Raw genomic sequence first — 55,076 nt, forward strand, 5'->3', positions numbered from 1 at the left:
CCGCTCGCTCGTCCGCGCTGCGGACTCGCTCACGGTTCGAGTGCTGAATTCCCGCCAGCCTTTCCCCGGGTCGTGACATCGGCACGACGCGCCGAGTCACTCCCGGCCACCAGAATTGGTTCTTCGAAGACAGGATCCAGATCCCTGGCCGTGAGTTCGTTCGCCGTCTTTGCGAACGGACGAACCGGGGGAAGAGTGAGGTTGTCTATCGTATTGTACCGCGAGCGAGACCGTCGGCCGAGCGAGCGGGCCGACGACTGACCCAAAGTGAGCGTAGCGAACGGCGGGGAGGAGGAGTGCTTTTGATCGACGTTTTGCCGAGTGCGGTCGCGTTAACGACCGCACGCAGCGCAAAAGGTCGGTGTTAGTCGTCGTCGGTGCTGGCTTCGTCGACGACGTCGATGGGGATCCCGCCGCCCATGGGGCCGCCCCTGTCGGTGTCGCCGAAGCCGGCGCTCAGGACCCGGGTGAGGGCCTCTTCGACGTTCTCGTCGATCTCTTCGATGTCGTCCGATTCCACCTCGACGACGTAGCCGCTGGTGATGTTCGGGGAGGTGGGGATGAAGAGGATCTCTCGGCCGTCGTCGGCCACCTTTCCCGTACGAAAGCCGGTCATGCGGAGGCCGTCCCAGACCTCGAGTTTGACGGGTTCCTGGAGGGCTTCCTGTTCGCCGACGGCGGTCTGGGCGGCCATCTTGGAGGCGTTGTAGACGACGCGGAGGCCCGGGAGGCGATTGGCCACGTTGTCGACGACACGTTCGAAGAGGCCACCGATCGTCGTCCGCATCAGGTAGCCGATGGCGAAGATGAGGATGATCAGGACGGAGAGGGTGATCACGACACGAATGAGGCCGACGAGTTGCTGTGCCGCCTGGCCGTCCCCGAACATGGTGTCTTCGAGGATGAATCCTGGCGTCACGGCTGCGACGTACCCGTAGAGCCAGTAGAGGACGAAGAGGGTGACGAGGATGGGCCCGAGGACGACCAGGCCGCTCGCGAAGTCCCGTTTCCAGGAGGTCATGGTCGATTCGACTCACCCGTCCCCTATGAGCGTGTTCATTTGTTCCGGACGAGACGTGTACTGAACGGATGCTGGCTCGCTCGCTGCCGTCGCCACCGGGGTGAGGGCGGCTGGCGGACGTGGCCGATAGGTCACCGACCGACGACGGCTCGGAGGGCGAAGAGGAGGTTCTCCTTGCGCTCGCGGACACGCCGCCAGAAGTACGAGAGCCACTTGCCGCCGTAGGGGGCGTACTGCCAGACCTCGTAGCCGTCGGCGGCGAGTTCGAACTGGGCCGCTTCGCGGACGCCCATGAGCATCTGAATCTCGAAGTCGGTGCCGTGTTCGTCGTGGAGGCGCTTCGCGAGGTCGATCATCTCGGGATCGTGGCTTCCGACGGCGATGCCGCCGTCGAAGTGCTCGAACGCGTACTCGAGGAGGTCGCGGTAGGCCTCGTCGACGCGCGCTTTGTCTGTGTAGGCGACCGCGGCCGGTTCGTCGTAGGCGCCCTTGACGAAGCGGATCTTCCCCGGGACGTCCGCGAGTCGCTCGACGTCGTCGCGCGTCCGCTTCAGATTCGCCTGCACGCAGAGGCCGACGCCGCCGTCGTGTGTTCGGGCCAGTTCTTCGTAGATGTCGAGGGTGACGTCGGTCGTCGTGTGGTCTTCCATGTCGATCCAGACGAAGACGCCGCGGTCCGCGGCGTGGTCGACGAGGTCGGTGAGCAGCTCCCGGAAGGTGTCGGCGCCCATGTCGAGCCCGAGCTGGGACGGTTTGATCGAGATGCACGCGTCGACGTCCGTGTTCGCTATCTCTTCGATCAGGTCGCGATACGCCGCGGCGTCGTCCTCGGCGGGGCCGCGCTCGTCGTAGTGTTCGCCGAGTCGATTCAGTATCACGGAGACGTCCCGCTCGTCGAGCGCACGAGCGTGATCGAGCGCCGCGGCGGGCGATTCGCCGGCGACGAAGCGACTCGCGATCGGGGGAAGCATACGTGTCCCTTTCGTCGCCCGATATATGTGCGTTGATGATTCAGGCCGGTCATGCAGCGGCCTGGCCGGCCTCACGGACGGAAGTGAGTGCGGTTAAGAGGGGCGAGTTCGTTCGACCGACCGAGAATGGGAGTGCTCTCGACGATCGCGGTCGCGTTCTGGCTCATGTTGCCCGCGTACGTACCGAACAACGCTGCGGTGCTGGCCGGCGGCGGGCGGCCGATCGACGGCGGACGGACCCTGGGCGGATCGCGACTGCTCGGCGACGGCAAGACCTGGCGCGGGACGGCCGTCGGGACGGCTGCGGGCGCGGTGCTGGCGCTGGCTTTGAACGCCGTCGCCGGCGACGTCGGTTCGGCAGTGGGAATCGATTTGCCGACGTTCCCGTTCGCGGTCGTCGTCGCACTCCCGCTCGGGGCGATGTGCGGCGACATCGCGGCCTCGTTCCTCAAACGGCGGACCGGCCGTCGCCGCGGCGCCCCGTTCCCGGTCGTCGACCAGCTCGACTTCGTCGTCCTGGCGCTCGCGTTCGCGGTGGTGGTCGCGCCGGGCTGGTTCCGCGAGGCGTTCACGCTCCCCGTGCTGGCGGTCGTTCTTCTGTTGACCCCGGTTCTACACGTGGGAACGAACGTGCTGGCCTACTGGTTCGGATTCAAGGACGAGCCGTGGTGAGTCACGCGCAGTAACGGCGGCGACCGAACCGTCTGGGGACGAGTTACTCCGGCTCCGGTCCGCTCTCTCCGGTGCTGTCGGCGGCGTTCGGTCCGAGTTCGGTGACGAACGATACGGTCTGATCGAGCGTTCGCTCGAACCAGGGCGATTCCTGAAAGAAGAAATGGTCTCCGGGCGGTGTTCGGAGTTCGACGTCGACGCCGGCCAGTCGAAGGGTGTCGCGATAGGCCCGCGTCTCGCGCAACGTGAGCCACTGGTCTTCGGTACCGTGGTACAGGCGAGCCGGCGGGTGAGCCTGCGTCACGCGCTCACGCGGTGACGCGTTTCGGTACTGTTCTGGGATGGCCGACGGTGGGCCGCCCATGAACGCCGCCGTTTCGCCGTCTTGACGCGCGCCCAGTAGATCGTACGGGCCTGCGAACCCGATGAGGCCGTCGACTGCGCTACTCGTCTCACCGAACCCGTCGTCAGGGACAGGGGTATCCGTGGGTGCGGCGGCGGTCAGTGCTGCGAGATGTGCGCCGGCGGAGTGGCCACAGAGGACGAGCGTGTTCGGATATCGATTTGCGGGCGGGTCCGACTTGAGCCACCGAACGGCACTTTTGACGTCTTTCAGTGCGGCGGGATAGGTCGCCTCGCCGGAGAGCCGGTAGTCGACCGTCACCGCCTGCATTCCCCGCTCGGCCAGCGCACGACCGCGCTCGTCGAAGAACGTCCGTTCGCCGCGATTCCAGACCCCGCCGTGGAGCAGCACGATCGTCGTTTCGATCCGGTCGCCGTCAGGTGGCAGGTAGGCGGTGGCGAACAGGTCTCGTTGCGGCGTTCGTTTGAAACGAATTTCTCGCTCGTCGATGGCGGGACTCACGTTCCGATTCCAGTCAATAGATAGTAATGTGTGTTTCGACGACCGCGGCCGCTGATCGACTCGGTGGCAGTCTGCCGCCGTTCGGTGCGTTCCACACCGCTTATCTCGGTTGCCTCGCACACTTCGCGTATGACCACTCAGGACCTCATCGACGCGCTCCGAGCCGCGGACGCGGTCAAATTCGGAGAGTTCGAACTCGCCCACGGCGGAACGAGCGAGTACTACGTCGACAAGTACCTCTTCGAGACGGATCCAGCGTGTCTGTCTGCCATCGCGGATGCCTTCGCGGATCGACTCGACACGGGTGACAAACTCGGCGGCGTTGCGCTGGGCGGCGTGCCGTTGGCGGCCGCGACGAGCGTCGCGGCGGGCGTCCCGTACGTCATCGCACGCAAGCAGCGCAAGGACTACGGGACGGCGAACCTCGTCGAGGGTCGGCTGGATAGAGGCGAGTCGGTCGTCGTGGTCGAGGACATCGTCACGACGGGGACCAGCCTGGTCGAAGCCGTCGAGGCGCTCCGGGACGCGGGTGCGACGGTCGAGCGTGCGCTCGTCGTCGTGGACCGCGAGGAGGGCGGGCGCGCGACCGTCGAGGACGCGGGCGTCGAGATGGAGGCGCTGGTGACCGCGAGCGAGTTGCTGGCCGACGGCGACCGGAACTGACCTGGGTGGGCGACCGCCCATTCGGACTGAGACGGGTTTCGGGCTGCCGCCGGTCGAGACGGTCGCTCGATCGACCCGGCACCTGCCGGTTCTCGTCGGTGCGGACGGGGTCGACCATCAAAACGTTTTTATCCTGGTCGGGGTTACGCGTAGTCACGATGGTAGGTGTCCGCTTTACAGGGCGTTTCGCCCGCTTCTAACCCACACCTACCGTTCGCTGCGTCTCCACCGACCGACCAGCGGACGGTGTCTGCGGACGCCGAGTTGGGCGTCTCCCAGCAGTGCCAGGCGGGAACTCAGTCATGTCAGAATCAGATTCACAGCACGGAATAGCGGTTGTATTGCCGGACGGGTCCGAACTCGACGTCGACGCGGGTGCGACTGTCGAGGAGTGCGCCTACGAGATCGGCCCCGGTCTCGGGAGTGACACGGTCGCCGGGAAACTCGACGGTGATCTCGTCTCGAAGGAAGAACCCGTCTACGACGGAGCGAACCTGGAGATCGTGACGGATCAGTCGGACGAGTACGTCGAGGTGATGCGCCACTCTGCGGCGCACGCGCTCGCACAGGCCGTCGAACGACGCTTCGGTGAGGACGTCAAGCTCGCGATCGGTCCGCCGACCGACGACGGCTTTTACTACGACTTCGACGACCTCGACGTCGACGAGGACGATCTCCCCGGACTCGAGGCCGAGATCGAGGAGATCGTCGACGCCGACTACGAGATCGAACGCGAGGAGGTCTCGATCGCGGAGGCCGAAGACCGCCTGGCTGACGAACCCTACAAGCTCGAACTCCTCGAGGAGCTCGACGCCGAGGACGAGACGGTCACCTTCTATCGCCAGGGCGAGTGGGAGGACCTCTGTGCCGGCCCGCACGTCGACTCGACGGGCGAGATCGGCGCCGTCACACTACTCGAGATCGCCGGCGCCTACTGGCGCGGCGACGAGGAGAACCCGATGCAGACTCGCATCTACGGCACCGCCTTCGAGAGCGAGAGCGACCTCGAGGCGTACCTCGAGCGCCGCGAGGAGGCCGAAGAGCGCGACCACCGCAAGATCGGCCGCGAGATGGACCTCTTCTCGATTCAGGAGGTCACGGGCCCCGGCCTGCCGCTGTATCACCCGCCGGGCAAGCGCATCCTGCGCGAACTCTCCGGCTTCGTCGAGGAACTCAACGAGGACGCGGGCTACGAGTACGTCGAGACGCCCCACCTCTTCAAGACCGATCTCTGGAAGCAGTCGGGTCACTACGACAACTACCGAGACGACATGTTCGTCTTCGAACTCGGTGACGACGAGTTCGGCTTGAAGCCGATGAACTGCCCCGGCCACGCCTCGATCTTCGAGGACCACTCCTGGAGTTACCGTGATCTGCCCGTCCGGTACGCCGAGAACGGCAAGGTCTATCGCAAGGAACAGCGCGGCGAACTCTCCGGGCTCTCGCGCGTCTGGGCGTTCACGATCGACGACGGACACCTCTTCGTCCGCCCCGACCAGATCGAAACCGAGGTCGAGGGGATCATGGACGCCATCGACGAGGTGCTCTCGACGTTCGATCTCGAGTACGAGGTCGCGCTGGCTACCCGCCCGGAGACGTCCGTCGGCAGCGACGAGATCTGGGAGCGCGCCGAGTCCCAGCTCGAGGCTGTCCTCGAAAAGCGCGCGATGGACTACGACCTGGAGGCCGGCGACGGGGCCTTCTACGGCCCGAAGATCGACTTCGCCTTCGAGGACGCGATCGGGCGCAGCTGGGACGGCCCGACCGTCCAGCTCGACTTCAACATGCCCGAACGCTTCGACCTCTCCTACGTCGGCGAGGACAACGAGGAACACCGCCCCGTCATGATCCACCGCGCGCTCTACGGCAGCTACGAGCGCTTCTTCATGATGCTCATCGAGCACTACGAGGGCAACTTCCCGCTCTGGCTCGCCCCCGAGCAGGTCCGCGTCCTCCCAATCTCGGACGACAACCTGGGCTACGCCCACCGTGTCGCGAACGAGTTCGAGGACTTCCGCGTCGAGGTCGATCACTCGGACGCCACCCTCGGCCGGAAGATCCGCGCTGCCCACGACGACCGCGTCCCCTACCAGCTCATCGTGGGCGACGACGAAGAGGCCGACGGCACCGTCTCGGTCCGCGACCGATTCGAGGAGCAGGAAGAAGACGTCGAAATCGAGGACTTCCGCGAACACCTGGTAGCCGAACGCGCTGAGAAGCGAACGGAACCCGACTTCCTGCAGTCCTAGGCGGCCGTCGACCACCATCGCGACCACCATCGCGACCACCGCCGACCATCACCGCCGACCATCACCGTCGACCGCCACCGACCACAACCGCCGACCACCACCGTCGACCACAACCGCCGACCACCACCGTCGACCGCCACCGACCACCATCGCGACCACCATCGCGACCACCGCCGTCGACCGCTGTCGGCGTTCGGTCGGTCCCGCCGGCACTGAACTCGATTTCAGGAAACGTTGATGGTCGGACGGGTTCGCCCCACCTGTATGGACGTCGTCGAAAACACGCTTCCGACGGACCTCGAAACGGTACTCGAACGGCCGCTGTTTTGTTTTCTGGGGACGGCCTCCCCGGAGGGCTCCCCCAGGGTTTCGCCGCTTTGGTATCTCTGGGAGGACGAGTGCATCTGGATCATCGCCGACACCGTCGAGAAATCGTACACGACGCGCGTCGCCCGCCACCCGGAGACTGCCGTCGCCGTCGTCGACTTCGATCCGGGATCGGGGCGCGTCCACCACGTCGGGATGCGAGGCACCGCGACGATCGAACCGCTGGACGATGTGCGCGCCGAGCGATTGCTTCGTCGATATCTCGGCCCCGATCGATCCGAGTGGGACGACCGGTTCGCGTCGCTCGACTCCGACAGGTGGGGGTTGCTCCGTTTCGAACCGGCGACCGTCGTCGCGCGAGACCAGTCGTTCTCGCCGTCGTTGTGAGCGAGAGTGTGGCTGATGCGTCTACAGGTCACCGAACGATCGTCACGGGGACCGGCGAGCGCCGGGTGATCGTCTCGGCGACGCTCCCCAGCAGGATGCGACGGGCGCCGGTCCGACCGTGGCTGCCGATGACGACGTGATCGATGTCGTTGTCCTCGACGTACTCCAGTATCGACCGCGAGACGCTGCCGACGACGTGGTCGGTGTCGATCTCGCGACCGCTCTCGGCGGCTGCCTCTCGCGCCTCGGCGAGGAGGTTCTCGGCGCGTTCGTTCTGGTGTTCCATGATGGCGTCGTAGTTGGCCATCGCGCCGCCTTCCATCCCGGTCGCGGCGTAGAAGTCGCTCGGATCGATCACGTGGACGACGGTGATCGCTGCGTCAGGGTGTTCGTCGAGGGCGAACGCCAACGCGTCGGTCGATCGTTCCGAATCGTCGTACGGGACGAGGACGTGTTCCGTCATGTGCGTACACTCTCTCGCACGCGAGATAAAGACACGGGACGATTACTGGTCGGTGGGGCCGTTCACACCCTCGACCAGGCGTTCGAGCTGGGCGGGCGGGACCGCACCGCGGGCCGCGTGCTCCCCGGAGACGAACGTCGGCACGCCGGTGACGCCGCCCCGCTGGGCCGCCGTGAACAGGTCGGTGATCCGATCGCGACGATCTGCATCTGTCGCGACGTCCCGGATCTCGTCTCCGTGCAGGGTCTCCGTTCCGTCGAGTTCGACCGCCTCGGCCACGTCGGCCAGAACGTCCGGGTCACCGATGTCGCGACCGTCGATCCAGAGCGCCTCGAGGACGGCGTCGTCGAAGGTGCGCCAGGCGTCGGGGTACGTCTCGTCGACGTAGTGAGAGGCGATCTGCGCAGGGAGCGAGTCGGTGTCCGGCACGTCGTCCAGATTCAGCATGTCCTCGACGCCGTACTCCTCCTGGAGGCGTTCGACGTTCTGTCGCGCCTGCTCGTAGTAGGCCTCGTCCTTGCCGTCGTCGACGGTGTGATCGATCTCGCCGTCGGGACCGCGCTTCCCGCTGCGCAGATCGAACGGGTGCCACTCGACGTCGAGCGGGTCGTCGCGGGTCCCTTCGTACGTTTCGAGCGATCGCCGTCCGAGGTAGCAAAACGGACAGACGTGATCGGAGTAGACGGTAAGCTGGTCGGCGTCGTCGGTCATGGATGGATGTGGACCGTCGAGCAGAAAAGGCGTGGGATCGCGGCAGTTCGGACGGGTCAACCGAATCGGCTGTCGGCCGGGTCCGTTCGGGAGGTGCCCGTTTCAGTCCGGGGAGTCAGTCGTCGTCCGCGGCGATCGGGTCGGCACGATTCTGTGTGTCGTCCGCCGCGCTCGGCTCCGCCTGCGTGCGTGGGAAGTTGCCGATCGTGGCGTCCTCGAAGGCCTCGACGTCGAATTCGTACTCACCGTCTAAGAATTCGAGGGCCTGCTGGGTGTCGCGTCGGGCGTTCTTCAGGCAGGTCGAGGCGCCCGGTGAGGGGGTGACGTTGAAGATGATGTCGTCGCCGGTGATCGTCGCCTCGCCCATGTCGAGGGACTTCGTGCGCGTGTCGACGATTTGCGGTCGGACGCCGCCGTAGCCCTTCGCGCGCTCGATGTCGTCGAGTTCGACCGTCGGGACGACCTTCTGTACGTGCGGCAGGAAGGCACGCGGGCCGACGGCCGGGACGTCGTACAGCAGGTTCTTGCACACGTACGGGAGGAGGATACGATCGGCGAGGATGTTCCCGTAGCTCAGGAACGAACTCGCGCTGAGACCGAAGACGTCGAAGAAGTCGGGGACGGTCGAGAGTCGCCCGCGTTCGAGTTCGGGGACCACCTTCGCCGTCGGCCCGAACCGGGTGAGGTCTCCGTCGTGGACCTCGGCGTCGCCGTGGACTGCGGCGAAGGGGAGCTTCTTCATCTGCAGCGTGTATACCTTGCCGTTGAGGAGCCCCTCGTCGGCGACGAAGAAACTGCCGGCGACCGGGAGCAGGGAGAGGTGTTCGCCGTAGCCCATCTCCTGGGCGATCTGGAGGCTGTGAGAGCCAGCGGCGACGACCGTGGCGTCGGCCTCGAAGTGCCCGTCATCGGTGTCGATGACGAAGCCGTCGTCCTCGTCCGATATCTCCGTGACTTCCGTGCCGGTGAAGACGTCGACGCCGTCCTCGTCGCGGACCTCGTCGACGAAGGACTTCGCCAGTTTCCCGTAGTCGACCGTGTAGCCGTCCGGCGTCTGGAGGGCGAGCATCTCCTCGCCGGGATCGCGGCCCTCGACGACCTTCGGCTCGATCTCGGCGATCTCGTCGCGGCCGATCGCCTCGAGCTTCGGGAAGAGGTCGCCGAACCCCTCCTCGTTGTAGCGCTGTTCGAGCGATTCGACCTCCTCGTCGCCGACTGCGAGCACCATCTTCGAGCGCTTCGAGTGCATCTCGCGGTCGGGGTCGTTCGATTTGAGATAGCCCGCAACCATCTCCGCACCCTCCTTGACCGATTCGGCCTTCTCCAGGGTGTAATTGGTCTCGATGTCCCCGAAGTGAAGCGTCTGGGAGTTGTTCGTGTGGTGGGAGTTGACCGCCGCGATCTCGTCTTCCTTCTCGACGAGCGCGACGCGTTCGACGTCAGTAAACTCCGAGACAGTGTACAACAGCGATGCCCCGCTAATCCCGCCGCCGACGATGACTAAGTCGTATTCCTTCATGGTTGATTCGAACCGACTCCGTGTACTGTCTTCGTGCGGTGGTCGGTACTCGATGCACAAAATAATGCCTACATTGCCCGAATTGGGCTGGTATGGCATACCACGGGTGGCCGGTTTATTCGGCACAGTTCGTAGCACCGATCGACTTCGTTCTGACGGGGACGAGGAACGATCGGGACCGGAAGCGACTGGAATCAGGAGACGCCAAACGAAGGGTGACTTCAGGAATGGGTGCGTCGGCCGTCTCAGCCTCTCTCACACATCCACTTTCTCACTCGCTCACACACTCACACATCCACTTTCTCACTCGCTCACACACTCACACATCCACTTTCTCACTCGCTCACACACTCACACATCCACTTTCTCACTCGCTCACACACTCACACATCCACTTTCTCACTCGCTCACACACTCACACATCCACTTTCTCACTCGCTCACACACTCACACATCCACTTTCTCACTCGCTCACACACTCACACATCCACTTTCTCACACACTCTCCCTCTCTCGAACCGACGGTGGGTGGCCGCGTCGGTGGACACTATGTGCACCCTGTCGTCAGCACCTGCTCTAGATAGGGGACTGGGGCAGTCAGGGACTCCGTTTACGTTCGTGACCGACGTGGAGTGTCCCGATGCGCCGGGCTCGCGGTGGCGAGTGGGTTCCCGAAGGGATCGACCGCGACCCGTCGGTGAGCGTCGTCATACCCGCCCGGAACGAGAGCGAGTACATCGGAGAGACGCTCGAGAGCCTCGCTGCGGCCGACACCGAACGCCTCGAGGAGGTGCTCGTCGTCGACGGCGATTCGACCGACGACACGGCGGCGATCGCTCGCGAACGCGGTGCAACCGTACTCTCTCAATCCGGTCGGGGTATCGCGGACGCACGTAACAGGGGGGCAACGATGGCGACCGGATCCTGGCTCGCGTTCCTCGATGCGGACACGGTCGTCCACCCGTCGTACGTCCCGACGATGCTCGCGTTCGTCGAGCGCTCCGGCCTCGCGGCCGCGAGTTGCTACTGCCGCATCACCGGACCGGTTCGTGCGCGCGTGATGCAAACGACGATAAACCGGCTCTTCCCCCGACTCGACCGACCCGTCTTGCCAGGGTTCAACACGTTCGTCCACCGCGAGGCGTTCGACGCGGCCGACGGATTCCCCGACGTTCCCAACGAGGACACGGCGTTCAGTCGACGCCTCGCGGCCGAGTTTCCGACCGGGTACTGTCCAGTCACGCTGGTCGAGAGTTCCGGTCGTCGGATCGCCTCTGACGGGTTAACCGGTACGCTCTATCACTACGTTCGGCTCGACGTTGGCCGCGTCTGTGCTGCTCGGTGACGTGTAGTACGCGGACGCTCCGTCCGTCAGGACGGGGAGGATGCCACGGACCTGCCACCGAGTGTCGGTCGCCACGTCCCGGATGGTGGCCATCCCGCGGGTGTCGCTCACCACGGTATTTAATACGACTCGGTGTGGCCATCCGGAGTGCTACATGTCGAACGTATTTCTCGCGCGGTGTGAGTCGCCGACTTTCGACGAAACGGTCGCATCGTCCGTCGATCTCGCCGACTATCCCGACCACCCGGACGGGCTGGCCGATGGCGGAGCGGTCCGCTTCTGGGGCGTGAGCGCCGGTTCTCGAAACGAATCGAACTTCGAAAAGCTGGCCGAGGCTGACCTCGTCCTGTTCTACCAGGATGGAGCGTACGTCGCAACCGGTCGCGTCGAACGCACGCTCGCGGACGAGGCGGAGTGGGCGAGCGACGCCTTCGATGCCGACGACGCGTTCACCATGCTCTACACCCTCTCGGACGTCGCGAAGATCCGGGTCCCACGGGAGAAGGTGAACCGCCTGTTCGAGTACTCGTCGTCCTACGAGCCACACGGACTCTTGCGCGTGAACCCGTCGAACGTGGACGCCTCGCTCGGTGCGATCGAACTCGCCCTCGAACGGGTCAGCGAGTGAGTCGGTTCGCGACTCGATCGCCTCGGACCGTTCGCTGTCGGCCGGTCGTCGGTGTTCACAGACCGCGCGTCAGAGTCCGCCGAACGCTCGTCAGTGTCCACCGACCAGGTGGAGGCCGACGATTCCGACGACGATGAGCCCGATGAAGCCGGCTCTGGCGAGCGTCGCGGGCTCGTCGAAGAGGACGACGCCGAGCGTCGCGGTCCCGACCGCGCCGATTCCCGTCCAGACCGCGTAAGCCGTCCCGATCGGGAGTTCGGTCACCGCTCGCGCGAGAAGTACCATACTGATGGCGAGCGCGACGAGGGTTAGGACCGTCGGAACCGGTTTCGTAAACCCCTCCGTGTACTGGAGACCGATGGCCCAGACGATCTCGAACAGGCCGGCGAGAACGAGTACGTACCACATCGTGTGCATCTCGTTCCGGCCCGTTCGGCCTTATGCACCTCGTTTCGTCTGCTTGGGGAGCCGCTAGAGGGTACGGCGACGGACCGAGACGCCGTCGAATCGCCATCGATCGCTCCATCCTCCGCTACTGACCGCCCGCTGTAGTCGTGTCAGAGCCCCCATCGCCCGAGAATCGGCCGCCGTCCCATCCCAGGAGGGCGGACCGCAGGAGGAATTCCAGGGCGGCGACGGCCACTGAGACGACGCCGAGCCCGCCGACGACGATGAAGTGAACCCCGCTATCGGGGGACGAAAACACCTCGGCGCGCAGCGCGATCGGCACGTACCACGCGTAGAGGAGCAGCGGTGCGAGGAGACCCCACTGGAGGAGGGCGCCGAGGGCAACCGCCGTCGCCAGCGCGGTGAATCCGCCGCCGAGCGCCGCGCCGAGACCACCCCAGTCGGTGCTCTGGACGAGCAACCCGACCGTCGCCGTTCCGACGAGCCCACTTCCGATGCTCACGAGGATGATGTCGGTAGAGCGGGGAAGCGGGAAGCGTGGTAACCGCTGGAGCCGAGCGTCGCCGAGTCCGTAGCCGCCTCTGACCGCGAACTCGGCGATGCCAGCGACGACGAGCAGCGAGAGCCAGACGTGCCACGAGCGAGCGTACGACAGCGCGTGAAACGACCCGTCGAGGATCCGGTGTCCGCCCAGCTCGCCGACCAGTTCGGGCTCTGGCGTGGTCACCTCGAGGCGGCCAACCGCGGACGCGAGGCCGATCAGGCCGACGCCAGGCGCGATCAGTCGCGTGTAGACCGAAAGCGCGAGCGGAACGAACCCGAGGACGAACGGTCCGATCAGGACGGCAGGACCGACTGCGTCTGGGACGACGGCGTCGTACTCGTAGCGGGTGAGCAGCGCGTAGACGAGGAGACTATTGGCAACCCCGCCGACCAGGCCGCAGGCGCTTGCGATCCGAGTCGGGCGATCGAGGTGCATGTACGGTTCGAGTAGTTGACGCGAACAGTAGTAAGTACGTGTCGATCGGTGGGACGGACACACCGAGTAGTTGTGGTACTCGTCGGGCGATGGGACGAGTTCGCCGTCGTTCACAGGGACTGTCCTGTGCCACGATCGATGCTGGTCACGAGTACGTAAGTGCCGACCCGGCCCGATGTAGCGGATACTTTCATCGTAGAAACAATTACTATCGTGGTCCCACGATTACACGTCATGCGACGACGAGCCGTCCTGGCGATGGCGGGAACGACCGCGATCGGTTCGACCGCGGGGTGTACGAGTGCGCTCGGAATCGGTGAGTGTACGCCCGGTGACGATCGAATCGCCGAGATCGATATGGACCTCTCCGGCTACACGGAGGCCGATCGGGTGACGGACGAGCGCTACCACGTCCGTGGGACCGTCGTCCGGCAGTCGTACTCGACCCGCGTGGTTATCGACGACGGAACCGGCTTCGCCAGTCTCAGCGTCGGCGACACGCAGTACGTCTTCGACGACGAGGAGATCGACGTCGGGGAGTGTCTGGAGGGGTCGGGTCCGCTCTCCATCCCGGAGACCGGCGAGCACGAGATTCCACACGTCGCTCTGGATCCGGATACGATCGACGGCGGCTCGTCGGAGAAAGACGCCGGACCGGTCCCCGAGGAACCATCTCAGTCCATCTCGTCGGACTACAGCGGCCTGGACGACGAACTCACGCTCACCGTCACCGGCGATCCGGAGATTCGGTCAGATCGGTTACTCGTCCGGTGGCGCGAACTCGATTCCGGGACGCCCTGGACGCAGGCGGTTCGCACCTGGTGGCACGAACTGACCGACGTCGACCCAGGGGAGACGATCCCGGACGGCAGCCAGTGCGTCCGCTCGATCGGTAACTTCGACTACAGTGCTCTCTGGGTCAGCGACGAACGTAACTGGTGCGAGCAACTCGACCAACTCGAGACCAGCGACGGCTGGTGGTCAGATCCGACCGAACGCGAGTGAGTCGGGGACCGGTTCGCGCAGCTCTCGCAGTTCACCTGGAGACCGACTCGTTCACACCGGCTCGGTCTCGTGTAAGAACGTCTGGAACTCGACGGTGCGTCCCTCCGGATCCTCGGCGAAGAACTGGTAGATCTCGTAGCGCTCGTTCTCGACGGGCTCCTCGCGCGCGACGTCGGCGAGTCGGTCGTAGAGCGCGTCGACACCCGCTTTCGAGTCGACGACGAACGTGATGGTCCCACCAGTGTCGGCCGAATCGCGATCGCAAAAACCGAACAGCATGGTGTCGTAGCGCAGGATCGTACAGTCGGGTTGTTCGAGCCAGCGCTCGGCACCGACGCGTTCGACGTAGAAGTCGACGACGGTTTCGAGCGATTCGGTGCCGAAGAAGACGATACCGGACATACCGCCAGCAATGGATCAGCGCGACTAACCGCTTTGGATGTTGCGTGCGAAGCGCAACGGGGTGCCGAGTGCGAGCGATACGAATTCCGATCCTGCGATCGACCGCCACGCTCGGCCTCGATCCGAGCCTTGAACACGCACCCTGAGCGAGAAGCCGTATGGACGAGACGTTCGTTCCCAGCGAAACGGTCCGGACGGATGGCGTCTGCGGGCGGCTCTTTCACGGGCTCGGCGACGGGCCGCACCCGGGCGTCCTGGTCCTTCACGGGGGCGGCGGGGCGCGCGGCTACGAAGGGACCTACGCAGCCATGCTCGCCGAGCACGGCTACACCGTCTGCTGCGTGGAGTACTTCGGAGCGCCCGGGACGCGCGACGCCCTGGTCGACGTTCCGCTGGAGGAGTTCCGCGACGCCGCCGACTGGCTGCTGGACCGACCGGACGTCGCCGGCGATCGGGTCGGCGTCGTCGGCTTCTCACGGGGCGGCGAGGCCTCGCTCGTCGTCGGCGCGCGGTTCGACGCGTTCGGGGCCGTGGTCGCGTACGTCCCCAGTTGCTTCCGCTGGCAGGGTCCGTCGTGGATGGCGGGCGTGGGACCGAACCAGCCGACGTGGACGCTCGACGGCGACCCCCTTCCGTACCTCCGCATCGAGAAACACGTCGCGACGGACGAGATAGACGACCCGCTCGGCAACGTGGGGCCGAATCCGCCCCGACTCGCCCTCGAACGAGCGAGCGCGGCCGAACGCGACGCGGCCGCGATCCCGGTCGAGCGAATCGAGGGACCGGTACTCCTGGTCTCGGGCGGACGAGACACGCTCTGGCCCTCGGCCGAGATGGCATCCCGTGCAGCCGCCCGACTCGCGAATCGCGACCATCCCTGGCGGGTCGAACACCTCGAGAATCCCGACGCCGGCCACGCGATCCGCGTCCCCTACCGGTTCGACGGCACGACGGATCCGACGGCGACCCACGAATTCGGCGGGACGAACGCGGCGAACGCGCGAGCCGCTACGCGTGCCTGGCAGCGCACGCTCTCGACGCTCGCCCGATTGTAGCGGTACCGAAGCCCGCGCGGTTTGCCTCGGGCGGGCGATGGACCGTCTCGTGTCCCCTGAGACCTCCTCACACGGGCGCACGCGCCTCGAAACCCGTTTAGGCGCCGACTCCCTCGATCCGCCAATGAGTTACCGGATCGGTCTGGTCGGCAAGCCCTCCGTGGGCAAGTCGACGCTGTTCAACGCCGCGACGATGAACGACGTGCCCGAAGGGGCCTACCCGTTCACGACGATCGACCCCAGTATCGGCAAGGCGTACGTGCGAACGCCCTGCGCTGCGCCGGAGTTCGACGAGTCCTGCCAGCCGTCGGTCGGCGTCTGCGAGGACGGCACCCGGTTCGTCCCGGTCAAACTGGTCGACGTCGCCGGGCTGGTTCCAGGAGCCCACGAGGGCCGCGGCCTCGGAAACCAGTTCCTCACCGACCTGAACGAGACGGACGTCCTGATCCACGTCGTCGACTTCTCCGGGACGACCGACAGCGAGGGCGAGGCGACCGAGGACCACGATCCGCGCGAAGACATCGAATTTCTGGAAGACGAACTCGACGCGTGGTACACCGGTATTCTGGAGAAGGGAGTCCAGCGGTACGCCGACAAACACGTCGATGACATCGACCCCGAGGCGGTCCTCGGCGAACAACTCTCGGCCTTCGGCATCTCGCCGGCCGAGATCAAGCAGACGATCCTCGCGATCGACCTGCCCGTCGCCCCGCTGGAGTGGGACGAAGCCGAGCGTGCGGCCCTCGCGACCGAGATCCGAAAGCGAACGAAGCCGATGACCATCGCGGCGAACAAGATGGACACCCCGGCCGCCCAGGACAACTGGGACGAGATCACGACCGACCCCGCCTACGACCACCTGGAATTCGTCCCCGTCTCCGCCCACGCCGAGAAGGCGCTGAAGAACGCGACGGAGCAGGGTGTACTCGAGTACACGCCCGGCGAGGCCGAGTTTACGATCACTGCAGCGGACCTCCCCGCCGAGCAGGAGGCCGGTCTCGAGCAGATCCGTGAGTTCGTCGACGCCTTCGACGGGATCGGCGTCCAGCAAGCGCTCGAAACCGCCATCTTCGACGTTCTCGACCTGAAGGCCGTCTTCCCTGGCACGGCCTCGGGCAACTGGACGAAGGGCCCCTTCCGCGACTGCTTCCTCCTGCCCGCGGACGCGACCGCCGAGGACTTCGCCTACCACCTCCACTCCGACATCGGCGACGGCTTCCTCCACGGGATCGACTGTCGCGACGACCGCCAGGTCGGCGCCGACACCGTGTTGGATCACCGCGACGTCGTAGAAATCATCTCGACGGCGCAGTAGGCAGTTGTGTACAGGAGACGCTCGTGTGCGGGATCGTCTCGGACAACTTTCAGACCGCCGTGTCTCAGTACCGCTCGACGTCGACACCCAGCCGCTCGAAATCTCGGACGTTCGCCGTACAGACCGGTTCCTCGTACTGGTCCGCCACGGCAGCCACCATAGGATCGACTTTGCCGAGGCCGCTTTCCCCACCGGCCTCGATGTCGGCAGTCGCCAGTAATTGCCCCGCCCGTCGGGCGATCTGTTCGTTTTGTTCGACGACGGGGTACATTCGGAGCGCGTTCTGCAGGTTGCGCCGTTCCGACTCGTCACCGAAACCAGCACCGTACGACAGTTCCATCACTACGGGTGATGGAACGCGCTGGATCGTTCCTGATTCCGAGAATTCGAGCCCCTTCTCGAAAGCGTCCTGGCACCCGTCGAACAGATCGATCAGAAACGAGGTGTCGAGAATCACTCGAATCGCTCCCGCATTTCGCGTTTCTCGGCGATGTCGGCCTCGCGTTTCGCATCCAGCTTCGATCGCATGGTCTCCGCCGTTTCGCTCGACAGGATCCCCGCGACCGCTTCAGGGTGTGGACCGCCGATGAGTCGACGAAGCGTGTCCTCCATCGTCTCCTCGTCGCGCTTGTGTGATGCGATGTACTCGTGAAATTCTTCGGAGATCCGCATCGACTTGCTCATTACTGTATACTCTGGTATACGTGCTATTCAATGCTCGGGACCGACGGGATCGGTACAGATGGGCAAAACCCGTCGAGTGCTCCCTACCGGGTGAAATTGACGCGGACGAAGTTCTATCCGTCCTTCAGGCAGTTCACTCGAGTATCCGCTGCGTATCCAATCGACAGACTGCTATCCGGTCGGAGATATATAGTATCTCGCGAGAAACGAACTGGAGAGAGCAATGAGTCTCGAGACAGGAGATTCCCACGACATCGCGACGGTGGGGATCCTCGGCGGCATGAGCAGCGAGTCGACGCGGGAGTACTACCGCCAAATCGACGAGGGAATCAACGACGAACTGGGCGGCCACAACGCGGGCGACCTCGTTATTCGTAGCATCAACTTCGCCGCAATCGAACGCTGCATCCGGACCGAGCGGTGGGACCGGGCTGGCGATATGCTCGTCGACGCCGCGATCGATCTCGAAGCCGCCGGGGCGGACTTCGTCGTCATGGCGACGAACACGATGCACCGCGTCGCGCCCCGACTGGTCGATGCCCTCTCGATACCGTTCGTCCACATCGTCGACGTCGCGGCCGAGGCGATCCGGGCCGACGGGCTCCAGACGGTCGGCGTGCTTGGGACCGCAGCCGTAATGGAGGGAGACTTCTACCGGGATCGGTTCGCCGACCACGGCATCGAGACGCTCGTTCCCGACGCAGACGACCGGGAGGCGGTCGACCGGATCATCTTCGAAGAGTTGACCCACGGCGAGGTGCTGGCCGACTCCAGGGAGCGCTATCTGGAGATCGTCGACCGACTGGTCGAGCGTGGGGCTGAGGGGGTCGTCCTTGGCTGCACCGAGATCGAGTTGCTCGTCTCGCAGGCCGATCGCCCCGACGTTCCCCTGTACGACACCACGGCCTTACACGTCGAGCGTGCGGTCGAACGCAGTCTCGGCGACGGGTCGGTGAACTCCCCGTAAGGAACACATACAGCCACCGTAGTTCCGGTACCGTCCCCCCACTATACGCCCGCGGGGCTCGTACAGTCTGGCGTCGAGATGTCCTCGTCTACAGCCTCGCCATCCGAATCGACGGACGCTTCGCCGGAATCGGAGTCGTCGACGCCGCTCCGGGCCCAGCCCCGGTACCGCCGTCTCCGGCGCTGGAACGCCGTGATGGCCGTCCTGCACTTCGTACAGGGCGCACTGATGGTCGTCTTTGCCGAATCGATCCAGTGGCCGATCACCCGGACCCGCTACGAGTTCGACGTCGCGACGGAGTCCCTCGCGCCGACGACGGTGCAGTTGGTCGAAGTCCCGCTCCCGCTGCTCGTCGCCGGCTTTCTCTTCCTCTCGGCGATCGCGCACACGATCGTCGCCACGGTTCGCTACGACGCGTACGTCCGCTACCTGGAACGAGGGACGAACCCCTACCGGTGGTACGAGTACGCGCTCAGCGCATCGCTGATGATCGTCGTCATCGGGATGCTCGCCGGTATCTGGGATCTAGGGACCCTGGTCGCCCTGTTCGGCCTCGTCGCCGTGATGAACCTCTGCGGGCTGGTGATGGAACGGCACAACGAACTGACCGACCGACCCGACTGGACGGCGTTCAACGTCGGTGTGGTTGCCGGCGCGGTCCCGTGGGTGGTCATCGCGATCGTCCTCGTCGGCTCCGTCGTCGCCGGCGACGGCGACGTTCCGGACTTCGTCATCTACATCTACGTCTCCATTTTCGTGTTCTTCAACCTCTTCGCCATCAACATGATCCTGCAGTACCGGGAGACATGGCGCTGGCGGCGATACCTCTTCGGCGAGCGGGTCTACATCCTCCTGAGTCTCGTCGCGAAGTCGGCGCTGGCCTGGCAGGTCTACGTCGGGACGCTGACCTCGCCGATCTGAGTCGCCGTGGCTGGCAGCGTCACGTCGCGGCTGGGACACCCGGGAGCGTTTTTTCTGCCTGCTCGGTGTCGGGAGGCCGCATGACCGAATTCCGCGGACCGTGGACAGCGGGCGATGTGGAGAACTTCCTGCAGGAGACGACGATCCCGATCCGGCTAGCCACCACCCGGCCGGACGACTCGCTGTGGGTCGTCACGTTGTGGTATCGCTACCGCGACGGCGCGTTCGAGTGTGCGACGCAAGCCGACGCGGACGTCGTGGGCTTTCTGCGCAATGAGCCGTCGGTGGCCGTCGACGTCTCGACGAATCGGGTTCCGTACCGCGGAATCAGAGGCAACGGAACCGCGACCATCTCGACGGACGGGGCGAGGGAGACGCTTCGTGACCTCGTGGTGCGCTATCTCGGTGACACCGACTCGTCGCTCGCGAAGCGATTGCTCGACGACGAGCGCGAAGAGGTCCGAATCCAGATCGAGCCGGCGACCGTCTACAGCTGGGACTACGGTGCGCGGATGCGCGACGTCTCGACCGCCGACGCGGACTGACGCCAAGGTGGGAGCGCGAAGTACCGTGTTCGGTAGTAAATCCGGGTTACAGGCTTTGGTCCGGCTCATCGGGCGAACTCGGTCGCCGCGGCCCGTCCGACGCGAGGGTGACCCGTTCGGATTCGGGAACGGGTTCGATTTCCCGCCCCGCCTCGAATCGGACGAAGTTCAGGTAATACGGCTCACCACAGCCCTCCCCGTCGGTCTGGCTCTCGCCGCAGACGATGCGCACGCCATCGGCCGGCTCGTAGTCCCCGTCGATATCGGCGTAGGACCATCCCTCAAGGGGAACCGGCGTCACGGATTTGTCCGCGAGCCGGCCGGCGCGCTGTAACGTGACGATCGTCTTGCAGCGGGGGCAATAGTACCGAACGGGAACACTCATATTCGTGATAGGGGCCGGGCGGTCTTGAACCCTTCTCGCGGTGCTGATCCGGCGCGCCCGTCGGAGGACCCCTAACTCCAGCAACGGCCCTCGATCGCGGCCTACTCTCGGCAGTCGTACGCCACGCGCTCACTAACGCACTCGCGACCGTCCCAGGTAATTGCCCGTTTCTCCAGTGGGACGGGGTTCGCCGTTTTATAGCGATGGTCGTGTACGTCCACCGTCACATGTTCCACTCGACGCTTTCGGCACAACCGGCCCCAGCCGCCGCCGTCGGCGCGACGACCCAACGGACGCTCTTCGAATACGTCCACGACGACGCCCTGCTGTCGCTATCGTTCGTCCTGAACATCGCTCTCGCGGGGCTGACGATTCTCGCGATCGTCTTCCTCGCTCGTGGCCTGTCAGATCCCCGGGCCAGGTTGATCACCGTCTCGGTCCTGCTCATCTCCGTCGTGTCGATTTCGAGCTACACGGGGCTAACGTCGGGACTGACGCTGAGCATCGTCGAGATGCCGCCCGGCCATCCGGCCGCCGGCCGGACGACGGCCGGCGAAGCCGGCGTGTTGATCATGTGGGGGCGCTATCTAACGTGGACGTTCTCAACCCCGTTCATTCTGATCGCGCTCGGGTTGATCGCGGGGTCGGACTGGACGAAGATTCTGACGTCGGTCGCGCTGACGATCGCCATGTGTCTCACCGGCCTCGCCGCTGCGCTTACGACCTCCGCGCTGTTCCTTCGCTGGTGGTGGTACGCGCTGAGTTCGACGTTCTTCCTGGTGATCGTCTACATCATTCTGGTCGAGTGGTCGGCAGAGGCCGACCTGACCGGCACCGCGGACATCTTCGATACGTTGAAACTCCTCACCGTCGTCGGCTGGTTCGGCTATCCGGTCCTGTGGGCGCTCGGCGTTGAAGGGTTCGCCGTCCTCGACGTCGTGGTCACCTCCTGGGGGTATAGCGCCCTCGACGTGATTACCAAATACGTCGTGACGATGCTGATCATGTTGTACCTGGCGGACGAACCGAGCGCGATCACTGGTGGTCCCGAATGGGGCCAGAGTACACGTGACAGCGTGGTGACCGACGACTGAGTGGGCGGGAACGACTCTGCGGTCGTCTCTCACCACCATGCCCCGTCGACGTTCGACACGGAATCGGGCCGTGGAGGCTCTGGCCCCGCCGGACGTCGGCCACAAGCTCACCCGCCAGGACGCCTGAACGTGTAGGTCACGCTTCCGGAGTCTATCGTGAGTGATCCCGCTTCGTGGTCCACGACGATGTTCACGTCGCCGTCGTACTCGAAGGTGTGAAGAGCCATTCCCGTACTGACGTGCCCACTCCGTTCCAGCGCCACGGACCCGGTTCCGAAACTAAGGTGAATCGAATCGTCGTCCGCGGTCACGTCTCCGGTCGCGCCGAACCGGCGGAGTTCCTCGACGAGCGGATCCCAGTCGCCTAGTTGCAACCGTCGAGCCATGCGTTCCGGTACGTCACGCAGGATCGAATAGCGACCGGGCCCGGTTCGGCCGGTCCGGCTAGCGTCTCCGGGACGGGCGTCGCGTCGTCCGGTTCGCCCGTCGCTCGGCGTCGGCTTCGATGCGCGAGAGCGCTCGTCGCATCAGGTAGCCGGCGAAGGGCCCGATGACGCGCCAGTAGCGTCGGAAGTTGCGCCGCGCGGACGCGCTCGTCGTCGCCGTGCGGGCTTCGTAGGAGAGCAGCGTCCGATGGTCACCGTAGGGCCGCACGGACAGGCCGATCGCCAGTTTCGCGTACCCCGGCTCGTCGAACCCCACGAACGCGTCCGCGTCGACGGCCTGCCACTGGATCGACGGTTGCCAGAAGGTCCCGACTGCGCCGAAGACGTACTCCTCGCCGGGCGATTCGGCGAGCAGCGTCCACTCGTCGGTCTCGGGCACGTCGGCGAACCGCATCCGCTCGGGTGGCGGCGTCCTGGAGCGACCCCGAAATCGGTCGGCTAGGACCTGTGGCGCGGCCCGCAGCGTCCCGAGGAGCCGGGCGACCGGTCCGAGGTCCAGCAGGTCCGCATCGAGCGTCGCGTCGTAGGTCGTCTCGGGATCGGCGTCGACGATCCGGTGTTCGACCTGGGTGGCGTCGAAGGCGGGCAGATACTCGTCCAGCAGCATCGTCGCATTCGAGTCGGGTCCCGAACCGTCTTCGAGGCGTTCTCGTCCCATCGGTCTCGGCCCACGTACGATCACGACCGGTATAGAATCCGACGGGCCCCAGACCCGTCATCTGACGTCGGAACTCGTCGCCCGCGAGAGCAGGTAGACCGCGATCCCGCCCAGGAAGACGGCGATGCCGACGAGCACCGCGACGGCGGGGAGGATCGTGTCGAGCGCGCCGCCGAACGCAGTGACGTCGAGGACGGTCATCACGTCCTCGTCGAGCATGATCGCGCGCGTCGCGTCGACGCCGTAGGTGACCGGGTTGAGGCGGGCGAAGGCCTGGATCCAGGTCGGTAACGTCGATAGCGGGAGGAACGCGCTGGAGAGGAACAACAGCGGGAACTGCAACAGGTTCGCGCCGATGATCGTCGACTCCTGATCCCGCGTCAGGACTGCGAGCGAGTTCGAGAACGCGACGAACCACAGCGAGAAGACGACCCCGACGGCGATGATCCCGACGGCACCCGCGATACCCGTCGTGATCTCCGCACCGAGGGCCACGCCCAGTCCGAGGATGATCGTGATCTGAACGGCGATGCGAACCACCTCGGCGGCGGTCTTGCCGACGAAGACGGCCGTCCGGTTCATCGGCGAGACGAGCACCTTCTCGAACATGCCGTTCTCGATGTCGTTGACCAGGCCAATCCCGGAGGTGACCGCCGACGCGAGGGCGACCTGGATCGCGATCGCCGGGACGAGGAACGTGGTGTAGGTGACGCCCGGAAGCCCCCGGCTGACGGCGTCGCCGGCGACGTTGCCGAACACCTCCGTGAACAGGACGAGGAAGATCACGGGCTGGGCCAGCGAGACGACGAGCACGAACGGGTTCCGGACGGCCTTGCGGTTCCAGCGCTTGAAGTTGACCCAGACGTCCCCCGCAAACGTGTTCGTCGTCCGCGGGGGCTCTCGAGCGTTCGTCGACTCCGCGGTCGGGGTGCTCATTGCGCGCCATCCCCGTCGCCCGCCGCGTCGGTGGCGACCCGTTCGCCGGTGATCGCGAGGAACACGTCGTCCAGCGTCGGCGCGCGGACGTTGAATCCGGTGACGGTCAGCCCCGCGTCCCGCAGCGCGACGAGCAGATCCGTCCCCAACTCGCGAGCCGTTTCCGCGGTGACGCTGATCCCCTCCTCGGTCGTCTCGACGCTCGCGTCGTCGAACGCGTCGAAGTCCCGGGCGATAGCCCCGGCGCGGCTGCGGGCGTCGGCGCCGCCCCCGACGTCGATGTCGAGCACGTCGCCGCCGACCGCCCGCTTCAGGTCCGCCGGCGATCCGTCGGCGACGATCTCGCCGTCCAGGATCACCGCCAGGCGCTCGCAGAGCTGGTCGGCCTCTTCTAAGTACTGCGTGGTCAGGAAGATCGTGGTCCCGCGCTCGTTGATCCGCTCGAAGTACTCCCACAGCCGATTCCGCGCCGACGGATCGAGGCCGGTCGTGGGTTCGTCGAGAAAGACCAGCGGCGGCCGGTGGACCAGCGCCGTCGCGGCGTCGAGGCGCTTTTTCATCCCGCCGGAAAATCCCTCGGAACGCTTGTCGGCGACCGATTCGAGGCCGACGAGTTCGAGCAACTCGGCCGTTCGCTCGTCGCGCTCGCCACGGGCCACGCCGTAGGCTTCGCACGCGAATCGCACGTTCTCCTCCGCGGTGAGCTCGGGATCGATGCTCGTCTCCTGGGCCATGTAGCCGATCGACTCGCGGATCTTCCGCGACTCCTCGCGGGCGTCGAACCCGTTCACGCGAACCTGCCCGGCGGTCGGCGAGAGCAGCGTCGCGAAGACTTTGATCGCCGTCGTCTTGCCCGCCCCGTTCGGGCCGAGGAATCCGAAGAACTCACCGCGGCCGACAGTCAGGTCGACGCCCCGTACCGCCTCCGTTCCGTCGCCGTAGGTCACTTCGAGGCCCTCGATATCGATCGCGGTTTGTTCGGGCTGTTCTGCCCTGTTTTCTGTTTGGTTGCGGGAGTGCCCGTTGGCGCTTTCCCTCGCCGCGCTCCGATCGTTCGACATACCGGCGATAGGTGAGCGAGACGGAAATACGAGGGCCCCTGCACCAGTCAGTCACTTGTACAGTCGACAACCCGGCCCCGTACGGCGCTGACAGCTGTCCCAACAGCCTTTCCAGATCGGTACATCGATCCCAAGCACTCGTGTCCCGGGCCGCGTCCTTGATCAGATCACGGCAGAATAGTACCAACTCGGAAATTTTCTCCGATACATACAAGTCAATCAGGTAGAAACCGTTGTGGCATGGTATATCAACACACAAGTGCCAGGGGGATGGTGCGGACGTGAGCGTTCGCCGACATGGCGACGTGGCCCGCAGGCCCCATCGGCCGACCGATCCATGATTGACGGGACGGCGGGTCGAAGAACGAATCGACGTGACCTCCTGAAACTACTGGGTGTGGCTCCCGTCTTCGGCTACGTCACGAGTGGTGACGTAACGGCCACCTCGCAGGCGGAACTGGACGTGCCTCACTCTCTGGCCGGAACGTCGGTCAATGTCGCACTGAGAGGCGATGTCGCTCTCGTGGGGTCGCCCGCATCGTGGACGGGCGACGGCACCGAGGTTGGGTCCGTGACAGTCCATGAACGCACGACAGGCTCGTGGGTGCACCGTGCATCCCTGACCCCGAAATCTGGCGGGACACACTTCGGATCGGCGATCGCCCTCGACGGGTCGACGGCCCTCGTCGGCGATCCACTACCGACGCGGGCTGGCACGACTCGTTCGGGGCGTGCCGCTGTGTTCAGGGTCCACGGGGGGTCCTGGAAGCGAACGACGACAATCACACGCCAGGCCGCAACGGGCGTCGACCAGTTCGGGGACGCAATCGCACTGGACGGGTCGACTGTCCTCGTGGGCGCACCGGCGGCCACAACCGACCAGGGGTTCAGATCGGGTGCAGCGTGCATGTTCTCGCAAACCAACGGGTCGTGGGTTCGACGACAGACGCTGCATCCGGACCCGGGTGCAGACCGGTTCGGGACAGCCGTCGCACTCGACGGTGAGACGGCCGCCGTCGGTGCTCGACGCCGCGGGGAGTCGTCCACAGTACCGGTCGGCGAGGTGACCCTGTTCGAGCGCAGCGGCGGGGATTGGTCTCGCCAGACCACGCTTCAGTCACCGGCGTCTGAGCCGAGTGACGAGTTCGGGACGACACTCGCCCTCGACGGCGACACGCTCCTCGTCGGCGCGCCTACGGAGTCGAACGACCGGGGAGACAATGCGGGCGCGGTCCACGTCTTCACTCGGACCCGTGGGCGATGGCGACACCGACAGACGCTGGTGGCACCCGAACCTGTGGCCGACGACCAGTTCGGCACGACGCTCGCGCTGGACGACGACGTTGCGATGGTGGGCCGGCGGGGACGAGCCAGTCCGGCCTTCCTCACCCGGACGGACGGCCGGTGGCACGAGCAAGGGACGCCGACGCCTGACGACCACAGGCGAAGCCGGACTGCGGTCGCACTCGACGGTACTCGCGCGCTCGTCGGTGTCGCTGGCAGTCCGGATTCGGCGAGCGGAGTAGTGACGGTGTTCGACGCATGAGTCGTACAGAGCGAGCGATACGGCCAGCGGTCGAGGCAGCAGCTCACCGACCGACGACCGACACCTCTCTCTACGGGACGGTGAGGTGATCGAGCGTGGGAATCTCATTCCGAGACATTACCCCAGGTAGTGGCTCCGTCTCCATGCGGGACAGCGCAACGGCGTACAACCTGCCCGGCGTGCCCGTTACGTTCCGGGAACTGATCACGCCGCAGTATCAGTCCCACGCCGAGGATCGGAGGCAGGCCTGGACGAACTGGGTCGGTGATCACGCTGACTACGACGGCAACCGGATCAGACACACCCCGACGACCAAAGAGGAGGTCGTCGGTGCGGTGGTGAGTATGGCCGAGGACGGCGGCGAAATCCGTGCCGTCGGATCCGGACACTCCCACTCGAACGCCCCGGCACCGAAGTATCACTTTATCGACCTCAACCCGGGGTTCAATTCGGGGGACGTCGAATTCACGACGCCGAAGGGACTCAACGACGTCCTCGATCACGGCGGATGGCTGCGCGACGACCTGGATCGATCCGAGCGACGCCACCTCAAGCGGGTCGAGGCAGGTATCCTCTTGCGTCGGCTCAACCGGTACGTCCTGCACGAGAACGGCCTGGGGTTGAAGAACATGGGCTCGTTCGACGGCCAGACTCTCGCTGGCGCAGTCAACACCTCCACGCACGGGACCGGCATCGATCTCAAGGCCGTTTCTGACGCTGTTCGCTCCGTCGAAATCGCGGTCGTCCCCGAGTCGGCAAGCGGTGATCCAGTCGTCCGTCTGTACCGGATCGAACCGGACGAGGAGGACGCGATCACGGACCGGGAGAAGTTCGAGGCGGACACCGGCGATCATCGGATGGAACTCATCCAGAACGACGACATCTTCCACTCGGTGGTGGTCGGATACGGCTGTATGGGCGTCGTGTACGGCTATACGCTAGAGGTTCGGGACGACTACTGGCTCCGCGAGGAGTCGGACCTCGTCGACTGGAGCACGCTGAAAGACCAGTTGGGACGGACTGCGTCGAGCGTCGAGCAGTTCGCCGGGCAGAGCCGACACACGCAGATCCTGTTAAATACGGCTGCGGTCCAGTCAGAGCCGAAGAATACGATCGACTACCACGAGGTCGATCAAGACCCGCTCTGTCTGGTGCGTCGACACGGCTACCTCGGCCAACCAGGGTACATCCCGCCAACCACTCACGACGGTCGGTGGCCGCCGGAACGGAAGGGGACGGGCGGGCAGGACGCCCTCAGAAGTCTCCTGAACAAGCCCCACCCGCTCAAGCCGAACAGGGACCGGGCGATGCAGGTCCACCGACGGTTCTTCCATCCCGAAGCCGAGAAGAAACCGTTCGTGGGCGACCGTACGGATTCAGCGTGGTACGTGGCGCTCCGGCGACTCCCCGACGAGGGCGACGGCGGGAACGAGTACTACGAGCCGGAAGCACCCCTCCCGACGCCCACGACGGAAGTGGCCGTCCCGCTCGAGAATCTGGTCGACGCGGTCGATGCGGTCCTCGAGAAAGTCGTCGAGATCGAACAGGAGCGACCGATCCCCGGCAAGAACGCCGACGGTGAAGGCCTGAACGTCTACTTCCCGGTCCCGATCGGGATCCGGTTCACCGCGGGGACCGACCACTTCCTCTCGCCGGAGTTCGACCGGAAGTCGGCGATGATCGAACTGCCGATGCCTGTCAACGACGGCAAGACGAAAGCGGCACTCTCGCCGAATATTCCGTCACTGACCAAGGAGGAACTGCGAGAGTACGTCGTGGAACCAGCGCTCAACCAGATAGAACGACTCCTCGTCACCGAGTTCGACGGCCGCCCGCACATGGGCAAACACAACGCGATGCGATCCAGTGAGCTCGACACGAAGTACCCCTACTTCGACGCGTCGGGGACGACGGGACCAGACGAACCCGATCTCGGCTGGTACCAGCTGTACGAACACTTCAACGCGTTCGGAACGTTCGACAACAAGTTCACCGACCAACTCAACCTCGATGGCTTCACCCCCGACGAACCGACCCCGCGGGATCCAATCGGGGCGTACAATCCGCCCAAGCCGGCCGGTCCGCCCGAAAACAGTGGTGGGTCGGAAAGCGGGGACGCGTCTGCCGGGGACGGAACCCCCGGATTCGGGGCGCTGGCCGGCGCTGCGGGAGTCGGAGCGGCGGCGTGGTGGCTCAACGAGCGAGCGACCGGCGGTGCGGGACCGAGTGACGAACGAGACGAGACGGACGACGAACAGCACGCGATGGTCGATCCGGAGGAGCGCGAATGATCCGCTCACTCGCGTGCCCGAACCAGCGCGAACCGAACCGGCCGGCCTGCCGGACGAGCGCTCGACCGATCGGTGCGACTACGACGATACATACCCATGCCAGACGCTGACATCATCCTCGAGAAAGACTGGACGAACGTGATCAGAGATCTCCGACTGGGGACCGAAGACGGTGCGTTAGCCGACCTCAGAATGTACAATCAGGACGGCGACGACGTTATTCACCTATCGGCGGTGCAACGCCCCGGGTTCGACGCGAGCATCACCGCAGTGGGCGAGGCTGGGTTGTTGACTCTCGGCGGCGCGGGCACGGCCGGCGTGTTGCGGTTCCTCGATCCGGACGGAGACGAAGCGATCGAAATACACGCGGGGCCCAAGATCAGCCTCTCGTCGGACCAGGGGAACACCACGCTTTCCGGGAAGTTGGTCAGCACGAACCTGATTACTGCCGATCGGGTGTCCTCGGGAGAGATGGCGGCGACGAGGGGTCGAATCCGGGACCTCGATGTCGGTGGCGAAGACGGGTCCGAGGACCCACAGCCCGGCACGGTGACAGTACACGACGATCAAAATGAAGTGACGGTTGAGGTAGACGGCCAGACTGGGTCGATTCGACACCAGGGCAACATCTCGGCGCTGTCGGACGCCCGCGTCAAGCACGGGGTCGAACCGCTCGATGGAGCACTCGAGACAGTCACGCAACTACGAGGCGTCCGCTACGAGTGGGACGACGACATCGACGCGGACCTGTCACTCGACGACGACAGTCACGTGGGCTTTCTCGCACAGGACGTCGAACGGGTGTTCCCCGAAGCGGTCGACGAGGACGGCAAGGGTTGGATGGGAACCGTGGACGACGCCTTCACACCGATTCTCGTTGAGGCGATCAAAGAGCAGCAAGCGATGCTCGCCGAGCAGTCAGAAACGATCGCGGCCCAGGCCGAGACGATCGAATCACACGAAGAAACCATCGAATCGCACGCCGAAACCGTCGATGCACAGGCGGAGAGGGTCGAAGCGCAACGAGAGACGCTTGCGGCGCAGTCCCGGACGCTCGACGCTCAGGCGGATCGGATCGAGACGCTCGAATCCCGGCTCGAAGCGCTCGAGCGGGCGGTCGAGACGGATGCGTCGTAAATCGATCGTGTACCGATGAGGTGCATCGCCGTCACCGGCACGAACGGGAAAACGACGACGACAACGTTCTGCCGTCAGTTGCTCACCCGCGACGACCATCGGGCCGCGAGTTTCGGCAGTCTCGGCCTCGTTCGGCCGTCGGGCCGCCAGGCAGATCCATCCGTCGCGGTCGGCCCACGGGCGCTTTCAGATTTTCTGACACGCCTCACCGCGGAGGGCATGGACACCGTGGCGCTGGAGGCCCACAGCAGGGCACTCTCCGGCGTGACGTACGACCACGTCGACGTGGACGTGGCCGTCTTCACGAATCTCGCTCGCGATCACCTCGACGTTCACGATGATATGGCGACGTACTTCGAGGCGAAACGCTCACTGTTTACCGAGTCCCTCGTCGACGACGGTACTGCCGTCATCAACGTCGACGACGATCGGGCACCGCAACTCCTCGACTGTTGTCGGGACCGTGGCGTCGACGTGATGACCTACGGGCGGGACGCCGATGCCGATGTCTCGATTCGCGGGACAGCCCCTTCGTCGAGGGGTGTCACCGTAGACCTATCGGTCGACGGGCAACAGTGCTCCGTCGCGCTTGACGTGGTGGGGGACGTCATGGTCGAGAACGCGTGTGCTGCGGTCGCAGCCGTACGCGCGACCGGCCGGGAGGTCACGGAGATACTCGACGACCTCGGCGACCTGCAGCCACCACCTGGCCGCCTCGAGCGCGTCGGGATGCATCGGGGCGTCGAACTGTTCGTCGACTACGCCCACACGCCCGCCGCGCTCCGGGCCGTTCTCGAGAGCTTCGAGGCGCGATCGACGGGTGATCTCGTCGTCGTCTTCGGGTGTGGTGGGAACCGTGACAGGGGCAAACGGCGTGAGATGGGCGCAGTCGCGGCCGAGTGTGCTGACCGCGCGGTCGTGACCGACGACAATCCGCGGTCGGAGGATCCCGCGACGATACGACAAGCAATTCTCACCGGCTGTCCGGACGCTCGGGAGTGTGGCTCGCGCAAGCGAGCGATCGAACTGGCCGTCTCGGCGGCGACGGCGGGAGATATCATCGTCGTCGCTGGGAAGGGCCACGAGCGCCAGCAGGTCTGCGGAACCGAGACCGTGGCGTTCTCGGACCACGACGTGCTTCGGGAGGTGATGGAGTCGCGTCCTGACCGAGTAGGAGAGTAAATTCACGGATAGCGAGCGACTGGGGTGGCTCATCATCCGGGTACAGACAACCGCTCACTCGCGACCGACTCTGCACGGAACCCCCACAGATTTGACAATCCCTGGGCCCAGGGACTGTCCTGCCACCACGCCCCCGTCTCGGTTGCTCTGTCGTGTGCAGAACCCGGAACTGCCCGCGGCGGGCGCCGGCGCTCGACCCTGATCGATCGTTCGACAGGTAGTAGAAAGGGTGAGGAGACGGTGCTGTGACAGCCCCCGTCAGCTGTCAGCCTGCGTTCCCGCCCGGCCCGTATCGCCGCCCCCCGAATCGAACTCGGTGAGGCCGTGGACAAGCGCGTCGCCGGACGCGGCGTCGAACAGGTGGATCTGTGACCGGTCGAGCACTACGTCGACCGACTGGTCCGCCGCCAGTTCGGTGTCGGGGGTGACGCTCATCAGCAACTGATCCGGCGAGGACGTGGCGTCCCCGGCCATGGTCCCCGTGACGTCCTCGGCGAGCAGGAGGTAGACGAAGATCTCGTCGCCCATCGGCTCGATCACGTCGGTCCGGGCGTCGATCCCGTCGGTCGGGTCGGCCAGCGCGTCGGCCTCGCCCGACAGGTGGACGTCTTCCGGGCGAACGCCCATCGTGACGGTGTCGCCCACACTCACTCCGGGAATCGTCTCGGGATCGAAGCGGACGTCGAAGTTCTTCGTCTCGAGTCCGTCGGCGACGACCGTCCCCTCGACGAAGTTCATCGAGGGCGAGCCGATGAAGCCCGCGACGAACAGGTTCGTCGGCTCGTTGTAGCAGGTGAGTGGCGCGGCGATCTGCTGGAGTTTGCCCTCGTTCAGTACCGCGATCCGGTTCGACATCGTCATCGCCTCGGCCTGGTCGTGCGTGACGTAGATGATCGTCGCGTCGAGCTCGCGGTGGAGCCGCTGGAGTTCCGTTCGCATGTGGACCCGGAGTTTCGCGTCGAGATTGGCCAGCGGCTCGTCCATCAGGAAGACATCCGGGTTGCGCACGAGCGCCCGGGCGATGGCCACCCGCTGGCGCTGGCCACCCGAGAGTTCGTCCGGCATCCGCTCTAGCATCCCCTCGAGTTCGACGATCTCTGCGGCCCGCTCGACGCGGCGGTCGATCTCCTCGTCGTCGTACTTTCTGAGCCGGAGGCCGAAGGAGATGTTCTCGAAGACGTTCATGTGCGGGAACAGGGCGATGTTCTGAAAGACCATCGCGACGCCACGGTCTTTGGGTGCGAGGGTCGTCACCTCGCGGTCGCCGATGTAGACGCTGCCCTCGGTCGGCTGGGTCAGTCCGGCGACCGTCTCCATCGTCGTCGACTTGCCACAGCCCGACGGCCCGACGAACGTGACGAATTCGCCGTCCTCGACCGCCAGGCTGACGTCGTCGACGGCGGTGACGTCCTCGTAGCGTTTCGTGACGTTCTCGAGTCGTACGCGTGCCATGTTGATTACTCCTTGAGTGCACCGGCGGTGAGTCCGCTGACGATCTTCTCCTGAGCGACGATCACGAGGATCGCGACGGGGATCACCCCGATGATGCTCGCGGCCGCCATCAGGTGGTACAGTACCTGGTACTGGCCCTGGTAGGCGAGGATCCCGTCGAGGATCGGCGCCCAGTTCTCGGGCTGGCCGTCCGTCATCAGGAACGAGAAGAAGAACTCGTTGTAGACGGCGATGAACGTCAATACACCCGCAGTCGCGACGCCGGGCGCCGACAGTGGGATGATGACCCGGAACAGCGCGCCGAGCCGGGTCGTCCCCTCGACGCGGGCGGCGTCCTCCAGCCCGTCGGGGATCTGCGCGTAGAAGGTCGTGAGGATGAAGATCGCGAGCGGCATGAAGATCGCCGACAGCGGCGTCACGAGGGCGAAGGGCGTGTTGTAGAGCGTGCCGTCGCCCGTGATCGGCTCCAGGATCGCGAAGTGCGTGTTGAAGAGGTCGTTCAGCGGGATGAAAAAGGCGGCCGGCGGGAAGAACGAGATGACCAGGACGAGCAACAGCAGGGGCGTCCGCCCGGGGAACTCGAGGCGGCCGAAGGCGTAGCCCGCGAGACTCGCGACCACGAGGACGACGGCCGTCGACCCGAGCGCGATCACGAAGCTGTTGAACATGTAGACGTGAAACGGGATGACCTCGAATACCTCGACGAACGCACCCGGATCGAACCCGTTCGGCGTAAAGACGATGTTCTGGAGCCGTCCTTCGGGTGTCAGCGCGACCATCAACAGCCAGTAGAACGGGAAGAGCGTCGTGACCAGGAAGAAGATCGCCGCGACGTAGAACAGCGCCCGGTAGACGCGCTCCGGATTCTTGATCGCGTCGGCGGCCCACCGCTGGAACGGGCCCCGATCGAGGTCCGCGTCGCGGTCGTCCTCGAATATCGCGCCCCCGTCGGGGTCTGGAGAGCCCGATCCGCGATCGTTCGCCGGGTCGGTGGGGTCGTTCGGATCGGACATCAGTACAGATCACCGCCGGTGTCGCGGAACAGGAGGACGTAGCCGCCGATTATCAGACCGATCACGAGCGCCGTCGAGAAGGCGACGGCGGCGGCCGTCGCGTAGATGCGCGTGCCGCCGAACATCGCCTCCACCACGAGACAGGACAGTGACGGCACCGTCGAACAGCCGGCGGTCGACTCGATCAGGCCGAAGACGCGCATCGCGTCCATCGTCCGGAACAGCATCGCGACCAGCAGCGCCGGCATCACGAGCGGGAGCGTGATGAGCTTGAACCGCTGCCAGGGCGAGGCGCCCGCGACGCGGGCGACGTCGTAGAGGCTCCGGTCGACGCTCTGGAGGCCCGCCAGGATCAGCAGCGCCATGAACGCCGAGGACTTCCAGATGTCGGCGATGAGGATGATGACGAACGCGTCCTGGCTGTTGGCGAGTGGCGCCGAGCTGAAGAGCCCGAGGCTCTGCATGAGGTCGGAGCCGAACCCGACCGTCGGCTGGAACAGCAGGTAGAAGATCATCCCCTGGATGACGATCGGCACCGCCCACGGGAGGATGATCGCGACGCGGACCCATCGCCGGCCCCGGAAGTCCTGATCGAGGACGTAGGCCTGGCCGAACCCGATCACCGTCTCGAAGAGGACGCTGACGAGCGCGAAGGCGAGCGTGACGAACAGCGCCTGCTGGAAGAACGGAGTGCCGAGTTCGAGGAAGGGAACCGACGAGGAGAACGAGACGTCGAGGAACTGCCGAGCCAGCCGCGCGTTCCCGGTGAGGATGTCGACGTAGTTCTCCGCGGCGACGAACTCGCCGAGGGGCTCCATTCCCCGCGTCTCGTTCTCGCGCAGGGAGATGACGAACGTTCGAAGCAGCGGGTAGAACGCGATCAGCGATAGCAGGGCGAACGCCGGGAGCAAGAGCAGGTAGGCGTACGCCGCTTCGCTCAGGTTCTCCATCCAGTTGACGACGGCGTTGCCGGTCCGTTGTCTCCCTTCCGTCTCGGTGCTCCGTTCGGAGACGATGTCCTCGTCGGTCTCAGCTGCCATCCACTTCCACCTCCGCTTCGCTCTGTTCGAGTTCCTCCGCGAGATCGTTCATCGCCGCCTGGGGTGCGCTCGCGCCACGATAGGCCGCGTTGACCGCCTGGTAGATCAGCGCCGACTGCTCGGGCCAGAGGTCCGTCGCCGGCCGCGGGACCGCGTTCTCGCTCGCGACCTGGACCGCGTCGGCGTAGCGGGCGACGGGCCCGACGTCCTCGGGGTCGGCCTCGGCCACCAGGTCGAGGTTCGGCGGGAGGAAGCCGCCGAGTTCGAACACGGTCAGCATGACCTCCTCGGTGGCGAAGGCTTCGAGGACCTGGAGCGCCTCCTCGCGCCGTTCGGTGAACGGGCTCACGGCGAGGTTCCAGCCGCCCAGGGCCGCGGCGGTACCACCGACGCCCTCGTACGCCGCCTCCCCGGGAGACACCGCGTACGGCCGCGTCATGACACCGAGGTCCTCGCCGAAGGCCTCCTCCGTGCCGGTGGCGGCGATGGCGAACGACCAGTTCCGGTTCGCGACCGCCTCGCCGGCGGCGAACGGGTCGAGCGACTCCTGCTCCGTCCACTGGACGATCGCCGACGGACAGATCTGCGGGTAGCCGTCGAGGGTGTTCTCGGTCTCCCCCGCGATGAACGACCGCATCATCCGGATCGCGTCGACGACCCGCTCGTCGTCGACGGTGATCGGCCGGTCGCCGGCGGCGAACAGGGTGTCCGTCCCGCCGTAGTACGCGCCGCCCCAGGTCGTCATCACCTCGTTGAACGTACAGCAGGACAGTCCCTCGTAGGCGGCCGCCTGCGTCGTGAAGCCGTAGTCGAGGTCGGCCCCGTCCCGCGCGTCGCGGACAGCGGTCGCGAACGTCTCCCAGGTCGGCGGTTCGGTCTCCCAGCCGCTCGTGTCCTGGCCCGCGTCCTCGATCAGGTCCCGGCGGTACAACGTGAACCCGAGGTCCGGGAACAGGGGTAGCGCGTGGAGGTCGCCGGTCTCGGGGTGGCGTGCGGTCTCCAGGATCGCGTCGAGGTACGTATCGTCCACCCGCTCTACGACGTCGGACGGGAACGCCTCGGTTAGATTGACCGTCTGGTCGCGGAGGATGAACGGGACGGTCCATCCGCTGTCCATCATGTGGATGTCGGGCGGGACGCGGCCCGCTTCGAGCGCCGATTGCGTGGTCTGCATCCGCGAGGCGGAGTCGCTGACGACCGTCTGGATCTCGACGCTGATGTCCTCGTCCAGGCCGGCGTCCCAGAGGGCCTGCTGAACCGATGGCCCGTCCCCGTCAGCGTACATGATCCCCTCGACGTCGGTCGCGGCGGTCATCACGATGGTGTTCGGTTCCCTTGCCTGCCCGAGGCAGCCGGCTAGGGCGAGCGCTCCGACCGACGCCGTCACGGCCGACGATGTGGCCAGGAGCGCTCTCCGCGACGGACCGGTTCGGCCCATGTCCTGTCCCCTGACGACGGCCACCCTCTTAGTTCGTTTCGGGTGTAGGCGTAATCTATCGTGACCGTAGGCGCCGGTTTCTACGGTGTGGGTCGGGTCTCTGTCCGGTAGGTATCCGTCGATCGAAGCAGGGGCCAACGGCGACCGCCACTGTGTCTACCCCGACCGGGACTGTATCAGCGACCGGCACTGTATCTGCCACCGACCGGGACTGTATCAGCGATCGGCATTGGGTCTACCTCGACCGGGACTGTATCCGCGACCGCCACTGTGTCTGCCCCCGACCGGGACCGTGACCGCCATCGTCGGGGGAGCGCCAACACGGCCTCACCGTCGACGGTCTGCGGACCGACCGGGCCGGTCACCGGGTACGCGCCACCGGTCGTGGCGTTGATTCCGGGCCTCCATCGGTAATTATATTATCCGTCACGTCAATCACCCACACGGAAGCCAGCGTCTCCATCTGTCGCAGGGGACAGCGCTGAGAAAGTCCCGGGTGCTGTAACCACCCGAGACGTCTGGCTTCCAAACCCGAGGAGGGTTTAGTCGCCATGATTGCGTACACACCACCACGACAAAAAGGTCTCGCCCGCTCTCGGTCTAGAGAGTCGAAACGCTGTCCGCCGCTCACGTTCGATTTCCGGGATTGGGGGCCGAGATCACCTGGGTGGTCAGGTCGACTGTTCCGTGGTGATCTCGGATGACATCCGTCGACGGTTCGAGCGGCGTGGCTGGCGAGCCGCCTCGCACGCACGAGTGCTATCGGTGTGACCGTGACGTGGCGCCGGCGCTCCTCTTTCGGGTCACCGTCGAGGCGCCCGGGATGCTATCGGGAAAGTACGCCGACTCCGAACGGTACTGCTGTGAGCACTGCGCGGCCGCGATGAACCTGTCCGAATTCTCCTGGCAGGTGAAGACGCACGCTCGACGAGGTGACGATCGGACGGACGGGTGAGGCGTTGCTCCCTCGTAGCCACAGCTTCCCGAGAAGGCCGTATGTGGCGGTTATCGTGTTTTCACGGCCAATCACCGGCTGCATTGGACCAGACCCTCGATCAACAGTGAAAGCACTCGTTCGTCGCTACGTCGATGCGATGCGTGGTGTAACTTGCAGGGTCACGGCGGTATCACAGGTGTCGGCGACAGTTCGAATGCTGGCCGTAGAGTGGGCGGTCGTCTCATCGCCATCAAGCACAGCTCGTGACGCCTCTGCGAGCCACTCCGTCTCGTCCAGACTGAGTGTAGACCCGTCATCGGTCAGGGTACATGCCGCACTGAGCTCCATTTCGGTTGCTGGCCACGAGTCAATTTCGTACCCGAGGATGCGACAGAACTGAAGTGGATCGAATCCGGCCGACGCCGTTGTGTATGCTACCTGCCTGATGGTTGGTTCGTACAGTTCGACGAAGTGATCGACGTCGATACCGACTCGCGTCGCCGCCCGTCGTCGCTTGTACTCCGCGAGCCCAAAATCGGCAGTCGCAAGCGAGATGATCGCTCCCATCCTGCTGATCGTTGGTCCCGCTCCGTCTTGATTCTCCCGTTGATGACTGTCCCGAACCGAACCCCGCCAGGGAAGCATTTCGGCTTGCGGTAGTACAGGAACCCGGTTATTGGTGGCACGGGCAACACTCGCGCGAGGCGTGGACGGCGTTGAAGCACCGGTCGTGATCGCAGAATTTCGTGTCGCGTCCCTCGTACACCGCCACGATGTTGGGTCGCTCCGTGTCGGCGCAATCGACGCAGTACCGAGCCGTGAACCAGGCGCGCTCCGAATCGAACTCGGCCGTGTGCGTCGCCGCTGCGTCACAGTCGTACACGGTACAGGTGCTCCTGGCGGGTGAGTCGTCTTCGAGAACCGCATTGAGCACCAGTCGGAGGCTCTCGTGCCCCTCGGCGATCGTCTCGCGGTCCGTCGTTTCGATTATCGGACCCCACATTCCGCAGAATTCGAACGCGTCGGAGCCGTCGATCCGGTCTCGAAACTCCGGACACGGATCGCTACAGCGTTCGTGCGTCATGAATCGGAGCGGACCGTCGAACTTGGTCCCGTCGATTGCCACGTCGGACTCCATGAGTCACATTCATCGACTGTCGTTGTATATGTATGGAGTAGTCGACAGGTGTCCGGCGAGTGGTCGGTCAGTAACAGTCGATCCTATCGCCGTTTCTGTACCCAGATAGGTGTCTCTACTACCGGATAAGTAGGGATGCGTTCGGAGTGTGTATCACGGTCGGAAACCGAGACATCGTACTCACTCGCCGCTAGCGTGTCCGATTCCGCTGCCGGATGGGACATCTGTGGGACACGTAGTCGTCGACGACCCGTCCGCTTCTCCTGTGATTTTGTTCCCACAGAGTATGCGCTGGTCCGCCACGGGGGCAGTGAACTGTATTGCCTTCTCCCCGAAGTCCACGATCCGATTCGTGTAGATTGAATGACCTGTGCCGGCCTGATCAGGATCCATTACCGGATCATCTCGGTCTCTAAGCCAGTCACGCTGCCCCACAACCTCGACACCATACCCCTCCCCGTTTCGAAGATCTGACCACCGTAGCGTGGCGTTGTGGCTCTCAAATCTGACTGCTGCAGAGGGGTGCGAACCGTTGTTCTGGGTGCCCCCACCGTTCGTGCAGTATTCAATGAGAATATTTCGGGTCCCGAGTTTCGTATTTACAAGTTCTGAGTGAGGATGTCCTGCACTATTGTCGATGTGGTGAACGTGTACGTTTCTCGTCTGGTCAAGCGTCTCCCACGGATATGAATCGCGCTCGACAGTGGTTGTCGGTTGGCCTATATAGATAACTTCGCCTGCTTGCGATTGGCTCTCCTCATTGAGGATGAACTCAGCACCAGCCATCCCAATTACCTCCAGCGGTCCGATCTCGAGGTTCTTGGTCCGCTCGAACAACATCAGCGGTCGCCGTGAGTTACCAACACCTGCCGGTGCACAGACAATATTCTCGAGATATGTCTCCCTGTTTTCGGGAGGGGTACAGTGAACGAGAACGGTCTCGTACGAAGATGGGTCATCCGGCGAATCCGGATTTCTGAGACCATTGAATGTTATCCCTTTGATGTGAATGTGACTATGGTTGACTATGCCGATTCGCCGTTGAACTGCATCGGCGGGACCAGTAATTGTTATCGGTGCACCCTGTTCTCCTGATCGAACTGTTCTGAATGGGTCCGTGTACTCCCCGGACGTAACACGTACCTCGTCGCCAGGCTCTGCCACCTCTAATGCCCGCTGTATAGATCCAAATGGCCGGTCAGCCGTTCCTTCAGTAGAGCGGTGGCCGTCTGGAGAGACGTAATAGACTGACTGGTCGGCTTCCGTCGTGTTTGACTCCGGGTCGGGTGTCGAAGATTCCGTTTGCGAACCTGATTTGCTACATCCCGAGAGGGCCGCGACGCTGGCAGTTCCTGTTGCTGCTAATAACTGCCGCCGAGAACTCGTCGTGAGGAGCTTGTATGTCATGCCTGGTATCGAGGTACATCGTATTTTCGAGCAGCTATACTACCATCTCCCGTTTACAGAGAACGGATAGAAAAAAGAATGGGTACGTACCGGATAGTCACCCGTCTTGGCACCTGCTGAGGGCTTTATTACCGTTTCTACTCGGGCGTTGTTCACCCCTCCAAGATCGCCACGGAAGAGCCGTCACTAGGACGTTCTACGGTGCTAGCAAAACCTGATACTTGTCATACGTGTTATATCCTGAAGCGGGAATTTTCGGGTGTGACCGCGACAAGTGTCTGCTTCACGCGACGACACATATCGAATCGGCGTGTATCGCGCTTCGGCGAACCTACGGCGAGATTGTGCGCGCTCGAAACCGGTTCGGCCAGTTCCGCGAACTCGGTACCCAGTGTGGCGTACGGAATATCGAACGAGTGCTTGGCGCCGCTACCGAGGGATTATAGGTGTTTGAATACGGCAGGGTATAGACACTCAACACACGCCGAGCTATGAAAGAAAGGATGGTGGATCCGAATTGAAGGCCTCGGCACTCATAGGGCTCGTCGTCACCGGTTGCCGAGACCGGTTCGGCCCGGGTGCATCGTCATCGGCCACGCGGGGATAGTTGACGCCGGCACAAACCCGTTGCCCATCGGGTGTGCTTTGAGCCCGACATCCACTGGATGCACTCCTGATTCCGTCACCCCTCCAGCGACCGCTCGGACCCCGTCAAACTGTCCACGATAACGTCACCACCTTCCCGTTCGGCCAGCCAGAACAGTTTGTAGCCCGTGACGACGCGGTCGAACGCGATCCCGGGCGCGCGATTCAGCGAGTATCGCCGGAGGGTCCACTTGAAGACGGATTTCCGGGCGCGCTCGTCGGCGCCCTCGGGCGTGAGTTCCGCGGGGAGGACGAGTGCGTCCGTCACGGTTCGTGATTCGGTCTCCGGGAACGTGTCCGCGCGGACGGCAAGTCGACGCGAGCGGTCGACGCTGACGACGAAGGAATCTTCACGGTCGTCCATCAGCGGTCGGGACATGCTGACCGCGGCGTCGTAGATCCGGTAGGGGTAGGCCACACAGCCGACGCGACCGGTCGCCTCGACTTCGTCACGCTCGATCGACGGGGGGACGACCGACAGTTCGACGTAATCCCGGGCGCGTGTGTCTGTTTCGTCGCGAACGCGCAGATTCGCGTTCCCGACGGACTGCATCGCTGCCTCGTCATTGCCCGCCGTTCCCGTCCCGTCGCTGGCTCCCTCGTCCGTCCACTCGTCGGTGCTCATTAGTCCACCTCGCCGTCGCCTGGGGCCCCGTTACGCGTTCCGTCCGTCCAGTAGTCGCTGTCGCGGACGTGATCGCGGATGGCGTCGGCCTCGGTGATCGCCTTCGGCCGGGGGAGGCCGCCGTCGGTCGCCATCGGTGGCGAGTCGCCTGTCGAGTCCCGGTCGCCGAGCACCGCCGAGAGGGGCTTGTGCATCACCGCGAAGTGTTCGTCCAGGTGTTCGTCGCCGGGCGGCGTGGTGCGCAGCGAGACGACGATCAGCGTCAGGGCCGAGAGGATGAACGCCGGGAACAGGCCGTAGACGGTGAGCAGCCCGTGGAGGAACGGCGAGGACGTTTCGAGCGAGGCCAGCGTCGCCTCGCCGAGGATACGTTCCCACTGTGGCCACAGGAGCATCGTCCCGGCGCCGACGACCATACTCGAAACGGCGCCTGCACTGGTGAGTCGGCGCCACCAGAGGGTGGCGATGAGGGTCGGACCGATCGCGGCGCCCAGCCCGCCCCACGCGTAGTTGAGAACGAGATCGTAGATGGGTGTGTTTCGAGCGACGTACGCGAAGGCGATGCTGGCCCCGCCGAGGCCGAGCGTGACGTACCTGGAGTAGCGCACGAGCTGGGTCTCGGTGGCCTGCCGGTCGAAGAAGCCGTGGTAGACGTCCTCGACGACGGCGCTGGTCGCGACCAGGAGTTGCGAGTCGGCGCTCGACATCATCGCCGCGAGCGCGGCCGCGAGGATAATCCCGGCGATGGCGCTCGGGAAGAGGTCGAGGGTGAGCAATGGCATCGCGTTCTCCGCATCCGAGAGCCCGCCACTTCCGAACACCACCAGCGCGTACAATCCGACGAGTGCAGCGCCGATGTAAGCGACGAACATGAACAGCTGAGCGACCAGCGCCGCGAGCCTGATATTACGCACGCGGTCGATCCCCATGAACCGGACCATAACGTGGGGATTGCCCGGGATACCCAACCCGATAGCCGCGTAGCTGATGATCCCGAAGACCGCGGCCCAGCCGGTCATGCCGCCCGTAATACTCGTTAGCGACCCGTCGATCGCGCCGGCACCCTCGAAGGGCGACCCGTACGAGCTAAACGCCAGGATCGGCAGGATGGCGAAGGCGATGAGGATGATCGCGCCCTGGAAGTAGTCGGACCAGGCGACCGCGAAGTAGCCGCCGAGGACGGTGTAGCCGACGACGATGATCCCCCCGACCACGATTCCGATCCACAGATCGGCCCCGGTAAGGACCCGGAGGAGCGTCCCGGCGGCGACGATCTGGGCGCCCACGTACCCGCCCTCGAAGATGATGAGGACGGCCGCCGAGACGCCCTTCACGAGGCCGGTGTCGTCCCGGAGGCGCGTCTCGAAGAACGTGGGCAGGGTGACCGCTCGGACGATCTCGCTGTACTTGCGCAGCCGCTTGGCGATTCCGGCCCATGCCGCGAGGTCGGCCGGGATCATCCCCAGTCCGTTGAAGAAGGCCATGATCCCCGCACTGTACGCGTCTCCGGGGACGCCCAGTGTCAACCAGCCGCTCATCTCGGAGGCCCGTTCCGAGAAGCCGGTCACCACCGGCCCGACGCGCCGGCCGCCGATGACGTAATCACCGACCGTGTCGAGCAGGCGCGAGGACCAGAGCCCGATCCCGACGAGGACGACCAGGTAGAGGCCGAAGGTGACGAGTACGGCGTCGCTCGCGCCACCCGCGATCCCCGTCACGGTCGGTCACCGGGGGCGGTCCCCGTCTCGTTGCGGTATCCCGTCTCGTCCGCGTACTCCTCGCGGAGCCGTTCCTCGCGCCGTCCCTCCCAGACGTAGTAGACGACCAGGGCCAGCAGGTAGACCGTGAACGGCCCGACCACGCCGATCCAGTCGAGCGTGCCCATCGCTGCCATACAACGGGGTTATTTCCACTCACTATAATAGTATCGGTAATTCCCCATTTGCCTACAAATTCGGCGGTACCGTCCCCGTCTGGGCATGGTCGACTGCGAACCTCCCCGATGCTACAACCCGGTCGGAACTTCGATATACGTCGTCTCGACGCCCCAGCCGTCGACGAGATCGTGCAGCGCCCGGACGCCGAACGTCTCGGTCGCGTAGTGGCCCGCCAGGACGACGGTGATCTCGGCCTCCTTCGCCTCGTGGTAGGCCTTCCCCTTCCCCTCGCCCGTCACCAACGCGTCGACGTCCGCCGCGACGGCCTCGTCGAGCCAGTCGGTCCCGCTACCGGTCAGTACCGCCACGGTCTCGATCCGCTCGGGGCCGAAGTCGAGCAGGCGCACGTCTCCTGCACCGGTGTCGAGCTCGGCGGCGAGCGTCTCTCGGAGTTCATCGGGGGCGACGGGTTCCGTCGCACGTCCCCGCTGGCCAACGTACTCCGGCCCCAGCTCGCCGAAGGGTTCGCGGTCGGTCAGTCCCAGGACGTCGGCCACGCCGGCGGCGTTGCCCAGTTCCTGGTGGCCGTCCAGCGGGAGGTGCGAGACGTACAGAGCCAGGTCGTGCTCGATCAGCGGGGCGATCCGCCCGTACTGCCTGCCGGTCACCCGCTCGATGCCGCCCCAGGAGAGCCCGTGGTGGGTGACGAGCAGGTCCGCGCCCGCATCGGCCGCCGCGTCGATCGTCTCGCGGACGCCGTCGACGGCGAACGCGACGTGGTCGACCTCGGCCTCGGGTGGTCCGACCTGCAGCCCGTTCGCACTCGCGTCCAGGTCGGCGTAGTCGTCCGTTCGCAGTTCCTCGTCGAGTCGGTCGACGAGTTCGGTGAGGTGCATATCGGCTCGTTGGGCGGCGGGCGTGTAAGCGGTTTGGGTCCGTTTGGATGCCTGTCTTCTATCCGCTCGAACGAGCCCCCTATTCGATCTGGTCCCCCTGATCGTCTTCCAGCAGCGTTCGTGCTCGACGGTAGATCGGTCTTCCGAGCCAATCGCGGTCCTCGGCGATTCGGTCCAGCCGTCTGTCTGCCTCGTCGGCTCGCAGTCGGCCCCGTTTGACCAGTGCGGAGAGGACGATCGGCGAGATCGCGACCCGTGCCTCGGTTAGTCGTTCGAGTTCCGGCAACGCACGGAAATCGTCGGTGACGAGAAACGAGGCGTCGAGTGCGTTACAGAGGGCGATGCAGGTACCTTCTCCCCGGTCGATTCGTGACGTCTCGACGACAGTACCCGTGGTTTCGTGGACCGTGATGTGTTCGACATTTTCGGTGACAGCTGCCGCCGCTCGTCCGTGGGTATCGTCGTATGCCGCTGTCGATTCGAGTTCTTCGAGGACGCGTTGACTCGTGTGGACGTCGAATTCGTCGAGCCAAATTGCGAGCACGTCACCACAGGACGGTGAGACGAGTGCGCTGGTGTCGGCGACGATCATTCTACAACGATGCCATCTCGTCAGCCAACTCGTCGCCCTGGTCGAGAATGGCCTTCGAAGAGCGGACGGATTCGGCGTCCTGACGGCCGATGAACGCGCTCAAGGTGTCGAATTCGATCTCCTCGTCCAGATAGAGTTCCACGACGGCCTCGGTGAACGATTCGTCGTCCTCGATGTCCGAGAGATACTCACGAAGCGCCTCTGTGACGATTTCCGTCCGGTTCCGGTGGGTTATCTCTGCGGCGATATCGGCTTTTTCGAGGAGTTCCTCCGGAAGTCGGAAGTTGGCTCGTGTCGTCCCCATGGGTTGATGTGGGTACATTGTACATACACGGGCAAAAAGCTAGGGTCGTTTGCGCCCGTCCACTTCAAAACTCAGCCGTTCGATCGTCGGCCGACACAGCGGCTGACCAGCTGGTGCCAGTAACGGTCCAACACTGGCCGCTTCGACCACCGAGAGACCACCACTTTTGTCAGATCCCGACGAACGATCGTCCATGCCACGACAGACCGTCTCACACGAGGAGGGGGCGATCTACGAGTTCACCCCGGCGCTCGACCCCATCGCGACCGTCGAATCCGGCGCCGAACTCACGATCGAGACACGCGACAGCTTAGACGGGGCGGTCCAGACGGACGACGATCTGATCGAATCGGTTCCGGAGGAGGTCAACGCCGCGACGGGGCCGATCGAGGTTGCGGACGCCGAACCGGGAGACGTCCTCGCCGTCGAAATCGAGGACGTCCGTCTCGCCGAAGATCGCGGTCGGGTGGTCACGATCGAGGGCTTCGGCCTGCTGGACGGTCACGAGGACATCGAGGCGCCGCGGACGACCGTCACGCCGGTCGCGGACGATACGTCCCCCGACGCCGACGGGACGGCAGCAGACGCCGACGCGAACACGGACGCCGTGATCGAGTTCGGCGACCACGAGGTCGCCGTCGACCCCTGTATCGGAACGATCGGCGTCGCGCCGGCCGAGGAATCGTTCACCACGCTCGTCCCGCACGATCACGGCGGTAATCTCGACACGACAGATGTCTCGGCGGGTAACACGATCTACTTCCCCGTCTTCCAGGCGGGTGCGATGCTCGCGATGGGAGACAGCAAGGCCGCGATGGCCGACGGCGAGATGTGCGGCACGGGCGCCGAGATCGCGACCGATATCGACGTCACCGTCTCCGTGATCGACGGCGACGACGTCGCGATCGAGCTCGATCGACCGCTGATCGAGACGCCCGACGCGTGGAAGACGGTCGCGAGTGCCGAGTCGATGGAGGAGGCGTGCGAGCTGGCGAACATGGACGCGATTTCCCTCCTCGTCGCCGAGCACGGCTTCGACCCCACCGAGGCCTACATGTTCTCGAGCCTCGTCGGCGGCCTGGAGATCAGTCAGGTGGTCGATCCGCTGGTGACCGTACGGAACGCGCTCCCGAAGACACACTGCGACGGGCCGTTCTGACTGTCGGAGGGCGAATGGAGCGCCCGTCGGTAGGTCGCTGACCCGCACCGAGTCGACCATCACCGCTATTAGTCCACCCTGTAAAGACGTCCCCATGAACGCGAGCCGGTTTCGTCGGCCGCCGGAGTTCAAGCTGACCGACGTCGCCCAGCAGCTCGTCGGCGGCTTCCTCCTTGCCGGCCCGTTCGTCGTCACCGAGGAGGTCTGGAGCCTCGCCGAGAGTATGCACGCGATCCAGGCACTGCTGACTGTCACCGTCGTCTTCGCCATCGGCTACGCTAGCTTGTACAAGGCCAACGACGATCGGGACGTCGACGCCGAGCAGGAAGTCGTCGGTATCCCGCTCCGGTTCATCTCGCTCATGCTGGTCTCGTTCGGCTCGGTGGCGATCCTGGCGCTCCTGTTCGACGCGCCGGATGTGTTCGTCGACGGGTCACTCCTGTCGCGTCCGACCATCGAGATCACACTCAAAGCCGTCAGCGTTGGCTCGATCTTCAGCGTCGTCGGTGCCTCGACGGCCGACACGCTGTTCTGAGGCTGTAGCGGAGTCCAGCGGCCGTCGGCGCCTTACCGGGTCGACGCGATCGGCCCGTCGCTCGCCGCGTGCGTGTACACGAACTCCTTCAGCAACTTGCCGGCGAGCGACGCCGCCTGCCCGTCGTCGCGGTCGTTGACCTCGACGACGTCGAAGCCCGTCGCGGACGGTGCCACGGCGCGAACCGCATCCCGCATCTCGCGCGGTTCGAGTCCGAAGGGCTCCATCGTCCCCGTCCCAGGCGCGTAGGCCGGGTCTGCGCCGTCGATATCCACGCTGAGGTAGGTCTCACGACCGCCGAGCAGGGCGTCGACGTCGGTCTCGTCGAGCCACGCACGCACCGACTCCGGCGGGACGATGGTGACGTCGTCGGCCTCGGCCCGCTCCCACTCGGCCTCGCTTCCGGTCCGCGAGCCCAGGATGATCGCCTCCTCGACGTCGAGGTCCTCGTCCTCGAGGATCCGCCGCGTTACGCAGGCGTGATTGAGCCGGTTGCCGTCGTAGGCCTCGCGCAGGTCGAGGTGGGCGTCGAGGCAGACGAAGACGTCGGGCTCGGTCGCACGCGCGCCGGCCAGCGAGATCGTATGTTCGCCGCCGATCGTGAGCGGTACAGCCTCGTCCCAGGTGACGTCCCGAAGCGTCCCCTCGAGGTACTCGAGGTAGGCCGGCACGTCGCCCCAGGCGTGGACGTCGCCGTCGTCTGCGACGCCGAGGGTCGAAACGTGCTGGTCCGTCCGGTGATCGTAGTCGTCGAACGGCTCCGCAAAATGGCGCACGCGCCGGGGGCCGAATCGGGTCCCCGGTTCGAAGGTCGTCGACGCGTCCAGGGGCGCGCCGACGATCACGAAGTTCGCGTCTCCGCGCTCGGCGGTCGCCCCGGGAAACATCAGACGATCTTGCGCTGTCCTTCCATCTCGAGGAATTCGATCTCGTCGTCGGGCGTGGCGTCGACGTCCTCGGGGATGCGCATCGTGAACGTCTCGTAGCTCTCTAGGTCCATGACCTGCATGTCGGCGCCGTCGACGGAGACGATCTGGCCCTGCTTTCGCTCGATGATCGGGACGCGAATCTTCGCGTCGACCGGCTGAGACAGCGAGCGTTTCTTCTCGTCGAAGACGCCCTTGGCCTCGATGCGAGCCTTGGCGCTGCCGTGTTTGCCCGGTTTCGCGGTCGAGTAGGCGTTAATCTTGCACGCCGCCTCGTCGATCATGACGTAGCCACCTTCCTGGAGGTCGCGAACTTCCTGCTGCTGTGTCGCCATACCCGCCCGTATCCAACCGAGCGGCATAAACGGTTTGAATCCGACCGGCGGGTCGTGGTGCCGGCGTGCCGTCGTCTCGCGTTGGTGGCGTGCAGGGTTTCACTGACCGTCAGGACGAGAAGTCCGTGACGACTTCGATCCCGCTGGTCCCGTACTCGCTCATCGCCCTCAACCGGTCGGACACCGCCGATAGCGACACCCGGTTCGTCACCAGCCGGCCCGGATCGAGCGCGCCGGACTCGATCGTGGTCAGGAGTTCGCCGTACCGCGTCGGTGGCATCCCCCGTGATCCGAGTACGGACACGTCCCAGCGCGTGATCGCGTCCATCGGGAGCGAGATCTCCCCGCGCTCGGCGTCGGTCGTGAGACCGAGCTGGACGTGGGTTCCGCGCGGTTGCAGACAGCGGATACTGTTCCGGCACGTCTCGGCCCGTCCGAGCGCGTCGATCGAGACGTCGACGCTGCCGTCGGGTCCCGGTCCCGTTCCGTGTCGGGTCGAATCCTCGTTCTCGGTCCGTTCGGATGCTCCGTCCCCAACACGCGCCGCGACCGCTTCGGGCACGCCTTCGACCTCGCCTGCGTTCACGGTCGCGTCCGCGCCCAGCGATTCCGCCATCCCGAGGGGTTCGTCCCGGACGTCCACGGTGACGACGCTCGCGCCGAGCGCGTCGGCGATCTGGACGGCTGCCAGGCCGAGACCGCCGCAGCCGTGGACGGCGACCCGATCACCACCGCCGACGTCGGCGCGGTGAGCCAGCGCGTGGAACGCGGTCACGTACCGACAGCCGAGCGCGGCCGCCGACTCGGTCGAGACGTCGTCCGGCAGCGAGACGGCGTTGTACTCCGCATGGGGGACGTGCAACTGCTCTGCGAACGCGCCCGGTACCTCGGGTTCGAACCCCAGTGCGGCGCCGTCCGCACAGACGTTTCCGTGTCCATTTAGACAGTATCGACAGGTTCCGTCGCCGAGGTTGAACGGGATCACGACCCGATCGCCGACCGCCAGCGAGTCGACCCCCGAGCCGACCTCGAGTACACGGCCCGCGGGCTCGTGGCCCAGAATCTGACCCCTGGATACCCGATCGTCGGCCCACTCGCCGTGGCCCATCCAGGCGTGCCAGTCGCTCCGGCAGATGCCGCACGCTTCGACCGCGACCACGACGCCGTGGGGCGCCGGATCGGGCGGGTCGACGTCTCGGATCTCGAGCGGTTCACCGTAGTCTTCGAGCACCGCTGCGCGCATACGCTCGCATCGGTGTCGGGCGAGTAAATGGGTTCGCCAATCGTGGTTCGGTTCGCACCCGATCGGCCGATACCGCGTCCGCCGTTCGGGTCCGTCTCACCCGATCACGCGGGCGACGCGCTCCAGTCCGTCCTCGAGTTCGGCGGTCGGTAACCCGAACCCGATCCGGACGTAGTCCGGATGACCGAAGTACTCGCCGGGGGCGAGGACGACGCCCTCGTCCTCCACGACGGCCCTGCAGAAGTCTCTCCCGTCCTCGAAGCCGTCGGGGACGGTCACGAACCCGTTGACGCCGACCGGGTCGTACCACTCCAGGCCGTGTTCGTCGAGGAACGTCCGGACGATATCCCGGTGTTCGCTCGCGAGATCGCGGTTCGTCTCCAGGATGTCGTCCTCCTGCTCACCGAGAGCCTGCTTCGCGACGTGCTGGCCGAAGATGCTCGGCGAGATGGTCGTGTAGTCCTTCCACCGGACGGCCGCCTCGACGACGGGATCCGGGCCGACGAGCCAGCCAAAGCGCGTGCCTGCGAGGCCGTATGCCTTCGTCAGACTCGTCGTCGAGATGCCGTGGTCGTACCGCGCCGCGACGGGTTCCAGCGGGTCGTCGGCCAGGAGGCGGTAGACCTCGTCGCACAGCAGGTAGGCGTCGTGGTCGGCCGCGATCTCGGCGACGGCGTCGACGACCGACTGCGGGTGATACCGCCCGGTCGGGTTGTTCGGGTTGTTGAGTACGACGACGGCGGTCTCGTCGGAGATCGCCTCGGCGACCGCGTCGACGTCGAGTTCCCACGTCGGCGGCTCGAGTTCGACCCGGGTGACCGATCCGACCGCGTCCGGGACCGCGTGGAGGGCCTGGTAGGTCGGCGTGACGACGACGGCGTGGGTTCCGCCGCCCGGGCTCCCCTCGTCCAGCAGCCCCAGGAATGCGAGGAAGTTCGCCTCTTGCGTCCCGCAGGTGAAACAGATCTCGTCTGCAGACCGGTCGTATCGGGCGGCGACCTCGGCCCGGAATTCGGGATCGCCGTCGGTCGGAATCACGTAGCCGAGCTCGCCCGGATCGGTGTCGAACCGATCGGCCGAGAGGCTGCGAATTCCGCTCTCGGCGAGCATCACGTCCGCATCGTGTTCGTACTCGTCGAACCAGCGTTCGAGGCCGAAGGGCGCGATCTGCATACGCCGTCTACGGCGTCCGACCGGCAAGTAGGTACGGTCGGCGGCAGGATTGTGACGGGCGGCGGTCGCGTTCGGATCGCGCCCGTCGAACTCACGCCCAGCGGAACCCGGTCACGTCGCTCGGCGGCGACAGGGGTGGCGCCGGCACCTCGTCGGGCACCGTCGGCAGGTTGTACGCGCGCGGAGCGATGTCGTTCGGCCCGTCGGGGTAGAAGAGCGACGCGAGCAATTGCAGTTGGCCGCGGCCCACGCCGAGTTCGAACTGCCCGCCGCCGTACATCGAAATCCCGTTCTCCAGGCCTTACTCGATCGTCTCGAACAGCGACGCGAGCGAGCCGAACCGGGAGGGTTTGACGTTGAGCCAGCTCGGCTCCCACGGCAGGTCCTGGACGTCGTCGAGGCCGTGGATCGGCGCGTCCCAGGAGACGCGTCTGCGGACGTCGGGATCGTCGAACAGCGCCCGCGTCTCGTCGGTCAGGGCGGGATCTTCGATCACGGCCCTGGGAAACGCGTCCAGGAGGCGCCGGTACAGGTCGTGATCGCCCGGCTCATCGACGTCCGTCCCCTCGTACTGTCCCTTGAGATCGAGGATTCTGACGGCGCCGGTATCGACGAGCGCGTCGATCACCTCGTCGGTCCACTCGGCCGTGGGATCGAGCTTGAACTGCAGGTCGGGCACCCGTTCGCGGAGCGCCTCGACGCGATCCGTCGTCGGCGGGTCGCCGAGTCGCGTGCTGGCGACGAATCGGACGGGTTCGCGGTCGCGGTCGAGGACGCTCGCGAGGTCCGATTCAGCCTGCCGTAGCGCCAGGTCGAGCGCGGCGCTCTCGATTCCCCACCGCCGGTAGTTGCGAAACACCGCCCGGTCCGGCGCACCCGCGGGGAAGCAATCGAGTTCGTCCACCCGACTCGAGACGGAGTCGATCGTGTATTCGCCCGTGAGGTCCGGCAGCCCCGTTCGCGCCAGCGCGTCGTGCTCCGCCGCGTCGTAGGTGACGTCCTCGCCGCGGCCGACGACCCGGTCGCCGTTGGGACCCGGTCCCGACAGCGAGACGGTCGTCGTCACCCGGGTGAAGTCACTCGACGTCTCACGCTCGCGTCTGTCGAGGGAGACGTCGTCGATCCGGACCGGGAGTGCCGCGAGGCGGTCGTAGTCCATAGGGAGACTGGGGGTGCGACCCTGAAAGGCGTTCTCACCGTTTCGCCGTCCGGTAGGCGACCATCCACCAGTCACTCCTCCTCTCGCTCGCGCCGTCTGAGTCGCTGGCGCGTAAACTGCGGGCGGGCGCTGATACCCTCGCGGGTGCGAAAGGACCGGCGGAGGGTGACCGCGGCCCCTGCGACGAGCAGGCCGGCGGCACCGGTGACGATCGGGGTTTCGAGCGCGATCCCGACCCCGGCAGCGACGATGCCGGCAGCGAGCACCTGCCCGTAGACGACCCGCTTCGCCAGTTGGTCCAGGAGGTCGTCCGGATCCTCGATGCCGGCCCTGACGGAGAGGTCGCCGCGTTCGAGCCGATCGAGCGCGCGCTCTGTCTTCGGGAGCACGCGAACGGCGGACGAAGCAGACTCGCGGAGGTGCTCTCCCGTCTCCTCGACGAACGCACGGGCGGTCTCTTCCCGATAGCCGCGCTCGGTGAGAAACGCCGTCGCCGTGGTGATGAAGTCGAAGTCGGGGTCGAGCGTGACGCAGACGCCCTCGACGACGGTTGCCACGCGGAGGACGAGCGCGAGGTTGCGCGGGAGTCGAAACGGGAACTCGTAGATCGAGCCTTCGATCTGTTCGACGATCCCCTGTACACGGCGCTGTTCGACGTCCTCGCCCCGGGCGTCCTGGATCGCGAGTTCGAGCACGTCCGCCATCACCGCCCGATCGGCTTCGGGGCTCAGTGTCCCGATCTCGATCAGGGCGTCGAGGACGGCGTCGGTGTCACCGGCGGCGATCGCGACGTAGAAGTCGACGATCTTCTCCTGTATGTACGGGTCGACGCGGCCGGACATGCCGAAGTCGTAGAAGATGATGCGGCCCTCGTCGTCGACCGAGAGGTTGCCGGGGTGCGGATCGGCGTGGAACACCCCGTCTTCGATGATCATCTGCATGTACGCGCGCTGGAGCCGCTCTGCGAGCTCGACGCGATCGACGCCTCGTTCGTCCAGTGCGTCGACGTCGGTGATCTTCGTGCCCGCCAGGTACTCCATCGTGAGGACGGTCGGCCCGGAGTGACTCTCGACGACGTCCGGATGGACGGTTCCCGGGTCGTCGTCGAAGTTCGCGGCGATCTCCGTCAACATCCGCGCCTCGCGTTCGTAGTCCATCTCCTGTCTGATCGTCCGGTCGAACTCTTCGGCGAGCGTCTCGAGCGAGTAGGCCCGCGACTCGTCGACGAAGCGACGCAGGATCGGAACCGTCCAGTGGACGACGTGCAGGTCGGCCTCGACGAGCGACTCCACGCCGGGTCTGCGAACCTTCACCGCGACGTCCCGTCCGTCGAGGCGTGCTCGGTAGACCTGGCCCAGGCTCGCCCCGCTGATCGGGTCGCGGTCGAAGTCGTCGAACCGATCGTCGACGGGGCCGAGCTCCGACTCGATCACGCGCCGCGCGTCGTCCCAGTCTGCGGGCGGGACGTCGTCCTGTAACGCCGAGAGGACGTCGAGGTACGTCGGCGGGAGGACGTCCGGCCGACTCGAGAGCAACTGTCCGAGCTTGACGAACGTGGGTCCGAGCGCGAACAGGATCGACAGCAGCCGCTCGGCTCGCTCGCGCCGAACGGCGGGTTCGACCCGGCGAGAGCGGCCGAACAGGACGAACCGGTGGCGGTCGCGCGCGTACGCCCAGAGGAGCGGCAGGAATCGCCACACGACGAGGACGAATCGGCCGTACGCGCGGAGTCGAACCACGATCTCACCCGGGTCAGGGTGCCCCCTCGTCGACGACGTCTATCTCCGTCGCGTCGACCGTCCCGATCGTCACCGTGAGGACGCCGCGGTCGATCTCGGTGTCGACGCGCTCGTCGTCGGCGTCGTCGGGGAGCGCGATGGTGAACTCGCGGCGAGCCGGACGGTTCTCCTCGACGTACTGGTAGTCGTCCGGGTGGATCGGTTCGCGCGCGGCGTCGACCCGGAGGACGTCGCCGTCGACGGCGACGTCGAGCGTGGCCGCGGAGACCCCCGGGAGGTCGACGACGAGCAGGTACGCCTCGTCGTCCTCGAGTAGATCGTAATAGACGTCGCTCGGGAGTTTCCGCACGGCGTCGCGAATCCCAGCCATTGTCACCCATTCGGACCCCGGTACGAAAAACCCCGCGATGGGGTCACCGCTGTCAGCCGAATATTACCCTCTCTTATACACTGGCCGGTGATCGGGCATCCGATCCGTGGATCGTCGTCGGTCCGTCGTCACGCGCACCGATCAGATCGGCCCGAACACGATCCCTGCCACGCCGATGGCGCCCAGGAGTCCGCCCACAATCCCGAGCCCGATGGCGCCGGCGGTGAGCGCGAGTCGGCGTTCGCTCCGGTCGGAGAGCACGAACGGGAGGCCGAACAGCCGATGGCGGAGCCGGCGCCACCGGCCGGGTGCCCTGGCGGCGTCCGCAACCCCGACGACGGCGTTGACGTGTCCGGCCCCGGTCGCGGCGGTCGTGTCGTAGCGCGCCGTACCGAGGACGTGCGCCGTCGCGCCGACGTCGAGGCGCTTCTCGATGTACCGACGGTTCGCGCCCGTCCTGAGTTCGATTACTCGCAGGTCGAGCGTCTCGTTCTCGTCGTCGACGCTCTCGGTCTGGTCGATGTACGCCTGGATGCGTGGTGGCGGCACCGTCCCGCCGTCGACGCGGATGCGGTCGTCGCGGTCGAGCCGCAGATCGCAGCCGGCCGGGTCGACGAGGACGCTTCCCGTTCCGTCGTCGAGCCGGAAGGAGACGACGCGGCTCCCGGACTCGATGGTCGCCCAGTGGGTCCCATTCTGGGTCGACCGTTCCTCCTCGACGGCGTACTCGCAGGCGACGCAGGCGGCGCCGGAAAACGGTGCCTCGAGTGGCGTGTCGACGGCGTCGACCGTTCCCCGCAACTCGACGTAGCCCCCGTCGGGCGTCTCGAGGACCGATTCCGTGCCCGACCGGAGGATACGGTGGGCCAGTCGGAGCTCTCTGACGGCGTACCCGACGGCGACGGCAGCGACCGTGCCGAGACCGACGATGCCCGCGACGAGAACCCCGACGACCACGATCGTACCTGGAGAAGTGACTGCGTCGACAGTCGTGACCGGATCGGAGCCGCTGGACGCGATGACCGAGCGTGGCTCTTCCATGCTCTCTCTCTCTCTCTCGATCGAATACGCATAGCCGTTCCGACACGACTGTGACGACCGGCGCCGGGACGGAGGTTCGCCGGAGTGGCGTTTCGCAGCCCTGCTCGGGGAGTGACCGTCCACACACTTTTTGCGATTCCCGGACGAGACCCGGCATGGACGGACTCGACCGCGACCGACGGCGCGCCGGATTCAGGAGACTGACGCGGCTCGCGTCGGCGCGGAGGGTCCTTCGCGAGGCGATCGTCGACGGGTGCTCCACGGGGTTCGAGTCGACAGGGGTCGAGTCGATTCCACTCGCCGAGGCGACCGGTCGCGTCCTCGCGGACGCCGTCGCGGCGCGATGGTCCGTACCAGGGCAAGCGCGTGCGGCGGCGGACGGCTACGCGGTGCGAGCGGCTGAGACGCACGGGGCGTCGAGTCACTCGCCGGCCGCCCTCTCGATGGTCGGTGTGGAGGGTTCGACGGTGACGGACAGTCTCGACGCGGGGACGGCTGTCGAGGTCAGTGCCGGTGACGTGCTCCCCGACGGAGCCGACGCCGTCGTGCCCATCGAACGGTCGACCGAGCTCCCAGAGGCCGGTGAACTGGAAGTCAGCGCAGCCGTCACCACCGGGGAGAACGTCGCGTCCGCCGGCGCGGACGTCGACGCCGGGACGACCCTCTACGACCGCGGTCACCGGCTCCGCCCGTCGGACCTCGGCCTGTTGCACTCGACGGGGATCGAATCCGTTTCGGTCGCCTTCGAGCCCGAGGTGGCCGTGATCCCGACCGGCGACGACCTCGTCGAGCCCGGAACGAACCCCGACCCCGGTCAGGTCGTCGAGACGGACGGGCGTACGGTCGCGTCGCTCGCCGATCGGTGGGGCGGAACCGTGACGCGCCACGACCTCGTCCCGACCGAGGAAGTGGTGCTCACGTCGGCGATCGAAGACGCGCTCGATCACGACGTCGTGGTGACCACCGGCGCCACCGCAGTCGGTGACCGCGACCGGCTCCCCGAGGTCGTAGACGCCCTCGGCCAGGTGCGCGTCCACGGCGTGGCGGTGTCGCCGGGCCGCACCGCCTGTTTCGGGACGGTCGCCGGGACGCCGGTGATCGGGCTCCCCGGCCCAGCGGTCGCGTGCATCGTCGCCGCCGTCCAGTTTCTCCGTCCGGCACTCTCGTGGCTCGTCGGCGAGTCGGTCCCCGACC

General features: G+C 65.5%; 57 protein-coding genes and 2 pseudogenes (1 of these 59 cut by a window edge). 22 read left to right on the forward strand and 37 right to left on the reverse strand.

What is annotated here, in order from left to right; genetic code table 11:
- Nucleotides 1–364: 364 nt before the first annotated feature.
- Nucleotides 365–1,021 carry a DUF502 domain-containing protein gene (locus tag NO366_RS10375; protein ID WP_256530722.1) on the reverse strand — a complete coding sequence of 219 codons (657 nt, stop codon included), beginning with the start codon at nt 1,019–1,021 and terminating at the stop codon, nt 365–367.
- 131 nt (nt 1,022–1,152) lie between these two features.
- Nucleotides 1,153–1,992 (reverse strand): proline dehydrogenase family protein, encoded by an 840-nt coding sequence (locus NO366_RS10380; RefSeq protein WP_256530723.1) that lies wholly within the window; start codon nt 1,990–1,992, stop codon nt 1,153–1,155.
- 126 nt (nt 1,993–2,118) lie between these two features.
- Here NO366_RS10380 and NO366_RS10385 point away from each other — a divergent pair, with 126 nt between their 5' ends.
- Nucleotides 2,119–2,664 carry a CDP-2,3-bis-(O-geranylgeranyl)-sn-glycerol synthase gene (locus NO366_RS10385; RefSeq protein ID WP_256530724.1) on the forward strand — a complete coding sequence of 182 codons (546 nt, stop codon included), beginning with the start codon at nt 2,119–2,121 and terminating at the stop codon, nt 2,662–2,664.
- 43 nt (nt 2,665–2,707) lie between these two features.
- Here NO366_RS10385 and NO366_RS10390 read toward each other — a convergent pair whose 3' ends face one another.
- Entirely contained in the window at nt 2,708–3,529 is an 822-nt protein-coding gene (locus NO366_RS10390; RefSeq protein ID WP_256530725.1) for an alpha/beta hydrolase, read from the reverse strand.
- A 129-nt stretch (nt 3,530–3,658) separates the two neighbouring features.
- Between NO366_RS10390 and pyrE the strand changes: the two genes are divergently transcribed.
- From pyrE to NO366_RS10405, 3 genes are all read left to right on the forward strand, one after another.
- Entirely contained in the window at nt 3,659–4,192 is a 534-nt protein-coding gene (gene pyrE / locus NO366_RS10395; RefSeq protein ID WP_256530726.1) for an orotate phosphoribosyltransferase, read from the forward strand.
- 302 nt (nt 4,193–4,494) lie between these two features.
- Entirely contained in the window at nt 4,495–6,441 is a 1,947-nt protein-coding gene (gene thrS / locus NO366_RS10400) for a threonine--tRNA ligase (protein ID WP_256530727.1), read from the forward strand.
- 264 nt (nt 6,442–6,705) lie between these two features.
- Nucleotides 6,706–7,155, forward strand: a complete 450-nt coding sequence (locus tag NO366_RS10405; protein WP_256530728.1) for a pyridoxamine 5'-phosphate oxidase family protein — start codon at nt 6,706–6,708, stop codon at nt 7,153–7,155.
- A gap of 28 nt (nt 7,156–7,183) precedes the next feature.
- On the opposite strand, the gene NO366_RS10410 is transcribed toward NO366_RS10405, so the two are convergent.
- The 3 genes from NO366_RS10410 to NO366_RS10420 form a co-directional block, all read right to left on the reverse strand.
- Complete coding sequence (locus NO366_RS10410; protein WP_256530729.1) at nt 7,184–7,618, reverse strand: universal stress protein; 435 nt, start codon at nt 7,616–7,618, stop codon at nt 7,184–7,186.
- A 42-nt stretch (nt 7,619–7,660) separates the two neighbouring features.
- The gene (locus tag NO366_RS10415) at nt 7,661–8,329 is read right to left on the reverse strand and encodes a DsbA family oxidoreductase (protein WP_256530730.1); all 669 of its coding nucleotides are present in this window, start codon (nt 8,327–8,329) and stop codon (nt 7,661–7,663) included.
- A 115-nt stretch (nt 8,330–8,444) separates the two neighbouring features.
- Complete coding sequence (locus NO366_RS10420; protein ID WP_256530731.1) at nt 8,445–9,848, reverse strand: FAD-dependent oxidoreductase; 1,404 nt, start codon at nt 9,846–9,848, stop codon at nt 8,445–8,447.
- Nucleotides 9,849–10,488: 640 nt separating this feature from the next.
- Between NO366_RS10420 and NO366_RS10425 the strand changes: the two genes are divergently transcribed.
- Nucleotides 10,489–11,193 carry a glycosyltransferase gene (locus tag NO366_RS10425; RefSeq protein ID WP_256530732.1) on the forward strand — a complete coding sequence of 235 codons (705 nt, stop codon included), beginning with the start codon at nt 10,489–10,491 and terminating at the stop codon, nt 11,191–11,193.
- Between the two features lie 154 nt (nt 11,194–11,347).
- Nucleotides 11,348–11,821, forward strand: coding sequence for a hypothetical protein (locus tag NO366_RS10430; RefSeq protein WP_256530733.1), 474 nt, complete (start codon nt 11,348–11,350; stop codon nt 11,819–11,821).
- 90 nt (nt 11,822–11,911) lie between these two features.
- Here the strand turns inward: NO366_RS10430 and sugE are convergent, their stop codons facing one another.
- On the reverse strand, nt 11,912–12,229 hold the full coding sequence (gene sugE / locus NO366_RS10435) for a quaternary ammonium compound efflux SMR transporter SugE (RefSeq protein WP_256534021.1): 318 nt from the start codon (nt 12,227–12,229) through the stop codon (nt 11,912–11,914).
- Between the two features lie 124 nt (nt 12,230–12,353).
- Nucleotides 12,354–13,322: a hypothetical protein gene (locus tag NO366_RS10440; RefSeq protein WP_256530734.1), complete on the reverse strand. Its 969-nt coding sequence runs from the start codon at nt 13,320–13,322 to the stop codon at nt 12,354–12,356.
- A 120-nt stretch (nt 13,323–13,442) separates the two neighbouring features.
- Between NO366_RS10440 and NO366_RS10445 the strand changes: the two genes are divergently transcribed.
- On the forward strand, nt 13,443–14,213 hold the full coding sequence (locus NO366_RS10445) for a hypothetical protein (protein WP_256530735.1): 771 nt from the start codon (nt 13,443–13,445) through the stop codon (nt 14,211–14,213).
- A gap of 51 nt (nt 14,214–14,264) precedes the next feature.
- Here the strand turns inward: NO366_RS10445 and NO366_RS10450 are convergent, their stop codons facing one another.
- On the reverse strand, nt 14,265–14,615 hold the full coding sequence (locus NO366_RS10450) for a VOC family protein (protein ID WP_256530736.1): 351 nt from the start codon (nt 14,613–14,615) through the stop codon (nt 14,265–14,267).
- A gap of 158 nt (nt 14,616–14,773) precedes the next feature.
- On the opposite strand from NO366_RS10450, the gene NO366_RS10455 reads away from it, so the two are divergent.
- Nucleotides 14,774–15,670 carry an acyl-CoA thioester hydrolase/BAAT C-terminal domain-containing protein gene (locus NO366_RS10455; RefSeq protein WP_256530737.1) on the forward strand — a complete coding sequence of 299 codons (897 nt, stop codon included), beginning with the start codon at nt 14,774–14,776 and terminating at the stop codon, nt 15,668–15,670.
- 124 nt (nt 15,671–15,794) lie between these two features.
- On the forward strand, nt 15,795–16,985 hold the full coding sequence (locus tag NO366_RS10460) for a redox-regulated ATPase YchF (protein ID WP_256530738.1): 1,191 nt from the start codon (nt 15,795–15,797) through the stop codon (nt 16,983–16,985).
- A 64-nt stretch (nt 16,986–17,049) separates the two neighbouring features.
- Here the strand turns inward: NO366_RS10460 and NO366_RS10465 are convergent, their stop codons facing one another.
- Together NO366_RS10465 and NO366_RS10470 are read right to left on the reverse strand one after the other, a co-directional pair.
- Nucleotides 17,050–17,442, reverse strand: coding sequence for a PIN domain-containing protein (locus tag NO366_RS10465; RefSeq protein ID WP_256530739.1), 393 nt, complete (start codon nt 17,440–17,442; stop codon nt 17,050–17,052).
- The gene (locus NO366_RS10470) at nt 17,439–17,669 is read right to left on the reverse strand and encodes a hypothetical protein (protein ID WP_256530740.1); all 231 of its coding nucleotides are present in this window, start codon (nt 17,667–17,669) and stop codon (nt 17,439–17,441) included. Before NO366_RS10470 ends, NO366_RS10465 begins: the two co-directional genes overlap by 4 nt.
- Before the next feature lie 223 nt (nt 17,670–17,892).
- Between NO366_RS10470 and NO366_RS10475 the strand changes: the two genes are divergently transcribed.
- From NO366_RS10475 to NO366_RS10485, 3 genes are all read left to right on the forward strand, one after another.
- Nucleotides 17,893–18,636 (forward strand): aspartate/glutamate racemase family protein, encoded by a 744-nt coding sequence (locus NO366_RS10475; protein ID WP_256530741.1) that lies wholly within the window; start codon nt 17,893–17,895, stop codon nt 18,634–18,636.
- Between the two features lie 78 nt (nt 18,637–18,714).
- Nucleotides 18,715–19,557, forward strand: a complete 843-nt coding sequence (gene heR, locus NO366_RS10480) for a heliorhodopsin HeR (protein ID WP_256530742.1) — start codon at nt 18,715–18,717, stop codon at nt 19,555–19,557.
- A gap of 80 nt (nt 19,558–19,637) precedes the next feature.
- A complete protein-coding gene (locus NO366_RS10485; RefSeq protein ID WP_256530743.1) occupies nt 19,638–20,102 on the forward strand; it encodes a pyridoxamine 5'-phosphate oxidase family protein in 465 nt (154 codons plus the stop codon).
- Nucleotides 20,103–20,148: 46 nt separating this feature from the next.
- On the opposite strand, the gene NO366_RS10490 is transcribed toward NO366_RS10485, so the two are convergent.
- The gene (locus NO366_RS10490) at nt 20,149–20,487 is read right to left on the reverse strand and encodes a DUF7969 family protein (protein ID WP_256530744.1); all 339 of its coding nucleotides are present in this window, start codon (nt 20,485–20,487) and stop codon (nt 20,149–20,151) included.
- 227 nt (nt 20,488–20,714) lie between these two features.
- On the opposite strand from NO366_RS10490, the gene NO366_RS10495 reads away from it, so the two are divergent.
- Nucleotides 20,715–21,581 (forward strand): bacteriorhodopsin, encoded by an 867-nt coding sequence (locus NO366_RS10495; protein ID WP_256534022.1) that lies wholly within the window; start codon nt 20,715–20,717, stop codon nt 21,579–21,581.
- Nucleotides 21,582–21,688: 107 nt separating this feature from the next.
- Here the strand turns inward: NO366_RS10495 and NO366_RS10500 are convergent, their stop codons facing one another.
- The 4 genes from NO366_RS10500 to NO366_RS10515 are packed head-to-tail and all read right to left on the reverse strand — an operon-like array spanning nt 21,689 to nt 24,682.
- Nucleotides 21,689–21,967 carry a hypothetical protein gene (locus NO366_RS10500; protein ID WP_256530745.1) on the reverse strand — a complete coding sequence of 93 codons (279 nt, stop codon included), beginning with the start codon at nt 21,965–21,967 and terminating at the stop codon, nt 21,689–21,691.
- A gap of 58 nt (nt 21,968–22,025) precedes the next feature.
- A complete protein-coding gene (locus NO366_RS10505; protein WP_256530746.1) occupies nt 22,026–22,685 on the reverse strand; it encodes a hypothetical protein in 660 nt (219 codons plus the stop codon).
- A 57-nt stretch (nt 22,686–22,742) separates the two neighbouring features.
- Nucleotides 22,743–23,621 (reverse strand): ABC transporter permease, encoded by an 879-nt coding sequence (locus NO366_RS10510; RefSeq protein WP_256530747.1) that lies wholly within the window; start codon nt 23,619–23,621, stop codon nt 22,743–22,745.
- Nucleotides 23,618–24,682, reverse strand: a complete 1,065-nt coding sequence (locus NO366_RS10515; RefSeq protein ID WP_256530748.1) for an ABC transporter ATP-binding protein — start codon at nt 24,680–24,682, stop codon at nt 23,618–23,620. The genes NO366_RS10510 and NO366_RS10515 overlap by 4 nt, the downstream gene beginning before the upstream one ends.
- A 337-nt stretch (nt 24,683–25,019) precedes the next feature.
- Between NO366_RS10515 and NO366_RS18650 the strand changes: the two are divergent.
- The 5 genes and pseudogenes from NO366_RS18650 to NO366_RS10535 form a co-directional block, all read left to right on the forward strand.
- Nucleotides 25,020–25,574 (forward strand): annotated as a pseudogene (locus NO366_RS18650) (hypothetical protein); the annotation flags it as partial.
- Nucleotides 25,575–25,589: 15 nt separating this feature from the next.
- Nucleotides 25,590–26,228: an FG-GAP repeat protein gene (locus NO366_RS10520; protein ID WP_256530749.1), complete on the forward strand. Its 639-nt coding sequence runs from the start codon at nt 25,590–25,592 to the stop codon at nt 26,226–26,228.
- 95 nt (nt 26,229–26,323) lie between these two features.
- A complete protein-coding gene (locus NO366_RS10525) occupies nt 26,324–28,519 on the forward strand; it encodes an FAD-binding oxidoreductase (protein WP_256530750.1) in 2,196 nt (731 codons plus the stop codon).
- 96 nt (nt 28,520–28,615) lie between these two features.
- Nucleotides 28,616–29,656: a tail fiber domain-containing protein gene (locus NO366_RS10530; RefSeq protein ID WP_256530751.1), complete on the forward strand. Its 1,041-nt coding sequence runs from the start codon at nt 28,616–28,618 to the stop codon at nt 29,654–29,656.
- Nucleotides 29,657–29,671: 15 nt separating this feature from the next.
- Nucleotides 29,672–30,838 (forward strand): Mur ligase family protein, encoded by a 1,167-nt coding sequence (locus NO366_RS10535; RefSeq protein ID WP_256530752.1) that lies wholly within the window; start codon nt 29,672–29,674, stop codon nt 30,836–30,838.
- A gap of 258 nt (nt 30,839–31,096) precedes the next feature.
- On the opposite strand, the gene NO366_RS10540 is transcribed toward NO366_RS10535, so the two are convergent.
- From NO366_RS10540 to NO366_RS10555, 4 genes are read right to left on the reverse strand one after another with little or no spacing between them, the layout of a single operon-like run.
- Nucleotides 31,097–32,290: an ABC transporter ATP-binding protein gene (locus NO366_RS10540; protein WP_256530753.1), complete on the reverse strand. Its 1,194-nt coding sequence runs from the start codon at nt 32,288–32,290 to the stop codon at nt 31,097–31,099.
- A 5-nt stretch (nt 32,291–32,295) separates the two neighbouring features.
- Nucleotides 32,296–33,303, reverse strand: a complete 1,008-nt coding sequence (locus NO366_RS10545) for a carbohydrate ABC transporter permease (RefSeq protein WP_256530754.1) — start codon at nt 33,301–33,303, stop codon at nt 32,296–32,298.
- On the reverse strand, nt 33,303–34,343 hold the full coding sequence (locus NO366_RS10550) for a carbohydrate ABC transporter permease (RefSeq protein ID WP_256530755.1): 1,041 nt from the start codon (nt 34,341–34,343) through the stop codon (nt 33,303–33,305). The genes NO366_RS10545 and NO366_RS10550 overlap by 1 nt, the downstream gene beginning before the upstream one ends.
- Nucleotides 34,333–35,781 (reverse strand): extracellular solute-binding protein, encoded by a 1,449-nt coding sequence (locus tag NO366_RS10555; RefSeq protein WP_256530756.1) that lies wholly within the window; start codon nt 35,779–35,781, stop codon nt 34,333–34,335. The genes NO366_RS10550 and NO366_RS10555 overlap by 11 nt, the downstream gene beginning before the upstream one ends.
- Before the next feature lie 700 nt (nt 35,782–36,481).
- Between NO366_RS10555 and NO366_RS10560 the strand changes: the two genes are divergently transcribed.
- Nucleotides 36,482–36,736: a hypothetical protein gene (locus NO366_RS10560; RefSeq protein ID WP_256530757.1), complete on the forward strand. Its 255-nt coding sequence runs from the start codon at nt 36,482–36,484 to the stop codon at nt 36,734–36,736.
- Between the two features lie 126 nt (nt 36,737–36,862).
- On the opposite strand, the gene NO366_RS10565 is transcribed toward NO366_RS10560, so the two are convergent.
- The 9 genes from NO366_RS10565 to NO366_RS10605 all read right to left on the reverse strand — a co-directional run bounded on the left by NO366_RS10565 (nt 36,863) and on the right by NO366_RS10605 (nt 44,202).
- Nucleotides 36,863–37,285, reverse strand: coding sequence for a hypothetical protein (locus NO366_RS10565; RefSeq protein WP_256530758.1), 423 nt, complete (start codon nt 37,283–37,285; stop codon nt 36,863–36,865).
- Between the two features lie 106 nt (nt 37,286–37,391).
- On the reverse strand, nt 37,392–37,856 hold the full coding sequence (locus NO366_RS10570; RefSeq protein ID WP_256530759.1) for a hypothetical protein: 465 nt from the start codon (nt 37,854–37,856) through the stop codon (nt 37,392–37,394).
- 180 nt (nt 37,857–38,036) lie between these two features.
- The gene (locus tag NO366_RS10575) at nt 38,037–39,020 is read right to left on the reverse strand and encodes a hypothetical protein (RefSeq protein ID WP_256530760.1); all 984 of its coding nucleotides are present in this window, start codon (nt 39,018–39,020) and stop codon (nt 38,037–38,039) included.
- Nucleotides 39,021–39,945: 925 nt separating this feature from the next.
- On the reverse strand, nt 39,946–40,533 hold the full coding sequence (locus NO366_RS10580) for a hypothetical protein (protein WP_256530761.1): 588 nt from the start codon (nt 40,531–40,533) through the stop codon (nt 39,946–39,948).
- Nucleotides 40,533–42,251, reverse strand: a complete 1,719-nt coding sequence (locus NO366_RS10585) for a sodium/proline symporter (protein WP_256530762.1) — start codon at nt 42,249–42,251, stop codon at nt 40,533–40,535. The genes NO366_RS10580 and NO366_RS10585 overlap by 1 nt, the downstream gene beginning before the upstream one ends.
- Nucleotides 42,248–42,427 (reverse strand): hypothetical protein, encoded by a 180-nt coding sequence (locus NO366_RS10590; protein ID WP_256530763.1) that lies wholly within the window; start codon nt 42,425–42,427, stop codon nt 42,248–42,250. The genes NO366_RS10585 and NO366_RS10590 overlap by 4 nt, the downstream gene beginning before the upstream one ends.
- A 111-nt stretch (nt 42,428–42,538) precedes the next feature.
- Nucleotides 42,539–43,306 carry a Nif3-like dinuclear metal center hexameric protein gene (locus NO366_RS10595; protein WP_256530764.1) on the reverse strand — a complete coding sequence of 256 codons (768 nt, stop codon included), beginning with the start codon at nt 43,304–43,306 and terminating at the stop codon, nt 42,539–42,541.
- Between the two features lie 79 nt (nt 43,307–43,385).
- The gene (locus NO366_RS10600; RefSeq protein ID WP_256530765.1) at nt 43,386–43,898 is read right to left on the reverse strand and encodes a PIN domain-containing protein; all 513 of its coding nucleotides are present in this window, start codon (nt 43,896–43,898) and stop codon (nt 43,386–43,388) included.
- A gap of 1 nt (nt 43,899) precedes the next feature.
- The gene (locus tag NO366_RS10605) at nt 43,900–44,202 is read right to left on the reverse strand and encodes a ribbon-helix-helix domain-containing protein (RefSeq protein ID WP_256530766.1); all 303 of its coding nucleotides are present in this window, start codon (nt 44,200–44,202) and stop codon (nt 43,900–43,902) included.
- A gap of 193 nt (nt 44,203–44,395) precedes the next feature.
- Here NO366_RS10605 and NO366_RS10610 point away from each other — a divergent pair, with 193 nt between their 5' ends.
- A complete protein-coding gene (locus NO366_RS10610; RefSeq protein WP_256530767.1) occupies nt 44,396–45,361 on the forward strand; it encodes an acetamidase/formamidase family protein in 966 nt (321 codons plus the stop codon).
- A gap of 94 nt (nt 45,362–45,455) precedes the next feature.
- Complete coding sequence (locus NO366_RS10615; RefSeq protein WP_256530768.1) at nt 45,456–45,896, forward strand: DUF2391 family protein; 441 nt, start codon at nt 45,456–45,458, stop codon at nt 45,894–45,896.
- A gap of 32 nt (nt 45,897–45,928) precedes the next feature.
- On the opposite strand, the gene speB is transcribed toward NO366_RS10615, so the two are convergent.
- The 8 genes and pseudogenes from speB to NO366_RS10655 form a co-directional block, all read right to left on the reverse strand.
- Nucleotides 45,929–46,783, reverse strand: coding sequence for an agmatinase (speB, locus tag NO366_RS10620; RefSeq protein WP_256530769.1), 855 nt, complete (start codon nt 46,781–46,783; stop codon nt 45,929–45,931).
- Nucleotides 46,783–47,157 carry a translation initiation factor IF-5A gene (locus tag NO366_RS10625; protein ID WP_256530770.1) on the reverse strand — a complete coding sequence of 125 codons (375 nt, stop codon included), beginning with the start codon at nt 47,155–47,157 and terminating at the stop codon, nt 46,783–46,785. The genes speB and NO366_RS10625 overlap by 1 nt, the downstream gene beginning before the upstream one ends.
- A gap of 109 nt (nt 47,158–47,266) precedes the next feature.
- Entirely contained in the window at nt 47,267–48,400 is a 1,134-nt protein-coding gene (locus NO366_RS10630) for a zinc-dependent alcohol dehydrogenase family protein (protein WP_256530771.1), read from the reverse strand.
- A 96-nt stretch (nt 48,401–48,496) separates the two neighbouring features.
- A complete protein-coding gene (locus tag NO366_RS10635; RefSeq protein WP_256530772.1) occupies nt 48,497–49,573 on the reverse strand; it encodes an aminotransferase class I/II-fold pyridoxal phosphate-dependent enzyme in 1,077 nt (358 codons plus the stop codon).
- A gap of 91 nt (nt 49,574–49,664) precedes the next feature.
- Nucleotides 49,665–50,732, reverse strand: a pseudogene (locus NO366_RS10640) (enolase-like domain-containing protein).
- A gap of 71 nt (nt 50,733–50,803) precedes the next feature.
- Nucleotides 50,804–52,432: an ABC1 kinase family protein gene (locus NO366_RS10645; protein ID WP_256534023.1), complete on the reverse strand. Its 1,629-nt coding sequence runs from the start codon at nt 52,430–52,432 to the stop codon at nt 50,804–50,806.
- 52 nt (nt 52,433–52,484) lie between these two features.
- Nucleotides 52,485–52,841 carry an Hsp20/alpha crystallin family protein gene (locus NO366_RS10650; protein ID WP_256530773.1) on the reverse strand — a complete coding sequence of 119 codons (357 nt, stop codon included), beginning with the start codon at nt 52,839–52,841 and terminating at the stop codon, nt 52,485–52,487.
- 141 nt (nt 52,842–52,982) lie between these two features.
- Complete coding sequence (locus NO366_RS10655; RefSeq protein WP_256530774.1) at nt 52,983–53,882, reverse strand: E3 ubiquitin ligase family protein; 900 nt, start codon at nt 53,880–53,882, stop codon at nt 52,983–52,985.
- Between the two features lie 155 nt (nt 53,883–54,037).
- Here NO366_RS10655 and NO366_RS10660 point away from each other — a divergent pair, with 155 nt between their 5' ends.
- Nucleotides 54,038–55,076 carry the 5' portion of a molybdopterin molybdotransferase MoeA gene (locus NO366_RS10660; protein ID WP_256530775.1) on the forward strand. It continues 272 nt past the right edge of the window, so the window shows 1,039 of its 1,311 coding nt (coding positions 1–1,039); the start codon lies at nt 54,038–54,040; its stop codon lies beyond the right edge, outside the window.

Source organism: Halovivax cerinus, assembly GCF_024498195.1.
GTDB classification, from domain to species: domain Archaea; phylum Halobacteriota; class Halobacteria; order Halobacteriales; family Natrialbaceae; genus Halovivax; species Halovivax cerinus.

What these genes read in the sequence shown, in the direction of transcription:
- NO366_RS10375 (WP_256530722.1), bottom strand. Translation starts at nt 1,021, where the DNA reads ATGACCTCCTGGAAACGGGACTTCGCGAGCGGCCTGGTCGTCCTCGGG.
- NO366_RS10380 (WP_256530723.1), bottom strand. Translation starts at nt 1,992, where the DNA reads ATGCTTCCCCCGATCGCGAGTCGCTTCGTCGCCGGCGAATCGCCCGCC.
- NO366_RS10385 (WP_256530724.1), top strand. Translation starts at nt 2,119, where the DNA reads ATGGGAGTGCTCTCGACGATCGCGGTCGCGTTCTGGCTCATGTTGCCC.
- pyrE (WP_256530726.1), top strand. Translation starts at nt 3,659, where the DNA reads ATGACCACTCAGGACCTCATCGACGCGCTCCGAGCCGCGGACGCGGTC.
- thrS (WP_256530727.1), top strand. Translation starts at nt 4,495, where the DNA reads ATGTCAGAATCAGATTCACAGCACGGAATAGCGGTTGTATTGCCGGAC.
- NO366_RS10405 (WP_256530728.1), top strand. Translation starts at nt 6,706, where the DNA reads ATGGACGTCGTCGAAAACACGCTTCCGACGGACCTCGAAACGGTACTC.
- NO366_RS10410 (WP_256530729.1), bottom strand. Translation starts at nt 7,618, where the DNA reads ATGACGGAACACGTCCTCGTCCCGTACGACGATTCGGAACGATCGACC.
- NO366_RS10415 (WP_256530730.1), bottom strand. Translation starts at nt 8,329, where the DNA reads ATGACCGACGACGCCGACCAGCTTACCGTCTACTCCGATCACGTCTGT.
- NO366_RS10420 (WP_256530731.1), bottom strand. Translation starts at nt 9,848, where the DNA reads ATGAAGGAATACGACTTAGTCATCGTCGGCGGCGGGATTAGCGGGGCA.
- NO366_RS10425 (WP_256530732.1), top strand. Translation starts at nt 10,489, where the DNA reads ATGCGCCGGGCTCGCGGTGGCGAGTGGGTTCCCGAAGGGATCGACCGC.
- NO366_RS10430 (WP_256530733.1), top strand. Translation starts at nt 11,348, where the DNA reads ATGTCGAACGTATTTCTCGCGCGGTGTGAGTCGCCGACTTTCGACGAA.
- sugE (WP_256534021.1), bottom strand. Translation starts at nt 12,229, where the DNA reads ATGTGGTACGTACTCGTTCTCGCCGGCCTGTTCGAGATCGTCTGGGCC.
- NO366_RS10445 (WP_256530735.1), top strand. Translation starts at nt 13,443, where the DNA reads ATGCGACGACGAGCCGTCCTGGCGATGGCGGGAACGACCGCGATCGGT.
- NO366_RS10450 (WP_256530736.1), bottom strand. Translation starts at nt 14,615, where the DNA reads ATGTCCGGTATCGTCTTCTTCGGCACCGAATCGCTCGAAACCGTCGTC.
- NO366_RS10455 (WP_256530737.1), top strand. Translation starts at nt 14,774, where the DNA reads ATGGACGAGACGTTCGTTCCCAGCGAAACGGTCCGGACGGATGGCGTC.
- NO366_RS10460 (WP_256530738.1), top strand. Translation starts at nt 15,795, where the DNA reads ATGAGTTACCGGATCGGTCTGGTCGGCAAGCCCTCCGTGGGCAAGTCG.
- NO366_RS10470 (WP_256530740.1), bottom strand. Translation starts at nt 17,669, where the DNA reads ATGAGCAAGTCGATGCGGATCTCCGAAGAATTTCACGAGTACATCGCA.
- NO366_RS10475 (WP_256530741.1), top strand. Translation starts at nt 17,893, where the DNA reads ATGAGTCTCGAGACAGGAGATTCCCACGACATCGCGACGGTGGGGATC.
- heR (WP_256530742.1), top strand. Translation starts at nt 18,715, where the DNA reads ATGTCCTCGTCTACAGCCTCGCCATCCGAATCGACGGACGCTTCGCCG.
- NO366_RS10485 (WP_256530743.1), top strand. Translation starts at nt 19,638, where the DNA reads ATGACCGAATTCCGCGGACCGTGGACAGCGGGCGATGTGGAGAACTTC.
- NO366_RS10490 (WP_256530744.1), bottom strand. Translation starts at nt 20,487, where the DNA reads ATGAGTGTTCCCGTTCGGTACTATTGCCCCCGCTGCAAGACGATCGTC.
- NO366_RS10495 (WP_256534022.1), top strand. Translation starts at nt 20,715, where the DNA reads ATGTTCCACTCGACGCTTTCGGCACAACCGGCCCCAGCCGCCGCCGTC.
- NO366_RS10500 (WP_256530745.1), bottom strand. Translation starts at nt 21,967, where the DNA reads ATGGCTCGACGGTTGCAACTAGGCGACTGGGATCCGCTCGTCGAGGAA.
- NO366_RS10505 (WP_256530746.1), bottom strand. Translation starts at nt 22,685, where the DNA reads ATGGGACGAGAACGCCTCGAAGACGGTTCGGGACCCGACTCGAATGCG.
- NO366_RS10510 (WP_256530747.1), bottom strand. Translation starts at nt 23,621, where the DNA reads ATGAGCACCCCGACCGCGGAGTCGACGAACGCTCGAGAGCCCCCGCGG.
- NO366_RS10515 (WP_256530748.1), bottom strand. Translation starts at nt 24,682, where the DNA reads ATGTCGAACGATCGGAGCGCGGCGAGGGAAAGCGCCAACGGGCACTCC.
- NO366_RS10520 (WP_256530749.1), top strand. Translation starts at nt 25,590, where the DNA reads ATGTTCTCGCAAACCAACGGGTCGTGGGTTCGACGACAGACGCTGCAT.
- NO366_RS10530 (WP_256530751.1), top strand. Translation starts at nt 28,616, where the DNA reads ATGCCAGACGCTGACATCATCCTCGAGAAAGACTGGACGAACGTGATC.
- NO366_RS10535 (WP_256530752.1), top strand. Translation starts at nt 29,672, where the DNA reads ATGAGGTGCATCGCCGTCACCGGCACGAACGGGAAAACGACGACGACA.
- NO366_RS10540 (WP_256530753.1), bottom strand. Translation starts at nt 32,290, where the DNA reads ATGGCACGCGTACGACTCGAGAACGTCACGAAACGCTACGAGGACGTC.
- NO366_RS10545 (WP_256530754.1), bottom strand. Translation starts at nt 33,303, where the DNA reads ATGTCCGATCCGAACGACCCCACCGACCCGGCGAACGATCGCGGATCG.
- NO366_RS10550 (WP_256530755.1), bottom strand. Translation starts at nt 34,343, where the DNA reads ATGGCAGCTGAGACCGACGAGGACATCGTCTCCGAACGGAGCACCGAG.
- NO366_RS10555 (WP_256530756.1), bottom strand. Translation starts at nt 35,781, where the DNA reads ATGGGCCGAACCGGTCCGTCGCGGAGAGCGCTCCTGGCCACATCGTCG.
- NO366_RS10560 (WP_256530757.1), top strand. Translation starts at nt 36,482, where the DNA reads ATGACATCCGTCGACGGTTCGAGCGGCGTGGCTGGCGAGCCGCCTCGC.
- NO366_RS10565 (WP_256530758.1), bottom strand. Translation starts at nt 37,285, where the DNA reads ATGGGAGCGATCATCTCGCTTGCGACTGCCGATTTTGGGCTCGCGGAG.
- NO366_RS10570 (WP_256530759.1), bottom strand. Translation starts at nt 37,856, where the DNA reads ATGGAGTCCGACGTGGCAATCGACGGGACCAAGTTCGACGGTCCGCTC.
- NO366_RS10580 (WP_256530761.1), bottom strand. Translation starts at nt 40,533, where the DNA reads ATGAGCACCGACGAGTGGACGGACGAGGGAGCCAGCGACGGGACGGGA.
- NO366_RS10590 (WP_256530763.1), bottom strand. Translation starts at nt 42,427, where the DNA reads ATGGCAGCGATGGGCACGCTCGACTGGATCGGCGTGGTCGGGCCGTTC.
- NO366_RS10595 (WP_256530764.1), bottom strand. Translation starts at nt 43,306, where the DNA reads ATGCACCTCACCGAACTCGTCGACCGACTCGACGAGGAACTGCGAACG.
- NO366_RS10600 (WP_256530765.1), bottom strand. Translation starts at nt 43,898, where the DNA reads ATGATCGTCGCCGACACCAGCGCACTCGTCTCACCGTCCTGTGGTGAC.
- NO366_RS10605 (WP_256530766.1), bottom strand. Translation starts at nt 44,202, where the DNA reads ATGGGGACGACACGAGCCAACTTCCGACTTCCGGAGGAACTCCTCGAA.
- NO366_RS10610 (WP_256530767.1), top strand. Translation starts at nt 44,396, where the DNA reads ATGCCACGACAGACCGTCTCACACGAGGAGGGGGCGATCTACGAGTTC.
- NO366_RS10615 (WP_256530768.1), top strand. Translation starts at nt 45,456, where the DNA reads ATGAACGCGAGCCGGTTTCGTCGGCCGCCGGAGTTCAAGCTGACCGAC.
- speB (WP_256530769.1), bottom strand. Translation starts at nt 46,783, where the DNA reads ATGTTTCCCGGGGCGACCGCCGAGCGCGGAGACGCGAACTTCGTGATC.
- NO366_RS10625 (WP_256530770.1), bottom strand. Translation starts at nt 47,157, where the DNA reads ATGGCGACACAGCAGCAGGAAGTTCGCGACCTCCAGGAAGGTGGCTAC.
- NO366_RS10630 (WP_256530771.1), bottom strand. Translation starts at nt 48,400, where the DNA reads ATGCGCGCAGCGGTGCTCGAAGACTACGGTGAACCGCTCGAGATCCGA.
- NO366_RS10635 (WP_256530772.1), bottom strand. Translation starts at nt 49,573, where the DNA reads ATGCAGATCGCGCCCTTCGGCCTCGAACGCTGGTTCGACGAGTACGAA.
- NO366_RS10650 (WP_256530773.1), bottom strand. Translation starts at nt 52,841, where the DNA reads ATGGCTGGGATTCGCGACGCCGTGCGGAAACTCCCGAGCGACGTCTAT.
- NO366_RS10655 (WP_256530774.1), bottom strand. Translation starts at nt 53,882, where the DNA reads ATGGAAGAGCCACGCTCGGTCATCGCGTCCAGCGGCTCCGATCCGGTC.